The 56,799-nt window shown below is 73.5% G+C and carries 49 protein-coding genes and 5 pseudogenes (1 of these 54 only partly in view); 35 read left to right on the forward strand and 19 right to left on the reverse strand.

What is annotated here, in order from left to right; genetic code table 11:
• The first annotated feature begins 348 nt into the window (after positions 1-348).
• From ACIP67_RS35510 to ACIP67_RS35520, 3 genes are read left to right on the forward strand one after another with little or no spacing between them, the layout of a single operon-like run.
• Complete coding sequence (locus tag ACIP67_RS35510) at positions 349-954, forward strand: hypothetical protein (protein WP_401697441.1); 606 nt, start codon at positions 349-351, stop codon at positions 952-954.
• Positions 955-1,003: 49 nt separating this feature from the next.
• The gene (locus tag ACIP67_RS35515; RefSeq protein WP_401697443.1) at positions 1,004-1,909 is read left to right on the forward strand and encodes a hypothetical protein; all 906 of its coding nucleotides are present in this window, start codon (positions 1,004-1,006) and stop codon (positions 1,907-1,909) included.
• Positions 1,906-5,691, forward strand: a complete 3,786-nt coding sequence (locus tag ACIP67_RS35520; protein WP_401697444.1) for a CHAT domain-containing protein — start codon at positions 1,906-1,908, stop codon at positions 5,689-5,691. Before ACIP67_RS35515 ends, ACIP67_RS35520 begins: the two co-directional genes overlap by 4 nt.
• Before the next feature lie 501 nt (positions 5,692-6,192).
• Here ACIP67_RS35520 and ACIP67_RS35525 read toward each other — a convergent pair.
• A complete protein-coding gene (locus tag ACIP67_RS35525) occupies positions 6,193-7,626 on the reverse strand; it encodes an MFS transporter (RefSeq protein WP_401697446.1) in 1,434 nt (477 codons plus the stop codon).
• A gap of 60 nt (positions 7,627-7,686) precedes the next feature.
• Here ACIP67_RS35525 and ACIP67_RS35530 point away from each other — a divergent pair, with 60 nt between their 5' ends.
• The 12 genes and pseudogenes from ACIP67_RS35530 to ACIP67_RS35585 all read left to right on the forward strand — a co-directional run bounded on the left by ACIP67_RS35530 (position 7,687) and on the right by ACIP67_RS35585 (position 16,555).
• Positions 7,687-8,502, forward strand: a complete 816-nt coding sequence (locus ACIP67_RS35530; protein WP_401697447.1) for an ArsR/SmtB family transcription factor — start codon at positions 7,687-7,689, stop codon at positions 8,500-8,502.
• A gap of 236 nt (positions 8,503-8,738) precedes the next feature.
• Positions 8,739-8,828 (forward strand): annotated as a pseudogene (locus ACIP67_RS35535) (LysR family transcriptional regulator); the annotation flags it as partial.
• 148 nt (positions 8,829-8,976) lie between these two features.
• Positions 8,977-9,639 carry a LysR family transcriptional regulator substrate-binding protein gene (locus tag ACIP67_RS35540; RefSeq protein WP_401697448.1) on the forward strand — a complete coding sequence of 221 codons (663 nt, stop codon included), beginning with the start codon at positions 8,977-8,979 and terminating at the stop codon, positions 9,637-9,639.
• A gap of 297 nt (positions 9,640-9,936) precedes the next feature.
• Positions 9,937-10,122: pseudogene (locus ACIP67_RS35545) on the forward strand (transposase); the annotation flags it as partial.
• Positions 10,123-10,474: 352 nt separating this feature from the next.
• Positions 10,475-10,705, forward strand: a pseudogene (locus tag ACIP67_RS35550) (MFS transporter); the annotation flags it as partial.
• 94 nt (positions 10,706-10,799) lie between these two features.
• Complete coding sequence (locus tag ACIP67_RS35555) at positions 10,800-11,708, forward strand: MFS transporter (protein WP_401697653.1); 909 nt, start codon at positions 10,800-10,802, stop codon at positions 11,706-11,708.
• The gene (locus ACIP67_RS35560) at positions 11,705-12,361 is read left to right on the forward strand and encodes a bifunctional 4-hydroxy-2-oxoglutarate aldolase/2-dehydro-3-deoxy-phosphogluconate aldolase (RefSeq protein ID WP_401697654.1); all 657 of its coding nucleotides are present in this window, start codon (positions 11,705-11,707) and stop codon (positions 12,359-12,361) included. The genes ACIP67_RS35555 and ACIP67_RS35560 overlap by 4 nt, the downstream gene beginning before the upstream one ends.
• The gene (locus tag ACIP67_RS35565; protein WP_401697449.1) at positions 12,358-13,323 is read left to right on the forward strand and encodes a C-terminal binding protein; all 966 of its coding nucleotides are present in this window, start codon (positions 12,358-12,360) and stop codon (positions 13,321-13,323) included. Before ACIP67_RS35560 ends, ACIP67_RS35565 begins: the two co-directional genes overlap by 4 nt.
• Before the next feature lie 111 nt (positions 13,324-13,434).
• Positions 13,435-14,085: an RraA family protein gene (locus ACIP67_RS35570; protein WP_401697450.1), complete on the forward strand. Its 651-nt coding sequence runs from the start codon at positions 13,435-13,437 to the stop codon at positions 14,083-14,085.
• Positions 14,086-14,089: 4 nt separating this feature from the next.
• Positions 14,090-15,094 (forward strand): annotated as a pseudogene (locus ACIP67_RS35575) (sugar kinase).
• Complete coding sequence (locus ACIP67_RS35580; RefSeq protein WP_401697451.1) at positions 15,091-16,245, forward strand: L-dopachrome tautomerase-related protein; 1,155 nt, start codon at positions 15,091-15,093, stop codon at positions 16,243-16,245. The pseudogene ACIP67_RS35575 and the gene ACIP67_RS35580 overlap by 4 nt, the downstream one beginning before the upstream one ends.
• 10 nt (positions 16,246-16,255) lie before the next feature.
• Positions 16,256-16,555, forward strand: a complete 300-nt coding sequence (locus tag ACIP67_RS35585) for a DUF6207 family protein (protein ID WP_401697453.1) — start codon at positions 16,256-16,258, stop codon at positions 16,553-16,555.
• A 257-nt stretch (positions 16,556-16,812) separates the two neighbouring features.
• Here ACIP67_RS35585 and ACIP67_RS35590 read toward each other — a convergent pair whose 3' ends face one another.
• On the reverse strand, positions 16,813-17,673 hold the full coding sequence (locus ACIP67_RS35590; RefSeq protein WP_401697656.1) for a pirin family protein: 861 nt from the start codon (positions 17,671-17,673) through the stop codon (positions 16,813-16,815).
• 116 nt (positions 17,674-17,789) lie between these two features.
• On the opposite strand from ACIP67_RS35590, the gene ACIP67_RS35595 reads away from it, so the two are divergent.
• Positions 17,790-18,239: a carboxymuconolactone decarboxylase family protein gene (locus ACIP67_RS35595; protein ID WP_401697454.1), complete on the forward strand. Its 450-nt coding sequence runs from the start codon at positions 17,790-17,792 to the stop codon at positions 18,237-18,239.
• A 38-nt stretch (positions 18,240-18,277) separates the two neighbouring features.
• Here ACIP67_RS35595 and ACIP67_RS35600 read toward each other — a convergent pair whose 3' ends face one another.
• Positions 18,278-18,733 carry a hypothetical protein gene (locus tag ACIP67_RS35600; RefSeq protein ID WP_401697657.1) on the reverse strand — a complete coding sequence of 152 codons (456 nt, stop codon included), beginning with the start codon at positions 18,731-18,733 and terminating at the stop codon, positions 18,278-18,280.
• A gap of 44 nt (positions 18,734-18,777) precedes the next feature.
• Positions 18,778-20,494 (reverse strand): annotated as a pseudogene (locus ACIP67_RS35605) (molybdopterin-dependent oxidoreductase); the annotation flags it as partial.
• Between the two features lie 668 nt (positions 20,495-21,162).
• On the opposite strand from ACIP67_RS35605, the gene ACIP67_RS35610 reads away from it, so the two are divergent.
• Entirely contained in the window at positions 21,163-22,350 is a 1,188-nt protein-coding gene (locus ACIP67_RS35610; protein ID WP_401697456.1) for an NUDIX domain-containing protein, read from the forward strand.
• Positions 22,351-22,548: 198 nt separating this feature from the next.
• Entirely contained in the window at positions 22,549-23,736 is a 1,188-nt protein-coding gene (locus tag ACIP67_RS35615; RefSeq protein WP_401697658.1) for a phosphodiester glycosidase family protein, read from the forward strand.
• A 12-nt stretch (positions 23,737-23,748) separates the two neighbouring features.
• On the opposite strand, the gene ACIP67_RS35620 is transcribed toward ACIP67_RS35615, so the two are convergent.
• The 6 genes from ACIP67_RS35620 to ACIP67_RS35645 form a co-directional block, all read right to left on the reverse strand.
• Complete coding sequence (locus ACIP67_RS35620) at positions 23,749-23,943, reverse strand: hypothetical protein (RefSeq protein WP_401697457.1); 195 nt, start codon at positions 23,941-23,943, stop codon at positions 23,749-23,751.
• A 137-nt stretch (positions 23,944-24,080) separates the two neighbouring features.
• Positions 24,081-24,941, reverse strand: coding sequence for a phosphatidylinositol-specific phospholipase C/glycerophosphodiester phosphodiesterase family protein (locus ACIP67_RS35625; protein WP_401697459.1), 861 nt, complete (start codon positions 24,939-24,941; stop codon positions 24,081-24,083).
• Between the two features lie 173 nt (positions 24,942-25,114).
• Complete coding sequence (locus ACIP67_RS35630) at positions 25,115-26,197, reverse strand: acyl-CoA dehydrogenase family protein (protein ID WP_401697460.1); 1,083 nt, start codon at positions 26,195-26,197, stop codon at positions 25,115-25,117.
• Positions 26,194-27,375, reverse strand: coding sequence for an acyl-CoA dehydrogenase family protein (locus ACIP67_RS35635; protein ID WP_401697462.1), 1,182 nt, complete (start codon positions 27,373-27,375; stop codon positions 26,194-26,196). Before ACIP67_RS35635 ends, ACIP67_RS35630 begins: the two co-directional genes overlap by 4 nt.
• On the reverse strand, positions 27,372-28,343 hold the full coding sequence (locus tag ACIP67_RS35640; RefSeq protein WP_401697464.1) for an NADPH:quinone oxidoreductase family protein: 972 nt from the start codon (positions 28,341-28,343) through the stop codon (positions 27,372-27,374). Before ACIP67_RS35640 ends, ACIP67_RS35635 begins: the two co-directional genes overlap by 4 nt.
• A gap of 98 nt (positions 28,344-28,441) precedes the next feature.
• On the reverse strand, positions 28,442-29,023 hold the full coding sequence (locus tag ACIP67_RS35645) for a helix-turn-helix domain-containing protein (protein WP_401697465.1): 582 nt from the start codon (positions 29,021-29,023) through the stop codon (positions 28,442-28,444).
• Positions 29,024-29,101: 78 nt separating this feature from the next.
• Between ACIP67_RS35645 and ACIP67_RS35650 the strand changes: the two genes are divergently transcribed.
• From ACIP67_RS35650 to ACIP67_RS35670, 5 genes are all read left to right on the forward strand, one after another.
• Positions 29,102-30,058, forward strand: coding sequence for an NAD(P)/FAD-dependent oxidoreductase (locus tag ACIP67_RS35650; protein WP_401697466.1), 957 nt, complete (start codon positions 29,102-29,104; stop codon positions 30,056-30,058).
• Positions 30,059-30,579: 521 nt separating this feature from the next.
• Positions 30,580-32,118 (forward strand): ATP-dependent DNA ligase, encoded by a 1,539-nt coding sequence (locus ACIP67_RS35655; protein ID WP_401697468.1) that lies wholly within the window; start codon positions 30,580-30,582, stop codon positions 32,116-32,118.
• Complete coding sequence (locus ACIP67_RS35660; RefSeq protein WP_401697469.1) at positions 32,115-32,579, forward strand: NUDIX domain-containing protein; 465 nt, start codon at positions 32,115-32,117, stop codon at positions 32,577-32,579. Before ACIP67_RS35655 ends, ACIP67_RS35660 begins: the two co-directional genes overlap by 4 nt.
• A 71-nt stretch (positions 32,580-32,650) precedes the next feature.
• Positions 32,651-34,036 carry an NADP-dependent succinic semialdehyde dehydrogenase gene (locus ACIP67_RS35665; protein ID WP_401697471.1) on the forward strand — a complete coding sequence of 462 codons (1,386 nt, stop codon included), beginning with the start codon at positions 32,651-32,653 and terminating at the stop codon, positions 34,034-34,036.
• A 25-nt stretch (positions 34,037-34,061) separates the two neighbouring features.
• Positions 34,062-34,298, forward strand: coding sequence for a DUF6213 family protein (locus ACIP67_RS35670; protein WP_358794725.1), 237 nt, complete (start codon positions 34,062-34,064; stop codon positions 34,296-34,298).
• Between the two features lie 211 nt (positions 34,299-34,509).
• Here ACIP67_RS35670 and ACIP67_RS35675 read toward each other — a convergent pair whose 3' ends face one another.
• Positions 34,510-35,733: an acyl-CoA dehydrogenase family protein gene (locus tag ACIP67_RS35675; RefSeq protein WP_401697473.1), complete on the reverse strand. Its 1,224-nt coding sequence runs from the start codon at positions 35,731-35,733 to the stop codon at positions 34,510-34,512.
• 171 nt (positions 35,734-35,904) lie between these two features.
• On the opposite strand from ACIP67_RS35675, the gene ACIP67_RS35680 reads away from it, so the two are divergent.
• A complete protein-coding gene (locus ACIP67_RS35680; protein WP_401697474.1) occupies positions 35,905-36,546 on the forward strand; it encodes a TetR family transcriptional regulator in 642 nt (213 codons plus the stop codon).
• Between the two features lie 103 nt (positions 36,547-36,649).
• On the opposite strand, the gene def is transcribed toward ACIP67_RS35680, so the two are convergent.
• Entirely contained in the window at positions 36,650-37,204 is a 555-nt protein-coding gene (gene def, locus ACIP67_RS35685) for a peptide deformylase (protein WP_401697476.1), read from the reverse strand.
• A gap of 158 nt (positions 37,205-37,362) precedes the next feature.
• On the opposite strand from def, the gene ACIP67_RS35690 reads away from it, so the two are divergent.
• From ACIP67_RS35690 to ACIP67_RS35710, 5 genes are all read left to right on the forward strand, one after another.
• Positions 37,363-38,601, forward strand: a complete 1,239-nt coding sequence (locus ACIP67_RS35690) for a MurT ligase domain-containing protein (RefSeq protein ID WP_401697478.1) — start codon at positions 37,363-37,365, stop codon at positions 38,599-38,601.
• Between the two features lie 19 nt (positions 38,602-38,620).
• On the forward strand, positions 38,621-39,349 hold the full coding sequence (locus ACIP67_RS35695) for a type 1 glutamine amidotransferase (protein ID WP_401697480.1): 729 nt from the start codon (positions 38,621-38,623) through the stop codon (positions 39,347-39,349).
• Between the two features lie 213 nt (positions 39,350-39,562).
• Complete coding sequence (locus tag ACIP67_RS35700; protein ID WP_401697482.1) at positions 39,563-40,588, forward strand: 6-phosphofructokinase; 1,026 nt, start codon at positions 39,563-39,565, stop codon at positions 40,586-40,588.
• 141 nt (positions 40,589-40,729) lie between these two features.
• Positions 40,730-41,680, forward strand: a complete 951-nt coding sequence (locus tag ACIP67_RS35705) for a cytochrome c oxidase assembly protein (RefSeq protein WP_401697483.1) — start codon at positions 40,730-40,732, stop codon at positions 41,678-41,680.
• 81 nt (positions 41,681-41,761) lie between these two features.
• Positions 41,762-41,932 (forward strand): hypothetical protein, encoded by a 171-nt coding sequence (locus ACIP67_RS35710; protein ID WP_385074669.1) that lies wholly within the window; start codon positions 41,762-41,764, stop codon positions 41,930-41,932.
• Positions 41,933-42,192: 260 nt separating this feature from the next.
• Here ACIP67_RS35710 and ACIP67_RS35715 read toward each other — a convergent pair whose 3' ends face one another.
• The 4 genes from ACIP67_RS35715 to ACIP67_RS35730 are packed head-to-tail and all read right to left on the reverse strand — an operon-like array spanning position 42,193 to position 46,220.
• A complete protein-coding gene (locus ACIP67_RS35715; protein WP_401697484.1) occupies positions 42,193-43,398 on the reverse strand; it encodes a sensor histidine kinase in 1,206 nt (401 codons plus the stop codon).
• A complete protein-coding gene (locus tag ACIP67_RS35720) occupies positions 43,395-45,110 on the reverse strand; it encodes a cation acetate symporter (RefSeq protein ID WP_401697485.1) in 1,716 nt (571 codons plus the stop codon). Before ACIP67_RS35720 ends, ACIP67_RS35715 begins: the two co-directional genes overlap by 4 nt.
• Positions 45,107-45,469, reverse strand: coding sequence for a hypothetical protein (locus ACIP67_RS35725; RefSeq protein ID WP_401697486.1), 363 nt, complete (start codon positions 45,467-45,469; stop codon positions 45,107-45,109). The genes ACIP67_RS35720 and ACIP67_RS35725 overlap by 4 nt, the downstream gene beginning before the upstream one ends.
• A gap of 1 nt (position 45,470) precedes the next feature.
• Complete coding sequence (locus ACIP67_RS35730) at positions 45,471-46,220, reverse strand: LytR/AlgR family response regulator transcription factor (RefSeq protein WP_385074659.1); 750 nt, start codon at positions 46,218-46,220, stop codon at positions 45,471-45,473.
• 78 nt (positions 46,221-46,298) lie between these two features.
• Here ACIP67_RS35730 and ACIP67_RS35735 point away from each other — a divergent pair, with 78 nt between their 5' ends.
• From ACIP67_RS35735 to ACIP67_RS35760, 6 genes are all read left to right on the forward strand, one after another.
• On the forward strand, positions 46,299-46,793 hold the full coding sequence (locus ACIP67_RS35735) for an Lrp/AsnC family transcriptional regulator (protein WP_385074656.1): 495 nt from the start codon (positions 46,299-46,301) through the stop codon (positions 46,791-46,793).
• A gap of 156 nt (positions 46,794-46,949) precedes the next feature.
• Positions 46,950-47,789 (forward strand): dimethylargininase, encoded by an 840-nt coding sequence (ddaH, locus tag ACIP67_RS35740; RefSeq protein ID WP_401697489.1) that lies wholly within the window; start codon positions 46,950-46,952, stop codon positions 47,787-47,789.
• Complete coding sequence (gene rocD, locus ACIP67_RS35745) at positions 47,786-49,012, forward strand: ornithine--oxo-acid transaminase (RefSeq protein WP_401697490.1); 1,227 nt, start codon at positions 47,786-47,788, stop codon at positions 49,010-49,012. Before ddaH ends, rocD begins: the two co-directional genes overlap by 4 nt.
• Positions 49,013-49,282: 270 nt before the next feature.
• Entirely contained in the window at positions 49,283-52,021 is a 2,739-nt protein-coding gene (locus ACIP67_RS35750) for a SpoIIE family protein phosphatase (protein ID WP_401697492.1), read from the forward strand.
• An 89-nt stretch (positions 52,022-52,110) separates the two neighbouring features.
• Positions 52,111-53,574, forward strand: coding sequence for a PP2C family protein-serine/threonine phosphatase (locus ACIP67_RS35755; RefSeq protein WP_401697493.1), 1,464 nt, complete (start codon positions 52,111-52,113; stop codon positions 53,572-53,574).
• 147 nt (positions 53,575-53,721) lie between these two features.
• On the forward strand, positions 53,722-54,444 hold the full coding sequence (locus tag ACIP67_RS35760; RefSeq protein WP_401697495.1) for a lysophospholipid acyltransferase family protein: 723 nt from the start codon (positions 53,722-53,724) through the stop codon (positions 54,442-54,444).
• A gap of 143 nt (positions 54,445-54,587) precedes the next feature.
• Here ACIP67_RS35760 and ACIP67_RS35765 read toward each other — a convergent pair whose 3' ends face one another.
• The 3 genes from ACIP67_RS35765 to ACIP67_RS35775 all read right to left on the reverse strand — a co-directional run.
• The gene (locus tag ACIP67_RS35765) at positions 54,588-55,343 is read right to left on the reverse strand and encodes an urease accessory protein UreD (RefSeq protein WP_401697497.1); all 756 of its coding nucleotides are present in this window, start codon (positions 55,341-55,343) and stop codon (positions 54,588-54,590) included.
• 1 nt (position 55,344) lies between these two features.
• Positions 55,345-56,022 (reverse strand): urease accessory protein UreG, encoded by a 678-nt coding sequence (ureG, locus tag ACIP67_RS35770; RefSeq protein WP_401697499.1) that lies wholly within the window; start codon positions 56,020-56,022, stop codon positions 55,345-55,347.
• Between the two features lie 151 nt (positions 56,023-56,173).
• Positions 56,174-56,799, reverse strand: partial view of an urease accessory protein UreF gene (locus ACIP67_RS35775; RefSeq protein ID WP_401697500.1) — the 3' portion only. It continues 49 nt past the right edge of the window; only the last 626 of its 675 coding nucleotides appear in the window; its start codon lies off the right edge, out of view; the stop codon is at positions 56,174-56,176.

Here is a 56,799-nt window from a genome sequence, read left to right on the forward strand (position 1 = left end):
AACGGCTCGGCTACCTCAGCCCGATCGAGTACGAGGAGAAGCACTACGCCAGCCGGGCAGCGGCCGAACAAGTGAACCTGAAACCACGTCAATCCACCCTGACCTGCTAGTCAGCCACTCCCGCGCAGCGGGGGAACCTCACCGGGCGCGTAAGCAGTTGGGAAAGCGGCTCCTCCGCGCGACCATGCGGTGGCAGATCCCGCGGCGCGCAAGCGCTGAATCCGCCCGAGCGCGCGCTGTCAGAATGCTTCCGTGCGCCTCCGCAGGCGCCGGTACACGATTTGCCGGGCGGGGGACGGGGCATGGTTCACGCTGATGTGTGCGGGGGCACTGGCTGGGGGCGGGGCTTTGACGGAATTCAGCGATACTGCATCCGTTCCGTGGAGCGCCGGACCCCGGACGCTGCTGCGCGAGTTCGCAACGTCGCAGCTGGTGGTGGCGGAGCCAGGCGCCGGGATGGAGATCCTGGCTGAGGCTGCTGATGACGGCTTCGTGGTGCTGAGTGAGCGCGGCATCGGGCCGGTCGGGCTGGTACGGACGGTGGACTTCACCGGTGGAGCGAGCGTGCCTGCCGGCGTGCTGGTGACGGCACCCAACACGCTGTTCGGGGCGCTGATGCACCCCGGGACGATGAGTCTGCTCGACCTCGATGACGACCCGGTGGGGATCGTACTGGCAGGCCCGTCGGGTGTGCCCGAGGCGGTAGTCCCGCAGGAGGCCATCGACCTGTTTCTGGCCACCTCCCCGCCCGGTGCCCGTCGCGTCCTGGGGCCCGGCGGAGAGGCAGGTGACAACCGGTTCCCGGCGCTGCCGGGTTCACCTCCACTGCTGTACCGGGTGCGCTGCCGTGAGCCGGGCTGCGGCCGCTTCGTCGAACTGCCGGAGTACAACCGGCTCGCTCCTCCGCAGTGTGCTGGGGACGGTGTGCCCCCGCACGTCGTGCGGCTGCGCTGACGCCCGTACTGCACTGCTTCGCATCCGTTGCGCTCCGGGAGGCCGGTCGATGCTTCCACTGCCCGCGGTGCCGGTGGATCGCCGGTTCCTGCTCACTGCCGTGTTGCCGACGCTGACGTTGAGTGGGGGCCTGCTGCTGTTGTGGGGTTACGCGCACGGCCTGGCGGACACGCTCGCCGGTTGGGGGAGGTTGGATGCCGGCACACGCTGGCTGCGCTGTGCCGGGTTCGCTGTCGCGGTTGGTTTGCTGTCGCTGCTGACGTCGGCCGTGCAGCCCCGGCTGCTGGCGCTGTTCTCGGGTGAGTGGCCCACTCGGGTGGGCCGGGCGCTGGCCGGATGGCGTGGCGGTGCCCACCGTGCGCGGCTGCGGGAGCTGGCCGTGCAGGCCGGGTCGGGATCGGCTGACCATGTGGGGCGTGTGCGGCGGGCGCTGCGTGAGGTGTATCCCTCTCCTGCGTTGCCCGATGAGGTGCTGCCGACCCGTCTGGGCAATGTGCTGCGGCACGCAGAGCAGTACCCGCGGCGGCAGTACGGGATGGACCCGGTGGTGGTGTGGCCGCGTCTGCAGCCGTTGGTGGCCGAGCCGTCACTGGTCAGTCTCGCGGCGGCCCGCACCAACTTGGTGCTGCTGATCACCCTCAGCTCGGCCGGGGCGGTGTTCGCGGTGGCGTCGGCCGTGGTGCTGCTGGGGTGGGGTGGACCGGTGCGTTCTCTGACCGTATGTCTGCTGGCGGGGTTGGGGGTTGCTGTTTTGGCGCAGCGTGCGGCGGTGTCCGCGGCCGCGCACTACAGCCTGCATCTCAAGGTGGCTTTCGACCTGTACCGGCACACGCTGCTGCAGCAGCTCGGTCTGGAGCCTCCGGACGCCCTGGACGCGGAGATCGCGCTGTGGGAACGGCTTGTCCGGTTCTGGGACGCCGGGATTCCTTACGACCTGCCCGAGGAGGCCCCATGACGCTGAATGCGCCGTGGGCGTTGGCGCTGTCGGTACTGGCGGCGGTTCTCACAGTCCGGTTCCACTGGGGACGGGTCGGGCTCGCCGTGGACGAACGGGCCCTGACGCGGGTGGAGCTGGTCAGCCATGCTGCCGGGGCGTTCATCGGGACGGCGGCAGGCGGGATCGCGGGGGCCTGGGTGCTGAGGGTGCCGCTCGGGGCCGTCGTGGGCTGGGGGAGCACGGGTGTGGCGGTCCTTGCCGCTACCGGGGTGTTGGTCGGCTCCGTGCTTTCGCCGGGCCTGGGTCTGGGGGCCATGCTCGTGTACGGGGTGTGGCATCCCGTTCCACAGCTGACTGGCTGGTGGGCGGTACCGCTGGTGGTGGGCGCTGCGGTGGGCGTGGCGTGGCGGGCGGCGGCACGACGGTGGCGCGGGGCCGGGGCCGGTGACGACGTCGGGCTGCCGCCGCCGTCGGTCGGGGACCGGGTGGCTCGGGCCGTGTTCCTGCTCGCGGCCACGGGTCCGGTGGCTGTGGCGGTTCTCGTGCCGCTGTCGGGGGCGGACGCTGTGGACCAGGCATTGCGGCTGGTGGGGGCGGCTCTGATCTCCGCCCAGCTGTGGGCTTACGACCGTCCCGTCGGTACGTTGACGCGTCCGGCTCGCCGTCAGGCGTATGTCGTCGTCGCCATGGTGGCTGCGGGTGCTGTCGGGCTGGCGGCTTCATCGGCCGGTGCGGCTGCGATCGGGGCGTGGCGGTCTGTGCCGGGGCCCGGCGGGCTTGCTGGGGGACTCCTGCTCGTGGCGGTGGACCTGGCTTGTGTCCGGGTGATCATGGCCGCGGGGCGGAGGGGGCACCCGTCTGCGGGGTTGCGGGTGGGCACCGCGGTGGCCGCGTTGCTGCGCGGCGCGCCGCTGCAGTACGGCCTGGCTGTGTTCGCTGCAGTGGCGCTGTTCCACCCGGCGCCGGATCTCCTGCCCGGTGCGCTGCTGCTGGTGGTGGTAGAGGCGTGGGAGCTGCGAGCACGCGGTCTGCATCGCGACAAGATGGTGTTCACGGCCCTGGACACGCTCGCCCTCGACTTCAGCGGGCGTGATGCGCAGGCAGCGCTGCGCGGCTGGGTACACGACGGCTTCCTGCACCGCCGCGGGCACGGCGACTACACACTGGTCGCGGCGTTGGCCGTCCGCGCCGTCCAGATCGCCCGGGGAACGCGTGTGCTGCGTCCGCCGTCGGCGCCTGCCTGGCCCAAGCACGCGGTGCAGTTACTCGCCACCGCCGAACAGCTGCTGGACATGATCGACCGGGAAGTGATGTCGGGTCTCGGCCCGGAGGACGCGGTACGGCTGCGACGCACCCAGGCGTTGGCGCGGGCTTACTGCGCGGTCGCCCGGGCGAACCTGCTGATCATCCTCAACGAACGGGACAAGGCCGTTGCCGCCTGGCACCAGGCAGCCTCCCTGCAGGAGGAGGCCGGTGCCCCGAACTCGGCTGCTGGTACCTGTGCCATGACGGCTCTCCTACTGACCGGGCGGCTGGAGCAGTACCAGCAGGCTCTGGACGTACTCCAGGAGCCGCTGGAGCGCGACGACCTCGACCCTCTGGTACGCCGTCACCTGCTGATAGCCCAGGGGGTCGCCTTCTTCGGCGCAGGCGACTTGGAGCGGGCCGCACAGTCGTCAGAAGCTGCCAAGGCCCTGCGTGACGCGCCCGGTGCCGGCCGTGCGCTTCGCCGGGAGGTTCTGCCCGGCACGCGGCCTGACAACGAGGTCGCCATCCTGCAGGAGATGTTCCAGCAGTCGGAGACGCTGCTGGAGCGAGCGATCGAGGGGCAGCAGTCTGGAGCTGTCCCGGCGGGCGCCGAAGCGGTCGCGGCCTCCTATCGAGGCGTTCATCCTCTGTTCGCGGTGCCCGCCATGCGCTTGACGCTCAGCGCGGACAGCCTCCTCGCCAGGGGCAGGCCGGCCGCAGCCCGGCGGATGGCCCAGCGGGCCTTGCGGCGAGCTGAGCGGGATGGCCACCTCACCTGGGTGCACCAAGCCCGCCTCCGGCTCGCGATGCTCAGCGACAGCCCCGGAGCCGCCTATGCGGAGCTCCTCCCGGCTATCGCTGCTCTCGAGGAGATGCGCAGCCGGGTGCTGGATCCGGGCCTCCGGGTCGGTGCTCTGGACGGTGAGGACGCGTACCACGCCGCGATGCTGCTTCTGGCACAGCGTCTCGAAGGTGCCGAGGGGCACGCGGCGTGGCCGCTGCACCCCGCTGTTGAGGCGTTCGACCTGGCGGAGCGTGTCCGCTCACGCGTGTTCTTGGAGCTGCTCGGCAGCAGGGCCGCCGTCGCGCCGCCACCCGGGCTCGAGGACTTGGTCGCCGCCCAGCAGAAGGCCGAGGACGAGTACCAGGAAACCGTGCTCGAAGGTCGCGCCGGTCGGGTAGACCCCGGCAACCGGATCCGCCGTGCGCACGGCGCGCTGGAACGTGCCTGGCAGGCCGTCGCCGCCGCCGGACCAGCCGGCGTGGAGTACGCGCAGCTGCGCCGGGGCATACCGCTGCCCTACAGCGAGATCCAGGCGCTGCTGGACAGCGAACCGGGGGTGGTGCTCGCCCAGTGGTGTCTCACCCCGTCGGCCGCTCTTCTCTTCGTCAGCAGAGCGCATCGGCGCGAGCCGGATATCTTCACCGTCGATCTGACACGCCAGGACGTCCGCGACGCCGTCAACGCCTGGCGGGCGGATCCCGCCTCACCAAGTGCTGCCCCCCTGAGGCAGCTCGTGGCCCCCCTCGCCTCCGCAAGCGCCGAGGGTGAGCTGCTGTGGCTGGTGCCCCACGACGCGCTGCACCTGATTCCGCTCCAGGCTTTGGAGGTCGGCGGTCGCCCGCTCGTCGAACGCAACCCGGTCTGTGCCACACCCAGCGCCTCAGTCCTTCGGTACTGCCGCAACAAGGGGACCGGGCAGCTGCACACTGCCGTGGTACTGGCCGACTCCCGTGCCGACCGGCCCATCGCGCACGCGCGGGCGCAGGCGCAGGCGATCGCCGATCTCTTCGCTCCGCACGCCGAGGTGCGTGTAGGCGAGGACGCCACAGCGGAGGTCCTGCGGACACGAGCCTCGGCAACATCAGTGGACCTCTGGCACATCGCATGTCACGGCGAGCTCGACGCGTCCCGGCCGATGCGGTCGGGAGTGCTGCTGGCTCCCACGAGCGACAACGACGGGCGGCTGACGGCCGCAGACCTGTTCCAACTGCTGCTGAGGACCGAGCTCGTGACGCTGAGCGTATGCGACACCGCGCTGTCCACGCGACTCACCGGAGACGAACTCATCGGGCTCACCCGCGCACTGATCCACGCTGGCGCGCCATCCGTGCTGGTCAGCCTATGGTCCGCTGACGAGATCTCCACCAGCGTCCTGATGCAGGCGTTCTACCGGGCCTTGCCCGACGGCAAGGCTGCCGCACTGCGGCACGCCCAGCGGACTGTCCGGGCGCTGACCGTCGCCGAAGCGATCGCGCACTGCGAAGAGCTACTGCGACGACTGCCTCCTGCCAGGCCCTCCGCCCGGACGATCGCCCGCGACATCGCCGACCTGCAGTATCTCGCCCGGGACTTCGCAGCAGCTGCAGCCGGGTACGAAGCGCTGGCCGACATGTGCCCGCCGGAGGGCGAGGAGCACGGGGAGCTACAGGCCATGGTGACCCGCTGCCGACGGGCCCAGCGGACCGGTCTCGCAGTCGACTACGCGTTGCGGCCCTACGAACACCCTCACTACTGGGCTGCGTTCACGCTGGTGGGTGACTGGAACTGACGGGCCCCATCCGCGCTCGGGGCACTGACCGGGCTCGGGAGACAAGTCCTCGGGTCAGCGCACTGGTCGGCGCCCAGCACTCGGACCATGTCTTCCAGGAGGTCGGCTAAGGCGGCGGCCGCGACCGGATCTCCCGCCTCCCCCCGCCAGGAGGCGAGGTCGCCGGCGGCGTTGAGGGTGTCGGGGTGGTCGGCGCCCAGAACGCGCGGCCGGTACATCGCACGCTGCCACTGGGCGCGTCGGTGCGCACGGCGTGACCGGGCGGACGGAGCACGCGGCCCGTCTCTCCGGGCACGGGCTCAGTCAGAGTCGTAGCCGTGAACAAGCAGCGGGACGTTTCGTACGCCGCCATGTGTTTCCCCCGAATGTCGTCCGCACCATGGCGCAGGGAACAGAGCGCAACCTCGTCGTTCCCCCACCTCGAACGGATGGACCTCGCTGACTGCGTGTCATTTTCGGCGCGCGGGTTGCCATGGTGCCGGTACTCCTTGTTCCAGAAGGTCAGGCAGCGGTGCGCGCCTTTGCATGCCGCCAGGAGGACAGGGCGAGCAGCGCTGCGGCGAAGAACGCCGCCGAGGCGATGAGCGCCGAGATGTGCAGGCCGGAGACCAGGTCCCGGCCCGCGATGAGGGAGGCGAAGAGGGCGACACCGAGCGAGTTGCCGATCTGGCGTGCCACGTTGAACACCGCTGACGCCACACCGGCATTCTCGGGGGGAGCGGCCTGCACGACGGCGGCGGTGGCCGCCGGGACCGTGCCAGGGGTGGCGAGGCCGGTCGCGATGAGGGCGGGCAGCAGCATCCAGTACGGGGTGTCAGGACCAGCGAGCAGCCAGCCGACGAACCCGACGGCACCGAGCAGGAGAGCCACGGTCATCGGGACGTACGGGCCGTAGCGGGCGGTCAGTCGGCCGGACAGCGGCGCCGCGACGACGGCCATGCACACCGTGGGGAGCAGGGCCAGACCGGCGCCCAGGGCGTCGTAGCCGCGCTCGTTCTGCAGATAGAGCGTGGACAGGTAGAGCATGCCGTAGTAGCCGAGGTTGAGCAGGACGCCCACCGCGGCGGTGGAGGAGAAGCCCGGTGAGCGGAAGAGCGACAGGGGCAGCAGCGGCGGCTTCTCCGCGTTCCCGCGGGCCTCCGTCCGCCGCTCGGCCAGGACGAACAGGACGAGCGCGACCACGCCGAGGGCTCCGGCGCCCAGCACCACCGGCGAGGTCCAGCCCTGGGTGCCGGCCTCGTTGAGCATGCCGGCCGGCGCCAGCACGGCGACGATGCCCAGGACCTGGCCGAGGGGATCCAGGCCGCGTGCGCCCGCCCGGCCGGCGGGTGCGGGAACGTTCTTGCGGGTGAGCCGGACGCCCAGCAGGGCGACGGGAACGTTGAGCCAGAAGGCGGCGCGCCAGTTCAGGCCCGCCACCAGCAGACCGCCCACGAGGGGCCCCGCCGCGAACGCGACGCCGGAGATGCCGGCCCAGACGCCGAGGGCCTTGGCCCGCACGGCCGGGGCCGGGTAGGCCGCGGTCAACAGGGCCAGGGAGGTGGGGACCAGCAGGGCACCGCCGGCCCCCTGGGCGAGGCGCGAGGCGATGAGGGCCGCCGGCGTGGTGGCCAGGGCGCAGCCGACCGAGGCGACAGCGAAGAATCCGAGGCCGGTGAGGAACACCTTCCGGTGCCCGAGCCGGTCGCCGAATCCGCCGCCCATCAGCAGCAGACCGCCGAAGACGGCGCTGTAGCCGTCGACGACCCAGGCCATCTCGGAGGCCCCGGCGTGGACCGAGTCACGGATGACGGGGACGGCGACAGTGACGACGGTGACGTCCAGCATCACCAGGAAGTAGCCCAGGCTGAGGGCGATGAGCGGGGGCCACGAGAGTCGCTCGGTCGCGGGGGGCGGTGCCTCGTTCGCCGCTGCCGTTCCGGTCGTTGTCCTCATGCGGCAGATCCTCACCCTGCAACGGTTAGCTGCTCATCAAAGTGTGCTTGTATGGCGGACATGGACACAGGCGCAGACCGAGCCGAAGGCCGAGCCACGAACCAAGCCACGAACCAAGCCACGGACAAGACCGAGCCGGAGCTGGCGCGCGCCGCGCGCCTGCTGGCCAGCGCCTCCAGAGCCCGCATGCTCAAGGCTCTGTCCGACGGCCGACCGCTGGCGGTCACGGTCCTGGCGGCCGAGGCCGGCGTCAGCGTGCCGACGGCGAGCGTGCACCTCACGCAGCTGGCCGAGGCCGGGCTCGTGCGGGCCGAACACTCGGGACGGCACCGCTACTTCCGCCTGGCCGGTCCCGACGTCGCCGCCGCACTCGAGGCGCTGGCCGTCATCGCGCCGCCCGATCCCACCCCGGTGACCACCTTGCGCGCTCACAGCAGGCACGACGCGCTGCGGCGGTCGCGCACCTGTTACGACCACCTCGCGGGGTCTCTGGGCGTGGCGCTCATGGGCGCCTTCCTCGGCCAGGGGCTGCTGCGGCAGGAGAAGAGCGACTCCGCGTCCGGTTCCCGCCCCGACCAGCCGGCCTCCTTCGGCAGGCAGGCGACGTATCACCTGACGCCCCGAGGGACCGAGCGGTTCACCAGGTTCGGCATCGACGTGGACGAGCTGGTCCAGGGGCGGCGCCCGGTGGTGCGCTACTGCGTCGACTGGAGCGAGCGGCGCCACCATCTCGCCGGTGCGCTGGGAGCCGCGGTGGCCGCCCGGTTCTTCGACCTGGACTGGCTGCGGTACGGCGTCTCGCCGCGCGTGGTCCATCTCACCGACGCCGGCCGGGGCGGGGTGCGGGACGCCTTCGCGATCGAGATCGCCGGCTGAGTCCGGCGCGGCCGGGGTGCCGGGCGCGGAACCCTGTCCTGCGGCGGCCGGCGCACAGTGCACCCGGTGGCGACGCCGTCACAGGACGGTTTCCTATGGTGTCGCCCAGGTGGCCGAAAATCGGCGTTCCGGTCAATGGCGTGCGCCCCGCCCCGGCGTGACCGCGTCGAGATGAGGTGGCCGCAGTGCTCAAGAGCGACGTCCGGCTGGAATGGTTCGTCTCGTTCCTCGCCGTGGTGGACACGGGCAGCTTCGGCGCCGCCGCCGAGGCGACACACCGTTCGCAGCCCCGAGTGAGCATGCACGTCGCCGCGCTGGAGCGGGAGGCGGGGATCGCGCTGTTCGACCGGAGAAAGCGTCCGGTCGCACTGACCGACGCGGGCAGGGCGCTCGCCGAGCACGCCCGCCGCATCCTGGGCGAACTCCATGCGGCGGAGGAGGCCATGGCCGCCCGGCGCGGCAACCGCGCGGGGCGTGGTGACGCTCGGCAGCTACCCCAGTCCCAGCGCGGCCTTCGTCCCCCGCGTGCTCGCCGCGCTCGCCCGGACCGACCCCGACATCCAGGTCATCCTCTCGGACCACTCGATCCCGGTGCTGGACGAGGCGTTCACCGCGGGGAAGATCGACGTCTGCCTGCGTCCCCTCACCCCGCCACCCGTCTCCCAGTCCCTGCGGCACCGCGTGCTGTGGCGTGAGCCGCTGGTGATCGTGCATCCGTTGGGCCATCCGCTCGCCGCGCTCGCCGACCCGCTGCCGGCGGCCGCCGTCGCCGAGTACCCGGTGATCACCATCGGCCGCGCGGAGGACATGGCGTTCGAGTGGTACAAGCTCTTCCGCGACCGCGGACAGGACCTCCAGCCCGTGCACACCACCAACCAGCCCCAGACGGTCATCGGGCTGGTCCGGGAGAACCTGGGCGTCGGCATCGTGAACGCCCTGGCCGCGAACGTCTCGGACACCACGGGTGTCGCGGTGCGCCGGCTGGAGGGCGACTGCGGCCGCAAGGTCGCCGCCTTCTGGGACACCTCCCGCGCCCTGACCCCCGCCGCACGCACCCTCTTCCGTCTCCTGGGCTCCACCACGATCCCGGACGGGACCGAGCCCCCGCCGGCCCAGGACACGGCCGACACCCCCTGAGCCGCCCCCCGTTACCATTTTCATGGCTCCACGATGGGGCCTCCGACTTCGGGTCCGGCATGACTTCCCCCCTTGTCGTTCATGATCCGGGGGGTGGTGTCACCGGCTCCGCAAGGATCGACGGACCCTTGCCGACGTCCAGGCCGAGGCAGACGTCGATGTCGCCGGTGTCGATCACGTGCAGGCTCCTCCATCACGCTTTCGTCCGGCCTTGCCAGGGCACCGAGCCGCCACAGGCTGATGAGGGGCTTGAGCACCGGCTTCACCCGAGCCGGACGAGCTCTCCGTGACGTGGAGCTGACGATGCGGCGGATCGCCGACCTCTGCCCGGGTGAGGCGAAGACCGACGCGAGGGACGCGTTCATCATCGCCGACGCGGCCCGCGCGACGCCCCACACGCTCCGGGCGATCGACGGCGAGGACGAGACGATCGCCGAGCTGGAGATGATCGTCGGCTTCGACGACGACCTGGCCGACGAGGCCCCCGGGGGGGCCACGAACACCGCCCTGCCGGTCGCGCACCCTCCCCGCGCTTCATCAGCAATGCGAATACAGCCATTCGAAACCCGTGCTCAACGCGGGTGACACGCGCACATAGCCTCTTGTCGCAGACGGCCCGAGCCGCTTCCGGGCCGTCCGGCGAAGGACGTCCCCCACCGGCCGAACGGCCGCTTCACCCCATTCACCGTCGTCCCGCCGCCGGTCCGCCCGGCCGTAACGTCCTGGAGTCCACACGCCTTCCACTACGGAGAGTAACGATCTGCATGCTCGTAGAGGTGACCTGACGCCGTCCGGGGGGAGGGCGTTCCGGGGCACCCGCTGGGGAATCATCTCCGTGGTCTTCGCCGGCACCGCCATCAACTACATCGACCGCGCCAACCTCAGCATCGCGCTGCCCTACATGTCGGACGACCTCCACCTGTCGAGCACCGCGTCCGGCGTCCTGCTCGGCGCGTTCTCGCTGACCTATGCGCTGATGCAGTTCCCGGCCGGATGGCTGGTGGACAAGGTGGGACCGCGCAGGCTCTACGGCTACGCGCTGATCGTCTGGTCGGTCATCACCATGCTGGTCGGCGCCGCCACCGGGCTGCTCGTCCTGGTCCTGCTGCGCATGCTGCTGGGCGTCGGGCGAGTCCCCCGCCTACCCGTCCAGTGCGAAGATCGTCTCCCGGTGGTTCCCGCAGAAGGAACGCGGGCTGGCCTCCTCCCTCTTCGACAGCGGGGCCCGCATGGGCAGTGCCGTCTCCCTGCCGCTGATCACGGGGGTCATCGCCCTGCTCGGCTGGCGTGGCGCGTTCGTCGCCGCCGGTGTCGTGGGTGCGCTCTTCGGAGTGTTCTGGCTGCGGTTCGACCGCGACCCCGAGGACCACCCCAAGCTGTCCGCGGAAGAACGCGCCTACATCCAGGCCGACACACCGGCCGACGGCCGGGACGAGCGCGAAGCCCTGCCCTGGCGCGCCCTGTTCGCGCACCGCGCCACCTGGGGCATGATGCTCGGCTTCTTCTGCCTCTCCTTCGTCCTGTACTTCTTCATCACCTGGTTCCCGTCCTACCTGGTCGACGAGCGTGGCTTCGACCTGCTCAAGCTCGGCTTCTTCGGCATGATCCCGGCGCTGTGCGCCATGCCCGCCCAGTGGCTCGGCGGACTCCTCCAGGGCCGTCTGATCGCCCGCGGCCGCAGCGTCTCCTTCGCCCGCAAGGTCCCTCTGGTCAGCGGTCTGCTGGTGGCCTCGGTGATCGTGTTCGCCGGTTCCGCCCCCAACGCGGCCACCGCCCTGATCCTGCTCACCGTCTCCTACTCCGCGCTGACCTTCGCCGCCTCCAGTCTGTGGGCCCTGCCCTCCGACGTGGCGCCCGCCCCGGGCAACGTGGCCTCGCTCGCCGGCATCCAGGGCTTCGGATCCAACTTCGCGGGCTTCCTCAGCCCGATCGTCGTCGGCGCCCTGCTCGACGCGGGCGGAGGCTCGTACGCGGTGCCGCTGACGGTCGCCGGTGTCGTGTCGATCGCGGGCGCCCTCGTCTACGGCCTGGTCATCGGACGCATCGAGCCGCTGGGGAGCGCCAAGTGACCTTCCTCGACGCGCTGACGGACGCGGGCTGCGTGGCGGTGCTGCGCAGCCGGTCCGCCGCCGACGCCGTGACCACCGCTCACGCCCTCGTCGAGGCGGGGATCCGGGCCGTGGAACTCACGTTCTCCGTACCTGACGTCCTCACCGCCGTGGACCGGCTGCGCACCGAGCCGCCCGACGACGTCCTGGTCGGCCTCGGCAGCGTGACCCGGCCCGCCCAGGTCGAGGAGGCGGTGGCCGCGGGTGCCGGTTTCCTGGTCAGCCCGGGGACCACGCCCGAGCTGGGCCGGGCGCTGGCCGACGGTGGCGTGCCCTTCCTGGCGGGGGCGCTGACCCCGGGCGAGGTCATGGCGGCCGCCGCCTACGGACCCGCCGCCGTCAAGCTGTTCCCCGCCTCGGCCTTCGGTCCCGGCTATCTGAAGGCTCTGCGGGGCCCCTTCCCCGGCCTTCCGTTCGTGCCCACCGGGGGCATCGGCCCCGACAACGCCGCCGACTGGATCCGGGCCGGGGCTCCGGCCGTCGGCGCAGGCGGCTCGCTCGCCCCGGCCGACGCCGAGCCCGCCGCTCTCGACCGGGCCCGGGAAACGGCCGCCGCACTGCTGGCCCGGATACGCACCGCACGTACCACCACCCCCACAGGAGCCACCCCGTGAAGGTCGTCATCACCGATTCCGAGTACCCCGACTTCGACATCGAGCGCGCGGTCCTCGAAGAGGCCGGACTGACCGTCGTCCGCGCGCAGGTCCGCAGCCCCGAGGAGGTCACCGAGGCCGCGCGGGGAGCCGACGCGCTCATCGTCCAGTGGGCCACCGTCACCGACGAGGTGTACGAGGCCGCACCCTCCGTGGGCCTGGTCTCCCGCTACGGCGTCGGCGTCGACAACTTCGACGTCGCGGGCGCCGAGAAGCGCGGCATCTGGATCGCCAACGTCCCCGACTACGGCACCCAGGACGTCGCCGCACACGCCTTCGCCGGCGTCATGGCGGGCGCCCGCCACCTCAAGCAGTACGACACGCTCAGCGCCCAGGGCACCTGGGACTACCTGGCCACCGGCTCCGTCCGTCGGCTGTCGTCGCTGACCATCGGCATCCTGGGGCTGGGCCGCATCGGCCGCACCCTGGCCGCCGGGGCGGCACCCTGGTTCGGCACGGTCGTCGCCTACGACCCGGCGCTGTCCGACGAGGCGTGGCCGTCCGGCGTCGAGCGCGTCGGCCTGGACGAGTTGTTCGAGCGGTCCGACATCCTCTCCCTGCACCTGCCGCTCGACGACGGCACCCGGCACATCGCCGACACCCGCCGCCTCGGACTGATGCCCCGCGGCGCGATCCTGGTCAACACCGCACGCGGCGGCCTCGTGGACGAACGGGCACTGCACGCCGCTCTGGAGAGCGGGCACCTCGCGCTCGCCGCGATCGACACCTGGACCGACGAACCGGTGCCCGCCGGCCACCCGCTCGTCGGCCACCCCAAGGTCATCGCCACCCCGCACGCCGCCTGGTGCTCCCAGGAGGCCGAGGAGGAGGTACGGCGCCGCGCCGCCCTCAACGTCGCCACCTGGGTCCGCACCGGCCTGCCGGACCACCCGGTGGTCACCGGTACCCGCACCGCCGCCTGACCGGCGGTCTCCGGCACGGCCCGGCCACGGGCCGCGCCACCCCGTAACCCCCCTGTCCCACCCACACCCCACGCCCCGAGCGAACCTCGGGGCCGGACCGAAGGAGCCCCCATGCCCGCGACCTACCCGCAGCACGTCCTCGACGCCTTCCGCGCCATCACCACCGCCTCCGTCGCCGACGCCGTCGAACAGGTGGGCCTGCGCGGCTACCTCGACGGCGCCATCAAGCCGGTCGTCCCCGGAAAGATCGTCGGTCCCGCGGTCACCGTCCGCGAAGTGCCCGCCGAGGACGCCGAGGCCCCGGTGCACGCGTTGCGTGCCATCGACGAGTCCGAGGCGGGCAGCGTCATCTGCATCGCGGCCGACGGCGCCGACGTCGCCGTCTGGGGTGGTCTGATGACCGCGGGCGCCGTCGCCCACCAGCACGCCGGCGCCGTCCTCGACGCGGGAGTGCGCGACGTCGAGGAGATCAAGCGCGACTTCGGCTTCCCGGTCCAGGCCCGCAGCGCGGTGCCCGCCACCACCCTCGGCCGGATCAAGACCCTCTCCCTCAACGAACCCGTGGTCATGGGCGGTGTGACCGTCGAGCCCGGCGACCTGATCGTCGCCGACAGCGACGGCGTCGTCCGCGTCCCCGCCCGCCACGTCGACGAGGTGCTGCGCATCGCGACCGACATCGAGGAACGCGAGAAGGAGCAGACCAAGCTCATCCTCCAGGCCGGTTCGCTGCGCGAAGGCCTGGCGAAGTACAACCGGATCTGAGGCCATGACCGACACCCCCACCAACCCCGAGACGCGGTCCGCCCCCGCCGCCGACATCCTCGCCCTGGGCGAGCCGATGCTCGAGTTCAACGCCGACGCCGACGGAGCGTTGGAGAACGCCGAGTCCTTCGCGGTCGGGTACGGCGGCGACACCTCCAACTTCCTCGTCGCCGCCGCCCGTTCCGGCGCCCGCACCGGCTATGTGAGCAGAATCGGCGACGACGCCTTCGGCACCGTGCTCACCCGGCTGTGAGAACGCGAGGACGTGGACACCGCTCACGTCGTCCGCGAACCGGACGGCCGTACGGGCCTCTACTTCATCGCCCGCGGCCCGGCCGGACACGGCTTCACCTACTACCGGGCCGGCTCCCCCGCGAGCCGGCTCAGCCCCGCCGACGTGCCCGGACACGCTGTCGCACAGGCCCGGTTGCTGCACGTCACCGGCATCACCCAGGCCATCAGCACCACTGCCTGTGACGCCGCCTTCCACGCCATGGCCGTCGCCCGCGCCCACGGCACCCTCATCACCTACGACCCGAACCACCGCCCCGCGCTCTGGCCCCAGGACCGGGCCCGCGCGGTCATCCTGCGCAGCCTGGAACTGTGCGACATCGCCCTGCCCGACATCGACGAGGGCCGGATGCTGACGGGCGAAGAGAGCCCGGAGGCGGTGCTGCGGGCGCTCGGTGCCCGAGGCCCCCAGGTGATCGTGCTGAAACTGGGGGAGCAGGGTGCGCTGGTCGCCGACCACGGCGACATCACCCACGTCCCGGCCCACCCGGTCACCCCCGTGGACGCCTCGGGCGCGGGCGACACCTTCGACGGGGCCTTCGCCGCCCGTCTGGTCGAGGGCGCCTCGCCGCTGGAGGCCGCCCGGTACGCGGCCGTCGCCGCGGCCCTGACCACCACGGGACACGGCGCCGTCCGGCCGATCCCGGCCCAGCAGGAGGTGCTCCGCCGGATGAGCACCGCGACCTCCGAACACCATGACGGAAAGGCAAGCGCATGAGGCGCCGCACGTTCCTCACCGCCACCACGGTCACCGCGGCCTCCGTGACGGTCGCCGGTCTCGTCGCACCGGCGTACGCCACGGCAGGTCGGGCCACCGGGTACGAGGTCGTCGCCCGCTTCCGGGCGGCGATGCCCACCGGCGTCACCGTCTCCCGCCACGGCCGCATCTTCGTCAACTTCCCCCGCTGGGGTGACGACGTGCCCTTCACCGTGGCCGAGCTGCGCGACGGGAAGGCCGTGGCCTATCCGGACGCCGAGGTGAACCGGGAGGACGCGGCCGACCTGGCCGGGCACTTCCAGTCCGTGCAGAGCGTCGTCGTCGACCCCCTCGACCGGCTGTGGATCCTCGACACCGGCAGCCCGCTGTTCGCCGCCTCCTCCTACGGCGGTCCGAAACTGGTCGCGGTCGATCTGCGCACGAACCGGATCGTCCGCACCATCCTGTTCCCGTCCGACGTGGTGCCGTCCGACAGTTACCCCAACGACGTCCGCTTCGATCTGCGGCGCGGTGCCGCGGGAACGGCGTTCATCACCGACTCCGGCGGCGGCAACGGCATCATCGTCGTCGACCTGGCCACGGGCCGCTCGTGGCGCCGCCTGGCCGGCCACCCCTCCACGCTGCCCGACGAGGACTTCCTGCCGGTCATCGACGGCGAACCCTTCATGAACCGTCCGGCGGGGGCCGCGCCCACGTACTACGAGGTGGGCTCGGACGGTATCGCCATCGACGCCGACGGCGAACGGCTCCACTACTGCCCGCTGTCCAGCCGTCGCCTGCACAGCGTGGCCCTCGACGCGCTCGCCGACCCGGACGCCTCCGACGCGGATGTCGCCGCGACCGTTGTCGACCTGGGCTCCAAGCCCATGGCGGACGGCCTGGAGAGCGACGACAAGGGCCGGATCTACGGCGGCGACCTGGAACACGACGCCTTGTGGCGTCGCAACCCGGACGGCACCTACGACACCCTCGCCCAAGGGCCGGACCTGGTCTGGATCGACACCCTCTCCGTGGCCGCCGACGGTCACCTGTACGCCATCGCCAACCAGCTCAACCGCCAGGCGGACTACCACGAGGGCCGGGATCTGCGCCGCAAGCCCCACCTGCTGGTCCGCGTACCGATCGACGCGGGGCCGGTACGGCTCCGTTGATCCGGCGGCGGTGACGGCGGCCTTCGCCCTCCAGGAGCTGCTCGCCGCGCGCATCGCGCCGGCGGACCGTACGCCCCGGAAGCCCGGCGAGCCCTGCGTACGGCTGCGGTTCCTCCGGGACCGTCACCAGCCGACCGCAGGTTCGCGCCGGGTGCCGGCTCCTCCCGCGCCGCACAACGACCGGGGGCGTGACCCTGACCGGGCATCCTGGGCGATCGGCGGCGCGTGCCGTCTCATTCGCCGGGGCAGGTGCGTGAGGCCACACCGAGCCCAGCCGATCCGTGGTCAGCAACCGTCCCCCGATGGCTGAACAAGAAGCCCGCTACGAGCGATGGAGCTGCGACGACAGCACCCGACTCACACCTGACGAAACGTCAGCAAAGTCAGCATCAGGTCAGCGAAAGGATGCCCGCAGCCGCCTGCATACAGCCACACTTCGGAATGCCGACCACCGGCGCCGGGCATACCGGGCGGTCGGCCGGCAGCCCTGCGGGCGCCTCGGGCCAGGCGGCTCGGTATCTCGGGAACCCACCGCTCACCCACCGGCGATATCGACGTCCGCGCAGGTCAACGCCGGTTCCCCCGGGGTTTCAACGGTACCGTCGGGAGCTCGGGGGCAGGCAGCGGATCCCCGTCGTACCCCTGCACCTCACCGAACCGGGGGCCGCCGAGCTCTGCCATCCAGTCCTGGCGCGCCTGCGCGATCTCCTCCGTCGACCGGGCGATGAAGTTCCACCACATGACGATCTCCTCCTCGAACGGAGGGCCGCCCAGCAGGACGGCGCGGGCCGTGTCGTCGGACTCGTTCGTCAGGGTGAGGTGGGCGGCGCCGGGCTCCAGGTAGCCGAGTTCCGCGGGCCGCAGCGATGTGTCGGCGAAGCGGACCGCCCCGGTGTCGACCAGGAGGCCGTGCTCGAAGGCGGGGTCGACGGGCAGGGTGACCGTGGCGCCCGGCCGCAGGAGGATCTCCGCGCCGAGGAGGGGCGTGAAGGTCCGTACGGGGGAGGTCGTCCCGGCGAGGGTGCCGAGGAAGACGCGGATCTCGGCGCCGTCCAGCCGTACCGGCTCGGGGGCGTGGTGCTGGAAGTCGCGCGCGGTGGCGCGGTGCGCGTCGGGGAGGGCCACCCAGAGCTGGACGCCGTGCAGGACGGTGGTGCCCGGGGTGGAGACCTCGGTGTGGCTGATGCCGTGGCCGCCGGTCATGAGGTTGAGCTCGCCGGGGCGGACGAAGGCGTGGCTGCCGAGGCTGTCGCGGTGTTCGATCTCACCGCTGAACAGCCAGCTCACGGTCTGGAGTCCGGTGTGCGGGTGCGGCGCGACGTCCATGCCGCCGGTGTCGGCGACGTCGTCGGGTCCGTAGTGGTCGGCGAAGCACCAGGCGCCGATCAGGGAACGGGTACGCTGCGGCAGCGTCCGCCGTACGGTCATGGCCCGTGGGCCGCCCAGCGGCACGTCCCGCGGGGTGAGTACCTCGACCTTGCTCACTGCGGGCCACCTCTCGTCGGTTCCATCCCGACCCTCCCAGGAATGTTACATATTCAACTATGACTCGACGGATCTTCATAGACAAGCAGAGCCCCAAGGCCTACCACGCGCTGGTCCAGACATCCGAGGCCGTGCGCGCGACGGCGGCCGACGCGGGCCTGGAGCGCACCGTCGTGGAGCTGGTCAACCTGCGCGTCTCGCAGCTCAACGGCTGCGCGTACTGCCTCGACCTGCACACCGGGGCCGCCCTGCGCGGGGGTGAGACCACGCGCCGGCTGGGGGTGCTCGCGGCGTGGCGGGACACCGACCTGTTCACCCCGCTGGAGCGGGCGGCCCTCGCCCTGGCGGAGGCGACCACCCACCCCTTGGACGCCGCCGCGCAGGAGAGCGCTTACGCCGAGGCCCGGGAGGTCCTCACCGAGGACCAGATCTCGGCGGTGATCTGGGTCGCGGTCACCATCAACGCCTTCAACCGGGTGTCCATCCTGAGCAAGCATCCCGTCCACTGACGGCCGGTCCGCCGGGCACCGACGCCACGGACGGCCTCCTAGACGGAGGTGAGGATCTGCGCTGCCTGTGCCTTGATCAACGTGTTGGTCCAGCGCATCTGGCGCAGAGTCTGCGGGTGGCAGGAGCCGACGAGGTCCAGCAGTTCCTCGTCGCGCAGGGCCTGGGCGGCCTGGGCGAGCATCTCCCAGTGCAGCGAGTTGCGGGCGGCGGCCAGGTGGAGGTCGCGCAGGTCGTGCAGGAGGAGCAGGCCCGTCGTGGGGCGCCGGCCGAGCGCGCCGGCGGTCTTTTCGCGCAGCGCGGCGAGGGCGCCGGGGCCCGGGTCGTCCGGCGGTCCCGGCAGGTCGAGGCCGTGGCGGCGGCCCGTGGCGGCCAGCCGGGCGGTGTGCTCGTGGGACCAGCGGGCGAGGTCCCTGGCGACGTGGTGGACCTCGTGCTCCGCGCGGTGCCGTTCCGCCACGGCCAGCAGGTCCCGCTCCAGGTCGTGTTCGCCCATCGCGTGGGTGGGCGGCGCGTGGTGCGGGATGCGTTCGGGCTCGAGGACAGGCCGGTGTAGTCGCAGGGGCGGCCGGCACTGCACCGCTGCCAGGCCGCGAACGCCGACTCCGGGTCGTGCCAGGTGATCAGCGGGGCGCCGTCCTTGTCGCGGAAGTCCATGCGGGCGGCGTAGGCGAGGAGGATGTCGAGGTCGGCGCGGGCCTCGCCGGGCGGGTCGACGGCCTTCTCCGAGAGGTGGACGGTGCGGTCGGCGTTGGTGAGGGTGCCCGTCTTCTCGCCCCAGGTGGCGGCGGGCAGGACGACGTCCGCGAGCTGCGCGGTCTCGGTGAGGAAGAGGTCCTGGACGACGGTGAACAGCCCTTCCTGGGCGAGGATCGCCCGGATGCGGGACAGTTCCGGCAGGGAGACGGCCGGGTTGGTGCCGGTGATCCACAGGAACCGGATCGAGCCCTGCTCGGCGTTGCGGAAGATCTGCATCGCGTGGGTGGGCGGCGCGTGGTGCGGGATGCGTTCGGGCTCGACGTTCCAGATCCGGGCCAGCTCGGCGACGTGTGCGTCGTTCTGCCAGTTGCGGAAGCCCGGCAGATCTCCGTCGGCGCCGCACTCGCGGGTGTTCTCGGCGCTGGGCTGGCCGTTCATCTGGAGCAGTCCGCAGCCGGGGCGGCCCAGCATGCCCCGGAGCAGGTGCAGGTTGTTGACCTGGACGGCGGCCGCGGTGGCCTGGTGGGACTGGTAGACGCCCTGGAGGACCGTGGACAGCAGCCGCTTCGCGGTGCCTAGGGCCTCCGCCGCCCGTTCGATGTCGGCGGCCGGGACGTCGCAGACGCCGGCGGCCCACTTCGGGGTGCACCGCTCGACGGCGGCGGCCAGCTCGTCGAAGCCGACGGTGTACCGCTCCAGGTAGGCGTGGTCGATCCGGTCGGTGCGGATCAGCTCGTGCAGCAGGGCGTTGAGCAGGGCGACGTTCGTGCCGGGGCGGGGGGCGAGGTGGACGTGGGCGTGGCGGGCGACGTGGGTGCGGCGCGGGTCCACGCACAGCAGCGTGGGCGGTTCGGGGCCGGCGAGCCGGTCCAGGACGCGCGCCCACAGCACCGTCTGCGTCTCGGCCATGTTGTGGCCGAACAGGGCGATGGTGTCGGCGTGGTCGATGTCCTCGTAGGAGCCGGGCTGCCCGTCGCAGCCGAACGTCTCCTTCAGTGCCTCGGCGGCGGTGGCCGTGCACAGGCGGGTGTTGCCGTCGAGGTGGTTGGTCCCGATGCCGGCGCGGGCGAGGACGGCGAGCGTGTAGTACTCCTCCAGGAAGAGCTGCCCGCTGGTGTAGAAACCGAGGGCGCCCGGTCCCCGCTCGTCCAGCAGTGCGCGGGAGCGGGCGGCGATCCGGTCCATCGCGGTGTCCCAGTCGCACTCCACCAGCCGTCCGCCCTCGCGCACCAGCGGCCGGGTCAGCCGGTCCGGGGAGTGGTTGGCCTGCCAGCCGTACAGGTCCTTGGGTCCCAGCCGGCCGTGGTTGACCCGGTCCGCGGCCCTGCCCCGCACGCCGACGATCCGGCCGTCCCGCACGGCGATGTCCATGGCGTCGCCGTTGGAGTGGAGCAGCGATGCGGTGGGCACCCAGCGTTCCACGTCGTCCTCGGTGAGCCCGTCGGCCAGGTGCAGGTCGGTGCGGGCGGGCCACGGCGCGCCGGGTCCGTAGGGCGTCCGGGCGTCGAGGAGTGCGGGGACCCCAGGGGTCCTCGATGCGGTCGGGTCCCTTTTCCACCACGCCACCTCCGCCGGTCGGGCTGCTTTCCCCTGGGTACCCCGTCGCGCCTGTCCCGTGCGCCACGGGTGATCGTCCCCGGCGAGCGCCCCTGGGACCGCCCCCCGTACGGCCCTGGGCGAGCACCCAGCCACGGTCCTCCGGTACGCCCTGGGCGAGCACCCGGCCACGGTCGTCCTGCACGCCCCGGGCGAGCACCCCACCACGGTCGTCCTGCACACCCCGGGCGAGCACCCCACCACGGTCCTCCGGTACGCCCCGGGCAAGCACCCCACCACGGTCGTCCTGCACGCCCCGGGCGAGCACCCCACCACGGTCGTCCTGCACACCCCGGGCGAGCACCCCACCACGGTCGTCCTGCACACCCCGGGCGAGCACCCCACCACGGTCCTCCTGCACGCCCCGGCGAGCACCCCACGCCCCTCCCCCACGCCAGGGCGGGCACCCCGTCGCGGCCGTGCCGACCGTCACAGGTGATCGTCCCGGGCGCGGACACGCCCGCCGCGGTCGCGGCCCCCGCCCCCGCCTTCCGTGCCCCGCCTTCCGTCCCCCGTCCCCCGTCCCGCGTCCCCGAAAGACCTCCCGTACGCCCGGGTGATTGCCCGCCCCGGCCGCCGGTAAGGATCTCCCGGCCCGTGCACCCGTCCGCCCCGCCCCGGAGGCCGTCCATGCCGCACCCTCTCGTCCCGGACGGCCCGGAGGCCGTCAACGCCGATGCCTGGCAGGCCTACGCGGAGCGCCACCTGCGGCGCGGTACGGCCGTCGCGGAGGCGGAGAGGATCGACCGGGGGTTCCCGGGCGCCGGACCCGACGAGGCCTTCCTGGGGGAGCTGAGGGGCCGTCGGGTGCTGGACCTCGGGTGCGGCACGGCCGGGCACGCCGCCCGGCTCGTGCGCGCGTACGGCGCCGAGGTGGACGCCGTCGACCGTGCGCCCGGTCAGATCGAACGGGCCCGGGCCCGCCACGGCGACCTCCCCGGCCTGCGCCTCGTCCACGCGGACGCCGTGGCCCACCTGCACGCCGCCGGCCCGTACGACGTCGTCTACTCCGTCGGCGCCGTGCCGTACATCGATCCGCGCCGTCTGCTGCCCGCGCTGGCGACGGCGCTGGCGCCCGGCGGGACGCTGTGCTTCTCGGTGCCGCACACCGGTGCGCCCGGGACGGACCCCTCGACGGAGCTCGTGGCACGGCCCGGATCCCTGCCGTTGCCGGGCGGCGGCGAGGCACCGGTCCACCGGTGGGAGCCGGCCGCGCAGGTGTGGGAGCGGCTCCTCGCCGACCACGGACTGCGCGTCGAGGAGGTGGTGGAGGTGCCGGCGCCTGATCCGGACCGCCCCGCCTCCCACCGCGTCTTCCGGGCCCGGCGCCCCGCGCGCGTCACCTCCCGCCCGCGCACCGCGCTGCCGCCCGTCGCCCACGCGGCCCTCGGCGTCGGCGCCGTCCTGCACGGCCCGCGCGGGCTGCTGCTGGGCCGCCACCACCGGGGCACCTGGGAGCTGCCCGGCGGCACGGTGGAGCCCGGGGAGTCGCTCCAGGAGGCGGTCGTACGGGAGTTGCGGGAGGAGACCGGGCTGCGGGCGGACCCCTCGGACGTACGGCTGCTGGGCACGCTGCTCGACGACGCCGGCGGTGTCGTCCGGGTGACGGTGGGCGCCGTCGTCACCGACTGGCGGGGCGAACCGGCCGACCAGCCCGGCGAACGCGTCGGCGACTGGCGCTGGTACGCCCTGGACCGGCTGCCGCCGTCCCTGTTCGTGTGCAGCGCCCAGGCCCTCACCGCCTGGCGCCCGGACCTGCCGATCGACCACGCGCCGGCCCACTTCACACCGTACGAGGACCGTTCCTCGCACGAGTGACCGGGCTTCGGTCGCGATCTGCCCCTTCCTCACCCGTTCTCGTGGTGTTCGCGGGACCCGCGAGGGTGCCCTCTGGCGGTCGTGAGAAAGTTGCGGGCCCGAAACCACCCAGGGGGGTCCGTGACACCACATCAGAAACTGCATCAGAGACCGCACCAGAGGCCACATCAGGAACGGTACGGAGCGCGCCGGACGACGCTGACGGTCCTGACGGCGCTCGGCACGCTGGCGGGCGGCCTCCTCGTGGGGGCGACGCCCGCCGGCGCGGCGACCTGGACCACCGTCGCGGCGGGCGTGTCCTACCGCCAGTACGACCTGACGGCCGCGGCCGGCAGCACCCATGTGCACGTGTTGAGCGTCGACCTGACGAACAGCCACGTCCGCCTCGGCCTGCTGCACCCGGGGAAGGTCGCGTCCCGCGCGACGGTCTCCCAGCTGGCCACGGCGCAGAAGGCCGTGGCGGGCGTCAACGGGGACTTCTTCAACATCTCCGAGGTCCAGCACCCCGGTGTCGTCGCGACCGGCGCCTCCGTGGGGCCGGCCGTCGCGGACGGAAAGGCGCTGAAGGGCGCCGTTCCGGACGGCCAGCGGTTCGGGCCCGAACTGCCGCCGGGCACCACCACGAAGAACGTCGTCGGTGTCGGCACCGACGGCAGGGCCCGGCTGGACAGCCTGACCCTGGACGGACGGGTCACCACCGTCGGGCGCCGCCTGCCGCTGGGCGGGCTCAACCAGTACGCCCTGGCGGAGAACTCCATCGGCGCGTACACGTCCGGCTGGGGCAGCGTCTCCCGGCTCCGGGCCACCTGCGGCACGGACACCGAACGGGCCGCCGCGTGCAGCACGAACACCTACGAGGTGACCGTGCGCAACGGCGTGGTGGTGTCGTCGTCGGCGACCCCGGGCAGCGGCACCATCGCGGCGGGCACCACCGTGCTCGTCGGCCGGGAGGCGGGCGCGCAGCGCCTGCGCACGCTCGTCAAGGGGCAGCGGGTGGCGGTGCGGTACGGCCTGACGGCCGCGTCGCGGCGCGCGTACCGCTTCGCCCTCGGCGGCTATCCGGTGCTCTCGGGCGGTCAGGCCCTGGCCGGACTCGACACCCGGACCTCGGCCGTGCGGACGGCCGTGGGCCTGGCGAACGGCGGGCGGCGCGTGCTGCTGTTCGCGGTGGACGGCGCGCCGGCCAACCGCTCGGGGCTGACCATCGCCGAGGTCGCCAAGGCGTTGAAGAGCCTGGGCGCCACCGAGGGCTTCAGCCTGGACGGCGGCGGCTCGACGACGCTCGTCGCCCGGGCTCCGGGCGCCTCCGAGGTCACGGTGCGCAACCACCCCTCCGGTGGTGCGGAGCGTCCCGTGCCGAACGGCATCGGCGTCTTCACGCAGTGACCCCGCACGGCCTCACGGACGCAGGCTGCTGACGATGTCGGCGGTCGCCGTGAGGCCGCTGTGGATGGTGGGGGCCATGCTCGTGCCGGCCAGGAGGAACCCGAGCAGCAGACAGACCAGCGCGTGCGAGACCTTCAGTCCGCCGTTGCGCGTGAAGATCACAGCCAGGGCGAACAACAACACCACCACGGAAAGGGAAACGACCACGTGAACCTCCTCCGCCACGTCCGCTTTCGCGGCATTCGGCCGCAAGTGTGGCGTAGCGGAGGGTTCGTCCGTGCGGCTGGGCCGTGCTCCGAACGAGTGGTGTCGGCCGGGTCGAACAACTCTGCGATTCGGTACGGCTAGTCCGTCCCGTGGGCGTCGAGGAACGCCTCCAGGCCCGCCAGGTCGTCGGTGTTGAGGTGGTCGACGCCGGCGGCGAGCAGTTCGCCCCAGAGCGCGTCCCGGGCGGGTCCGGGCACGTCCGGGGTGGCCCAGAACCGCACCCGCTGCCCGCGCTCGTGGGCCGCGCCGACGATCGTGCGCAGCTTGAGCCGTTCGGCGTCGGGGAAGGAACCGACGCCCTGCCAGGTGAAGTGCGAGGTCCAGTTGTCGCTGATCAGCGCGGCGAAGGAGGCCTCGGTGCTGCCGAGATCGGTGAGGCGGCCGTCGTAGAAGGCGCGGCGCACGGTCTGCGCCGCCAGGGGCGTGCGGGCCGCGCGGTCGCCCGAGACGACGGCGGTGACCGGCCCCCGGCGCACCCGGCCGTGGGTGTACGTGGTGAACAGCTGCCGGTAGCGGCTCAGTTGGCGGTCGAGTTCGAGGTACGTGGACGCGCCCTCGGTCTTGAGGTCGATCAGCAGTTGCAGCGGGGTGCGCGCACCGCGGTACACCGAGCCGTGGTGGGCGCGTACCCGGGCGGCGAGCGGGGCGAGGTAGAGGGACTCCAGGGTGCGCGCCGGGTCGAGGTCCACGGCGTCGTGGGCGACCAGGAGTTGGCCGTCGACGAGGAAGACGTCGGCCTCGACGCTGCCGAAGCGGTGGTCGAGGGCGTCCAGGAGGGGGCGCGGGTGCTCGTAGTCGTTGTGGGCGTGGGCGCGCCACAACGGGCGGACGGGCGGCGTGCGTTCGGCCGCCAGCGCCTGGCCGGCGGGCAGGGCGACCGCTCCGGCGAGGGCGGCGCCGAGGGTGCTGAGGGCTCTGCGACGGGTGGTGAGGGGCATGGCTCCTGCCTCCCTGGGATGCCGTACGGGACCTCAGGGAGTATCACGCGCCAGGACCCTCGATGGGCCTGTACACGACAGGAGTTGGCCGGACCGCCGCCGGTCGTTCACCGGGCACGGGGAAGGCCCGCCCAAGCAAGGGCGGGCCTTCCCGGTGCGCCGGCCGTCGGATGTCAGGGGGCGCGGAGGTCGACCAGTTCGGCCAGGGCCTCCCGGTGGGCGCCGGCCGTGCCGTACGCGATCGCGTCGGCCTTGGCCCGCTTCAGGTAGAGGTGGACGGGGTGCTCCCACGTCATGCCGATGCCGCCGTGCAGTTGGAGGGCCTCCTCGGCGGCACGGACGGCGACGGGGGCCGCGTAGGCCTGCGCGACGGCGACGGCCACGTCGGTGTCCTCGCCGGTGGTGAGCGCGTCGGCCGCGGCCCGGGCGGCGGCCCGGAGGCTGACGGTCTCCAGCCACAGCCGGGCGAGCCGGTGCTTGAGCGCCTGGAAGCCGCCGACGGGCCGGTTGAACTGGGTGCGCTCCTTCAGGTAGCGCACGGTCTCCGCCAACGCCCACTCCGCGACGCCGAGTTGCTCGGAGGCGAGCAGCCCGGCGGCGGCCCGCAGGGCGCGGCGGACGGCGGGTGCGGCATCGCCGAGCCGACGGCCGGACGCCCCGGCGAGGGTCACGGTGGCCACCGGCCGGGTCAGGTCCAGGGCCGTCCGCGCGGTGATCGTGGCCGCGGAGGCGGCGACCGCGTAGAGCCCGCCGTCGTCCGCGGGCACGAGCAGCACGTCGGCGACCGCGGCGTCCGCGATGCCGGTCAGCTCACCGTGCAGACGGCCGCCTTCGAGCCGTACGGTCGGGAAGCCGGCGCCGGGGGCGGTGTGCAGCCCGACCGCGAGCGCCCCGATCGCCGTGGCGGACGCCAGCTCGGTGAGCAGGTCGTCGGCCCCGCACTCCAGCAGCGCCTCGGTGGCGACGACGGCGCTCGTCAGATACGGCACGGGAGCCACCGCACGCCCGAGCTCCTCCAGGACGACGGCGACCTCGCGGTGGGTGGCGCCCTGACCGTCCAGCTCCTCGGGGACGAGCAGGCCCGCGAGGCCCATCCCCCCGGCGAGCGCCTTCCACAGCGCCACGTCGTGCGGGGCGTCCGACTCCGTCCGGGCGATCACGCCCGGCGCGTCGCAGTGGTCGGCGAGCAGGCCCCGGACGGCGGCGCGGAGGGCCTGTTCCTCCTCCGAGTACAGCAGGTCGGGCTGTGCGCTCATCGGGCCAGGTCCTTCCAGGCGACGTCCTTGTCGGTGCGCGGCTCGGCGGGCAGGCCCAGGACGCGCTCGGCGACGATGTTCAGCAGGACCTCGCTGGTCCCGCCCTCGATGCTGTTGCCCTTGGAACGCAGGTAGCGGTAGCCGGCCTCGCGTCCGGTGAAGTCGACGTGTTCCGGGCGGCGCATGGTCCAGTCGTCGTACAGCAGGCCCTCCTCGCCGAGGAGTTCGACCTCCAGGCCGCTGATCTCCTGGTTGAGGCGGGCGAAGGCGAGTTTCATGCCGGCGCCCTCGGGGCCGGGCTGGCCGGCGACGAGCTGCTGGCGCAGCCGCTCGCCGGTGAGGCGGGCGACCTCGGCCTCCACCCACAGGGTGAGCAGCCGCTGGTGCAGGTCGTGGGTGCGCAGCTCGGGGCGTGCGCGCCAGGTCCTGGAGACCGGGCCGATCATGCCACCCTCGCGGGGCAGCCGCATACCGCCGATGGCGACGCGTTCGTTGTTCAGCGTGGTCTGCGCGACCCGCCAGCCGTCGCCGACCTCGCCGAGGCGGTGGGAGTCGGGGAGGCGGACGCCGGTGAGGAAGACCTCGTTGAACTCGGCCTCGCCGGTGATCTGGCGCAGCGGCCGGACCTCGACGCCGGGGTCGGTCATGTCGCAGACGAAGTACGTGATGCCCCGGTGCTTGGGCACGTCCGGGTCGGTGCGGGCGATGAGGATGGCCCAGCGGGCGAGGTGGGCGCTGGACGTCCACACCTTCTGCCCGTCGACCACCCAGGTGTCGCCCTCGCGGACGGCGCGGGTGCCGAGCGCGGCCAGGTCCGACCCGGCGCCGGGCTCGCTGAACAGCTGGCACCACACCTCCTCGCCGGTCCACAGGGGCCGCAGGAAGCGCCGCTTCTGCTCCTCGGTGCCGTACGCGAGGATCGTGGGCGCGGCCATCCCCAGGCCGATGCCGATGCGCCGGGGGTCGTTGTCGGGGGCGCCCGCGGCCTCCAGCGCGGTGTCCACCACGGCCTGGAGGGACCGCGGGGCGCCGAGTCCGCCGAGTCCCTCCGGGAAGTGCACCCACGCCAGCCCGGCGTCGAAGCGGGCCCGCAGGAAGGCGAGGCGGTCGGTGCCGGCCGGGGGGTGAGCCGCCAGGAACTCCCGGGTGCGGCGCTCGAGTTCGGCTGCGTCGGTCATGCGGCCGCTCCGTTCCGCGGGACGACGGCGACCCGGCCGGTGGTGACGCCGTCGGCGACCCGCTGGACGGCGGCGGCGGCGTCCTCCAGCGGCACCCGCTCGCTGACCAGCGGCTTGATCGCGCCCCGGGCGGCCAGGTCGGTGAGCTGCTCGTGGCAGTGCTGGACCAGCTTGGGGTTGCGGGTGTTGTACAGGCCCCAGTGCAGGCCGAGGATCGAGTAGTTCTTGATCAGGGCGTGGTTCAGCGCGGGATTCGGGATGGTGCCGCTCGCGAAGCCCACGACGACGATCCGGCCCTCGAAGGCGACGGTCTTGGCCGACTGGGCGTAGGCCTGGCCGCCGACCGGGTCGTAGATCACGTCGGCGCCGCGCCCGGCGGTGGCCTCCTTCACGGCGGCGACGACGTCCTCGCTCCGCCGGTCGACCACCACGTCGCAGCCCAGCTCCCGGGCGACGGCCGCCTTGTCGGCGCCGCCGACGACGCCGATCACGGTGGCGCCGGCCGCCTTGCCGAGCTGGACGGCGGCGCTGCCGACGCCTCCGGCGGCGGCGTGGACCAGCAGCGTCTCGCCCGCTTCGAGGCCGGCCCGGCGGTGCAGGGCGAACCAGCCCGTCTGGTAGCCGATGTGCAGCGCGGCGGTCTCGGCGTCGTCCAGCGCGTCGGGGGCGGGCAGGACGGCGGCGGCGTCCGCGACGGCGTACTCGGCGAATCCGCCGTGCGGCAGCGCGGGGGTGGCGAGCACCCGGCGGCCGTCCTCGGTCTCGCCGCAGATCTCCACCCCGGGCGTGAACGGCAGCGGCGGCCGCACCTGGTAGTGGCCCCGGCACATCAGCGCGTCCGGGAAGTTGACGTTCGCGGCGCGCACCCGGAGCAGGACCTGGCCGTCGCCGGGGGCGGGCCGCTCGACCTGCCGGAGCCGCATCACCTCGCTCGGCTCGCCGTTCTCGTGCACCTGCCATGCCTGCATGCGGGGCCTCCAGGGGACTGCTGCGTCCGACCGGCTCTCCGACCGGGTCGAGGAGCATACTAAGCGGTCGCTTGCCGTGGGGGAACCCATGACGCTCCTCACGACCGCTTGGGGCGCGCCCGCACGTGCATGCGTTCCCCCTGCGGTCCGAACAGGCTCAGGAACTCCGCCGGTCCCTCCCCCGTCGACCCGAACCAGTGCGGCACCCGGGTGTCGAACTCGACGGCCTCCCCCGCGGGCAGCACCAGGTCGTGATCGCCGAGGACCAGCCGCAACCGCCCGGACAGCACGTACAGCCACTCGTACCCCTCGTGGGTGCGTGGCTCCGGCTCGTCCGTGCGCGGCGGGACCAGCACCTTGAAGGCCTGGAGGCCGCCGGGCTGGCGGGTCAGCGGCCAGTACGTGCGCCCGTGCCGCACGACCGGCTGGGCCCGCACCCGGGGATCACGCACCGACGGCGCGCCCACGAGTTCGTCCAGTGCCACCTCGTGGGCCCGGGCGATCGGCAGCAGCAGTTCCAGGCTGGGCTTGCGCAGGCCCGACTCCAGCCGGGAGAGCGTGCTCACCGAGATGCCGGTCGCCTCGGACAGTCCGCCCAGCGTCGCGCCCCGCTCCTTGCGGATCCGCCGCAGCCGCGGGCCGACCTCCGCGAGTACCTCTTCCACGCCGTCGTCACTCATGAGTCCATTGCAGTTTCGGCAAATGAGTTTGTCAACACGGCAGTGAACGGGTGACCGTGTCCGTGGAGGTGGTCACTCATGACCGAGGACTACGAAGTGATCGTGATCGGCGGTGGCGCGGCGGGTCTGTCCGCCGCCCTCGTCCTGGGCCGGGCCCGGCGCCGGACGCTGGTCGTGGACGCGGGCGAGCCGCGCAACGCGCCCGCCGCCCACATGCAGGGCTACCTGTCGCGGGACGGTATGCCGCCCGCCGAGTTCCTGGCGGCCGGCCGCGAGGAGATCGCCCGGTACGGCGTGGAGCTGGTCCGGGACCGGGCGGTGGACGCCGAGCGGGGCGAGGACTTCGCCGTGCGGCTCGCCGGGGGCACCCCCTCCGGGGGAGGGCGGACCGTGCGGGCCCGCGCCCTCGTGGTCGCCACCGGCCTGAAGGACGAACTGCCCCCGGTCGAGGGCGTCGCCGCCCGCTTCGGCAGGGACGTGCTGCACTGCCCGTACTGCCACGGCTGGGAGGTGCGCGACCAGGCGTTCGGGGTGCTCGCGACGAGCCCGCTGAGCGTCCACCAGGCGCTGATGGTGACCCAGTGGTCGAAGGACGTGACGTTGTTCCTGCACTCGGTCGACCAGCGGGAGCTGTCCGATGAGGACCTGCGCCGGCTGGCCGCGGCCGGCGTGCGGGTGGTGCCGGGCGAGGTGGCCGGGCTGGTCGTGGAGGACGACCGGCTCACCGGCGTCCGGCTCACCGCCGGCGAAGTCCACGCGCGGGAGATTCTGTTCGTCGCGCCCCGGGCCGTCCCGCGGACCGACCTGCTGCGACGGCTGGGCGCCGAGACGACCGAGACGCCCTTCGGCACCTACCCGGTGGTCGACGCCCGGGGCCTGACGACCGTGCCGGGCCTGTGGGCGGTCGGCAACGCCGCCGGCTTCGCCGAACAGGTGGTGAACGCGGCCAGCCGCGGCTACCGGGCCGGCGCCGCGATCAACGGGGAACTGCTGCTGGCGGACCTCGACCGGGCCGTCGCGACGCCGCGGACGTAGTCGCGTCCGCACCCGCCCCGACGCCGCGGGTGCAGCGGCGACGCGGCCGCCCCGGCGCTGCGGCTGCCGTCCCCGCCGCACCCTCCCCCGACGCAGCGGGCGGAACCGCCGCCGCACCCACCGCGACACAGCGGGGACAGCGGCGACGCGGCCGCCCGGGCGCTGCCGGGGGCAACGGGGACGCGGCCGCCCGGACGCTGCCGGGGGGCAACGGCGACGCGGCCGCCCCGACGCCGCGGGTGCCGTCCCCGCCGCACCCACCCCGACACAGCGGGGACAGCGGCGACGCGGCCGCCCGGACGCTGTGCCGGGGGCAACCGGGACGCGACCGCCCCGACGCTGCGGCTGCCGTCCCCGCCGCACCCACCCCGACGCAGCGGGCGGAACCGCCGCCGCACCCACCCCGACACAGCGGGGACAGCGGCGACGCGGCCGCCCGGACGCTGTGCCGGGGGCAACGGGGACGCGACCGCCCCGGTGCTGCGGGTGTAGCGGGGACGCGGCCGGTGCACCATGGCTGCATGCTGCTGACCCGGCTCGCCGACGTGTCCCGGGAGGTCGCCGCCGCCTCGGCGCGCTCCCGCAAGATCGCTCTGCTCGCCGAGCTCTTCCGGGACGCGGAGGCCGCGGACGTGCCGATCGTCATCCCCTACCTGGCCGGACGGCTTCCCCAGGGCCGGCTGGGCGTCGGCTGGAAGGTGCTGGGCCGCCCGGTCGCCCCGGCCGTCGAACCGACCCTGACCGTGCGCGAGGTGGACGCCCGGCTCGATGAGCTCGGCACGGTGGCCGGACCCGGTGCGCAGGCCGAACGGGTCCGGCTGGTCGGGGAGCTGATGGGCGCGGCCACCGAGCGGGAGCAGCGCTTCCTGCTCGGGCTGCTCACCGGCGAGGTCCGGCAGGGCGCGCTGGACGCGGTCGCGGTGGAGGGGCTGGCACAGGCCACCGGGGCGTCCCCGCCCGAGGTGCGGCGGGCGGTGATGCTGGCGGGCTCGTTGCAGACGGTGGCACAGGCGCTGCTCACGGACGGTCCGGCGGCGCTGGAGCGGTTCCGGTTGACGGTGGGCCGCCCGGTCCTGCCGATGCTGGCCCACTCGGCGTCCTCGGTGACCGAGGCGGTCGGGAAGCTCGGCGCCTGCGCGGTCGAGGAGAAGCTGGACGGCATCCGCGTCCAGGTCCACCGCGACGGCGACAGCGTGCGGGTCCACACCCGCACCCTCGACGACATCACCGACCGCCTGCCCGAACTGACCGCGGCGGCACGGGAGCTGCGCGGGGAGCGGTTCATCCTGGACGGCGAGGTCATCGCCCTCGACGGCGCCGGCCGGCCGCGCTCCTTCCAGGAGACCGCCGGCCGCGTCGGCTCCCGCGTGGACGTGGCGACGGCGGCCCGGGAGGTCCCCGTCTCCCCCGTCTTCTTCGACGCGCTGTCCGTGGACGGCCGGGACCTGCTCGACCTGCCGTTCACCGAACGCCACGCGGAACTGGCCCGGCTGGTGCCCGAGCCGATGCGGGTGCGGCGCACGGTCGTGTCCGGCGTCCAGGACACGGCGGCGGCCGAGGAGTTCCTCGAGGAGACCCTGCGGCGCGGTCACGAGGGCGTCGTCGTCAAGGCCCTCGACGCGCCCTACAGCGCCGGCCGGCGCGGCGCGTCCTGGCTGAAGGTGAAGCCCGTGCACACCCTTGACCTGGTGGTCCTGGCCGCCGAGTGGGGCCATGGACGGCGCACCGGCAAGCTCTCCAACCTGCATCTCGGCGCCCGCACCGCCGACGGCGGCTTCGCCATGCTCGGCAAGACCTTCAAGGGCATGACGGACGCGATGCTCACCTGGCAGACCGGGCACCTGAGGGAGCTGGCCGTCCAGGAGCACGGCTGGGGACTGACCGTACGCCCCGCCCTCGTCGTGGAGATCGCCTACGACGGCCTCCAGCGCTCCACCCGCTACCCGGCCGGCGTCACCCTGCGCTTCGCCCGGGTGCTGCGCTACCGCGAGGACAAGCGGCCCGAGGAGGCCGACACCGTCGAGACCCTGCTCGCCGCGCACCCCGGGGTGCGTCCGTGACGGCGCGGCGCAGCGCGGGCCTGCTGCTGTTCCGGCGCACCGATGGCGGCGTGGAGGTGCTGCTGGGGCACATGGGCGGCCCGTTCTGGGTGCGCCGGGAGGCCGGGGCGTGGACCGTGCCCAAGGGCGAGTACGAGCCCGGCGAGCCCGCCTGGGAGGCCGCCCGCCGCGAGTTCCGGGAGGAACTGGGCGTCGCGCCGCCCGACGGGGAGGCGGTCGGACTCGGTGAGGTCCGGCAGACGAACGGCAAGATCGTCACGGTCTGGGCGGTCGAGGCGGACCTCGATCCGGCGGCGGTCGAACCCGGCACGTTCGTCATGGAGTGGCCGCCGCGGTCCGGGCGGATGCGGGAGTTCCCCGAGCTGGACCGGGTCGCCTGGTACGGCCTGGACCGGGCGCGCGAGGTGATCGTCAGGGCGCAGTCCGCGTTTCTGGACCGGCTGGCGGAGCACTCGGGCTGAGAGCGCACGCGTTGCGGGGCCCGGCGCGCCGCGCGAAGGTCGTAGCACAGTCGGTTTCCAGGAGGTCGGTCATGCCCATCGCGACGGTGAACCCGGCGAACGGCGAGACGCTCAAGACGTACGAGGCCATGGGCGAGGAGGAGCTCGAACGCCGGCTCCAGCTCGCGCAGGCCACGTTCCGCACGTACCGCACGTCGGCGCCCGCCGAGCGGGCCCGGCTGATGGAGCAGGCCGCCGGCCTGCTCGACGAGGACGCGCCGGAGATCGCCCGGGTGATGACCACCGAGATGGGCAAGCCGGTCAAGCAGGCGCGGGCCGAGGCCGCGAAGTGCGCGCGGGCGATGCGCTGGTACGCCGGGCACGCGGAGGCGCTGCTCGCCGACGAGGAGCCGGCCGAGGCCGACGTGAAGGACTCCGGCGCCTCCCGCGCCCTGGTCCGCTACCGGCCGCTGGGCCCGGTCCTGGCGGTGATGCCGTGGAACTTCCCGCTGTGGCAGGTGGTCCGGTTCGCCGCGCCGGCGCTGATGGCCGGCAACGTGGGTCTGCTCAAGCACGCCTCGAACGTCCCGCAGACCGCCCTCTACCTGGAGGACCTGTTCCACCGGGCCGGCTTCACGGAGGGCTGTTTCCAGACCCTGCTGATCGGCTCCGGCGCGGTCGACGAGATCCTGCGCGACGAGCGGGTCAAGGCCGCGACCCTGACCGGCAGCGAGCCGGCCGGACGCGCGGTCGCCTCCACCGCCGGCGAGATGGTCAAGAAGACGGTGCTGGAGCTGGGCGGCAGCGACCCGTTCGTCGTGATGCCGTCCGCGGACGTCGACCGGGCCGCCGAGGTCGCGGTGACGGCGCGGGTGCAGAACAACGGGCAGTCGTGCATCGCCGCCAAGCGGTTCGTCGTCCACACGGACGTGTACGACCGTTTCGCCGAGCGCTTCACCGAAGGGATGAAGGCGCTGAAGGTCGGGGACCCGCTGGAGGAGGACACCGAGGTCGGCCCGCTGGCGAGCGAGCGGGGGCGCGCCGACCTGGAGGAGCTGGTGGACGACGCGCGGCGCGGCGGCGCCGGCGTGCTGTGCGGTGGGGAACGCCCGGAGGGGCCCGGCTGGTACTACCCGCCGACCGTCCTGGCCGGCGTCACCCGTGAGATGCGGATCCACCGCGAGGAGGCGTTCGGGCCGGTCGCGACGCTGTACCGGGCCGCCGACCTGGACGAGGCGGTCCTCATCGCCAACGACAGCCCGTTCGGCCTGAGCTCCAACGTCTGGACGCGCGACGAGGCCGAGGTCGACCGTTTCGTCCGGGATCTGGAGGCGGGCGGGGTGTACGTCAACGGCATGACGGCGTCCCACCCGGCGTTCCCGTTCGGCGGGGTCAAGCGGTCGGGTTACGGGCGTGAGCTGTCCGGGCACGGAATCCGCGAGTTCTGCAACATCACCACGGTTTGGCACGGTGCGTGACCGTCGCGCGGCTACGATCCCGGGTGTGAACCGCGAAGTGACTCTGCCGCTGATCGTCGACGACCGCGGGACCCTCCAGGTGTCCGCGGCCGACGTGAGCAAGCTGCTGCGGACGCTGGGCGGCCGGTGGCTGCATCTCGTCGAGGCGGGCGCGGAGGGGCTGGACGAGGACACCGTCGCCGCGCTGACCATCGAGCTGGCGAAGCTGGCGGATCGCATCGACGTGGCGTGCATCGCGCACAGCAGCGGGAGCACTCCGTAGGGGGCGGTGTGTTGCCGGGTGCGGGTGCGTCGTGGCTTGTCGCGCCCACGCGGCGGAGCCTCACGTCGGCACGGCCCCGCGCCCCTGAGGCATGCTGTTCCGCCGTTCGCCTCGAAGGCGCCGCCGACCGCACCCACCCAGGGGCGCGGGGGAACTGCGCGATCGGCCACGACGCACCCGCGGACCGCATCGCGCAGCTCCCCGCAGGGCGCTACCGGATCGGCATCCCGGACAGCGTCCGGGCGATGACGAGCCGCTGGATCTCGCTGGTCCCCTCGAAGATGGTGTAGATCGCGCTGTCGCGGTGCATGCGCTCCACCGGGTACTCCCGGGTGTAGCCGTTGCCGCCGAGGATCTGGACGGCCTGCGCCGTCACCTTCTTGGCCGTCTCGCTCGCGAACAGCTTGGACATCGAGCCCTCGGCCGCGGTGAACGGCTTGCCGTTGATCGCCATCCAGGAGGCGCGCCAGACGAGGAGCCGGGCCGCGTCGACGGAGGTCCGCATGTCGGCGAGCTGGAAGGCGACCCCCTGGTTGTCGATGATCGGGCGGCCGAACTGCTCGCGCGTCATGGCGTAGTCGAGGGCGACCTCGTAGGCGGCGCGGGCCGTGCCGACGGCCATCGCGCCGACCGCCGGCCGTGAGGCCTCGAAGGTGGCCATCGCCGCGTTCTTCACCCGCTCGCCGGACTTGGCCCGCTCACGGGCCCGCGCGAGGCGCTCGTCCAGCTTCTCCTTGCCGCCGAGCAGGCAGGAGCCGGGGACGCGCACCTGGTCGAGGACGACCTCGGCGGTGTGCGAGGCGCGGATGCCGTGCTTCTTGAACTTCTGGCCCTGGGAGAGGCCGGGCGTGCCGGGCGGGACGATGAAGGACGCGTGGCCCTTGGAGCCGAGCTCCGGGTCGACGACCGCGACGACCACGTGGACGTTGGCGATGCCGCCGTTGGTCGCCCACGTCTTGGTGCCGTTGATCACCCACTCGTCCTTGGCCTCGTCGTACACGGCCCGGGTGCGCAGGGAGGCGACGTCGGAGCCGGCGTCGGGCTCGGAGGAGCAGAAGGCGGCGACCTTGACGTCATTGGCGTCGCCGTACATCTGGGGGATCCAGGTGCCGATCTGCTCCTCGGTGCCGTTGGCGAGGACGCCCACGGCGGCGAGGCCGGTGCCGACGATGGACAGGGCGATGCCGGCGTCGCCCCAGAAGAGCTCCTCCATCGCCATCGGGATGCCGAGGCCGGTCGGGTCGAAGTACTGCTGGGCGTAGAAGTCGAGGGAGTAGATGCCGACCTTGGCGGCCTCCTGGATGACCGGCCAGGGAGTCTCCTCACGCTCGTCCCATTCGGCGGCCGCGGGCCGGATGACGTCGGCGGCGAAGCCGTGCAGCCAGTCCCGTACCTCCTTCTGTTCGTCGTTGAGCTCCATGGTGAACTCGGCCATGTCCCCTCCAGCGGCGGGCGGTGCTTGTTACTACCGGTAACCAAAGTCTGTTACCCGTCGGTAGGAAAAGTCAACTCCCGATGACACCTCGGCAGACCCATTCGATGTCAGGCTGTTGTCAGGTGTTAGTTTGCGCAGGCGTCACCGAATCAGCACAGGTGGGGAGAGCACATGGACACCACGCAGCGGACCGAGCAGCAGCGGTCCGCCGACCGCCGACGGCGCGAGCTGCTGGAGGCCGCGGACAGAGTGGTGCTCCGGGACGGCCCCCAGGCCTCGATGAACGCCATCGCCGCCGAGGCCGGCATCACCAAGCCGATCCTGTACCGGCACTTCGGGGACAAGGGCGGCCTGTACGCCGCCCTCGCCACCCGGCACACGGACGCGCTGCTGGACTCCCTGCGGGCGGCGCTGGACGCCCCGGCCGAGCGGCGGGAGCGGGTCGAGGCCACGCTGGACACCTACCTCGCGGCGATCGAGGCCCGCCCCCAGGTGTACCGGTTCCTGATGCATCCGGCGGAGGGGTCGCCCGGCGACCAGGGCTTCGACGTCGGCAAGCACTCGGCCCCGCTGCTGCGGCGGATGGGCGAGGAACTGGCCCAGGTCATCGGGGACCGGCTGGACCTCGGGCCCGGGAGCCAGCAGCTCGCCCGGGTGTGGGGGCACGGCATCGTCGGGATGATGCACGCGGCCGGCGACTGGTGGCTGGGCGAACGGCCCTGCTCCCGCGCCGAGCTGGTGCGGAGCCTGGCGGACCTGCTGTGGGGACGGCTCGCGGCCGCGGGGGACCGGATCGGAGGCCCGGGGTTCTGACGGTGCCCGCGCCGCGGAACGGCCGGGGAGGCGCCGGCAGAACCGGCGCGGACGGGAGGACGCCGACGGAACCCGGGCGCGAACGGAGGCGCGACGACCGGGCCTAAGCCGATCCGGCGCCCCCGTGCCAGGAGGCCCGCGCCGCCTGCCGCATCAGTCTGCGCCGGCGCCAGCCGGTCAGGTGGTCCGCGTAGACGCGGCCCTCCAGGTGATCGAACTCGTGCTGGAGGCACCGGGCGAAGAAGCCCGTGCCGTGGACCGTCACCGGCTCCCCCGTCACGGTCACGCCCTCGACCACCGCGTGGTCGTACCGTTCCGTCCCCGCCTCCAGGCCCGGCAGGGACAGACAGCCCTCCGGGCCCCGGACCACCACCCCGTCGGCCTCCACCAGACGCGGGTTCACCACATGCCCCAGGTGGCGGACCTCCTCGTCGTCGGGGCAGTCGTAGACGAACACCCGCAGGGACTCCCCCACCTGGTTCGCGGCGAGGCCGACGCCCTGGGCCGCGTACATCGTGGCGAACATGTCCTCCACCAGACGGGCGAGCTCCGGGCCGAAGCCGGTGACCGCGTGACAGGGTTCCCGCAGGACGGGGTCGCCGAGCAGGGTGAGGGGCCGGACCCGCCCGTGGGCGCCCGGGATGGAGCCGTTTCGCATGGCGGCAAGGGTACGGTCCTTTCTGACACGGGCATGCCGCGCACGGGGTCGGCCGGTGCCGGGATTCGGGAGTGCGAATGGATCTCGATAGGCTGACCACCCACCACGTTGCCGTCAGGCTTCAGGCGCGGCGCGTACGCAAGGAGGATCGAGAACTGATGGCAGGCAACTCGGACCCGCTCACGCCACGGGCCAAGCTGGCCGTGACCGCGGGCAAGGCGGTCGCGGCGGCATCACGCGCCGCGGGGCGCGGCAGCGGTTCGGTGATCGGCGGCCGGGTGGCGCTGAAACTCGACCCCGACCTCCTCGCCCGGCTCGCACAGAACCTGGACGTCGTCCTCGTCTCGGCGACCAACGGCAAGACCACCACCACCCGGCTGATCGCGGAGGCGCTGCGGGCCGCGGGCCAGGTCGTGTCCAACGCGCTCGGCGCCAACATGCCCGCGGGCATCACCTCGGCGCTGGCGGGCGGCTCGGACGCCAAGTTCGGCGTGATCGAGGTCGACGAGAAGTACCTCGCGGGCGTGGCCCGGGACACCGCGCCCAAGTGCATCGCGCTGCTCAACCTCTCCCGCGACCAGCTCGACCGCGCCGCCGAGACCCGGATGCTCGCGGAGAACTGGCGCGAGGGGCTGGCCGGCTCCAAGGCCGTCGTCGTGGCGAACGCCGACGACCCGCTGGTGGTGTGGGCCGCGTCCTCCTCCCCCAACGTGGTCTGGGTCGCCGCGGGGCAGATGTGGAAGGACGACGCCTGGTCCTGCCCCTCCTGCGGCGGTGTGATGCAGCGCCCGGGGGACGACTGGTTCTGCGGCGAGTGCGGCTTCCGCCGGCCGACCCCGAGCTGGGTGCTCTCCGGCGACCACGTGCTCGACCCGCACGGCTCCGCCTGGCCGATCCACCTCCAGCTGCCGGGCCGCGCCAACAAGGCCAACGCCGCTTCCTCGGCCGCCGTGGCCGCCGTCTTCGGGGTGCCGCCGCAGGTGGCCCTGGAGCGCATGTACCAGGTGCAGGCCGTCGCCGGACGCTACGACGTCGTCCAGTTCATGGAGCGCGACCTGCGGCTGCTGCTGGCGAAGAACCCCGCGGGCTGGCTCGAGACGTTCAGCCTGATCGACCCGCCGCCCACCCCGGTCATCCTGTCGGTGAACGCGCGCGGCGCCGACGGCACCGACACCTCCTGGCTGTGGGACGTCGACTACACCCGCCTCACCGGCCACCCGATCTTCGTCCTCGGCGACCGCAAGCTGGACCTCGCGGTGCGGCTGGAGGTGGCCAACCAGCACTTCCAGGTGTGCGACAGCATCGACCAGGCGGTGCAGCTGGCGCCGCCCGGCCGGATCGAGGTCATCGCGAACTACACCGCCTTCCAGGACCTGCGCCGCCGCGTCGGCAACTGAGACGAGGAACCATCACGTGATGAGCGACAACCAACTGCGCGTCGTCTGGGTCTACCCGGACCTGCTCAGCACCTACGGCGACCAGGGCAACGCCCTGGTCGTGGAGCGCCGGGCGCGGCAGCGCGGCCTCGACGTGGCGCGTCTCGACGTCCGCAGCGACCAGCCGATCCCGACCTCCGGCGACATCTACCTCATCGGCGGCGGCGAGGACCGGCCGCAGCGGCTCGCGGCCGAGCGGCTGCGCCGCGACGGGCACCTGTACCAGGCGGTGAACAACGGCGCGATCGTGTTCGCGGTCTGCGCCGGCTACCAGATCCTGGGCCACGAGTTCGTCAATGACCTCGGGCAGCGCGAGCCGGGCCTCGGCCTGCTCGACGTCACCACGGTGCGCGGCCAGGGCGAGCGGTGCGTCGGCGACGTCCTCGCCGACATCGACCCGCGCCTGGGCCTGCCGCCGCTGACCGGCTTCGAGAACCACCAGGGCGTCACCCACCTCGGCCCGACCGCCCGTCCCTTCGCCCGGACCCAGATCGGCAAGGGCAACGGCACCGGCGACGGCACCGAGGGCGCCTACAACGACACCGTGTTCGGCACGTACATGCACGGCCCGGTGCTCGCCCGCAACCCGCTCATCGCGGACCTGCTGCTGAAGCTGGCGCTCGACGTGAACGCGCTCCCGCCGATCGACGACCACTGGTACGAGGCGCTGCGCAACGAGCGCATCGCGGCGGCGCAGCAGCCGGCCTGACCGCCTGCCGCGGCGGTCCGTCCGACCAGCTGTTCACCCGATGGTCGATCCACCGTCAGCAGCCCGTCTGACCGTGCATCCGCACAGGTGAGCGGGTCCGTCCAGCAGGCGGACGTGTTCTTCGGCCCCGCCCCCTCCTGCCGCTAGGGTGGCGGGGATCGAGCCGGACGACGCGGTCCGGACCGGCCCCCGCGAAGAAGGTTGTATCGGGCTATGCGCATTGGTGTCCTCACGTCCGGCGGCGACTGCCCCGGCCTGAACGCCGTCATCCGGTCCGTCGTGCACCGTGCCGTCGCCGACCACGGCGACGAGGTCATCGGTTTCCGGGACGGCTGGAAGGGCCTCCTGGAGTGCGACTACCTCAAGCTCGACCTCGACGCGGTGGGCGGCATCCTCGCCCGCGGCGGCACGATCCTCGGCTCCTCCCGCGTCCAGCCCTCGCACCTGCGGGACGGCGTGGAGCGGGCCCGCGGCCATGTCGCGGAGCTCGGCCTCGACGCCATCATCCCGATCGGCGGCGAGGGCACGCTCAAGGCGGCCCGTCTGATGTCGGACAGCGGCCTGCCCGTGGTGGGCGTGCCGAAGACCATCGACAACGACATCGCGGTCACCGACGTCACCTTCGGCTTCGACACGGCCGTGGGCGTGGCGACGGAGGCCCTCGACCGGCTGAAGACCACCGCCGAGTCCCACCAGCGGGTCCTCGTCGTGGAGGTCATGGGCCGCCACACCGGCTGGATAGCGCTGCACTCGGGCATGGCGGCCGGCGCCCACGCCATCGTCGTGCCCGAACGGCCCTTCGACATCGAGGAGCTCGCCGCGCGCGTGGGCGAGCGGTTCGAGGCGGGCAAGCGGTTCGCGATCGTCGTCGCCGCGGAGGGGGCCAAGCCGAAGCCCGGGAGCATGGCCTTCGACGAGGGCGGCAAGGACATCTACGGGCACGAGCGGTTCGCCGGCATCGCGCGGCAGCTCTCCCTCGAGCTGGAGTCCCGGCTCGGCAAGGAGGCCCGTCCGGTGATCCTCGGGCACGTGCAGCGGGGCGGTACGCCCACCGCGTACGACCGGGTGCTGGCCACCCGGTTCGGGTGGCACGCGGTGGAGGCGGTGCACCGGGGCGAGTTCGGGATGATGACGGCGCTGCGCGGCACGGACATCGTGATGGTGTCGCTGGCGGAGGCGGTCGAGTCGCTCAAGACCGTGCCGGCCGAGCGGTACGCGGAGGCGGAGACCGTGCTCTAGCCGTCCGGCGGGTGCGGGTCCGTCGTGGCCTGTCCCGCCCCTCGGCGGGTCCACGTGCCCCCGGTGACGAAGGTCGCCGGGGGCCGCTCTAGTCTTGGGGGCCGGAAACGTACGAACCCCCCACGAATCAGGAGCCGGCGGATGGATCACAGCGGGCACGGCATGACCATGGATCTGCCGCCGTTCACGCTGGGGCGGGGTCTTCAGTGGTCGGCGGACCCCTTCTTCCTCGTCGCCTGCCTGCTGGGGCTCGGCCTGTACGCGTGGGGCGTCGTCCGGTTGCGGCGGCGCGGGGACGCGTGGCCGGTGTCGCGGACGGTGGCGTACGTCGTGGGCGTGCTGACCGTGGCGCTGGTGATGTGCACCCGGCTGAACGACTACGGCATGGTCATGTTCAGCGTGCACATGGTGCAGCACATGGTGATCAGCATGCTGTCGCCGATCCTGATCCTGCTCGGCGCGCCCGTCACCCTGGCGCTGCGCGCGCTGCCGACGGCGGGCCGGGGGCGCAAGGGGCCGCGTGAGCTGCTGCTGATGCTGCTGCACAGCCGGTACCTGCGGGTGATCACGCACTTCGCCTTCACGATCCCGCTGTTCATCGCGAGCCTGTACGCGCTGTACTTCACGCCGCTCTTCGACTTCCTGATGGGCTCCAGGGCGGGGCACCTGGCGATGATGGTGCACTTCCTCGCGGTCGGTGTGGTGTTCTTCTGGCCGATCATGGGCGTGGACCCGGGGCCCAACCGGCCGGGCCACCTGATGCGGATGCTGGAGCTGTTCGCCGGCATGCCGTTCCACGCGTTCTTCGGCATCGCGCTGATGATGGCGTCGACGCCGATGGTCACGTCGTTCGAGAACCCGCCGGCCTCCCTCGGCATCGACGCCCTCTCCGACCAGAACGCGGCCGGCGGCATCGCCTGGGCGTTCAGCGAGGTCCCGTCCGTGCTGGTCCTGATCGCCCTGCTCTTCCAGTGGTACGGGTCGGAGCAGCGGCAGGCCAAGCGCAAGGACCGGGCCGCCGACCGGGACGGCGACAAGGAGCTCCAGGCGTACAACGCCTATCTGGCCTCGCTGAGCGCCCGCCAGGACTGACCGCCTGCCCCGAACGGCGGAACCAGGGCACCATGGAGGGGGACGCGCCCTGCCCAGGGTGCGCCGGAGGAGGGTGTCGCGATGCCCGGTACCACGGACGGCTCCACGAAGACCATGGGGGTGATCACCCTCGGCGGGCTCGTGGTGGTGACCGCCTACACGGTGGCGCTCGGCAGCAACGGCTGGCTGTGGTTCGGCTGGGTGGTGCTCGGGCTGATCACGCTCGCGCTGGTGGTGACGCGCACGCCCTGAGGCCGCCCGGGCCTGGCCGCGGACGGCGGCGGACGGCCCCGGGCGGCGGACGGCTCAGGACGGCAGACGGCTCCGGGCGACAGACGGCTCCGGGCGACAGGCGGCCCCGGGCGACAGACGGCTCAGGACGGCAGACGGCCCCGGGCGACAGACGGCCCCGGACGGCAGACGGCCCCGGACGACAGACGGCCCCGGACGACAGACGGCCCCGGACGACAGACGGCTCCGGGCGACAGACGGCTCCGGGCGGCGGGCGGCGTTCAGCCGGGTCCGGGCCGGGCCGCCGGGTGCACCCCCGGCCGGTACTTCGGCAGCCGGGCGGTGATCTTCATCCCGGCCCCGGGCGCGGTCTCTATGACCAGGCCGTGGTCGTCGCCGTACACCTGGCGGAGCCGGTCGTCGACGTTGGACAGGCCGATCCCGCCGGAGGGGCTCACCTCGCCCGCCAGGATGCGCCGCAGCAGGACCGGGTCCATGCCGGCGCCGTCGTCCTCGATCACGACGAGCGCCTCGGCGCCGGCGTCCTGGGCGGTGATCTGGATGTGGCACTTGTCGGTCTTGCCCTCCAGGCCGTGCTTGACGGCGTTCTCCACCAGGGGCTGGAGGCACAGGAACGGCAGGGCGACCGGGAGGACCTCCGGGGCGATCTGGAGGGTGACGGAGAGGCGGTCGCCGAAGCGTGCGCGGACCAGCGCCAGGTAGTGGTCGATGGCGTGGAGCTCGTCGGCGAGGGTCGTGAAGTCGCCGTGCCGCCGGAACGAGTAGCGGGTGAAGTCGGCGAACTCCAGCAGCAGCTCCCGGGCGTGCTCGGGGTCGGTGCGGACGAACGACGCGATCACCGCGAGCGAGTTGAACACGAAGTGCGGCGAGATCTGGGCGCGCAGCGCCTTGAGCTCGGCCTCGATGAGGCGGGTGCGGGACTGGTCGAGGTCGGCCAGCTCCAGCTGGACGCTGACCCAGCGGGCGACCTCCCCGGCGGCCCGGACCAGGACGGCGGACTCGCGGGGCGCGCAGGCGACGAGGGCGCCGTGCACCCGGTCGTCGACGGTGAGCGGGGCGACGACGGCCCAGCGGACGGGGCAGTCGGGGGCGTCGCAGGCCAGCGGGAAGGCCTCGCCGCGGCCGGTGTCGAGCGGGCCGGCCAGCCGGGCCGTGATCTCGGCGCGGTGGTGGGCGCCCACGCCGTCCCAGACCAGCACCTGCCGGCGGTCGGCCAGGCAGAGGGCGTCCGTGCCGAGGAGGGTGCGCAGCCGGCGGGCCGACCTGCGGGCCGTCTCCTCCGTCAGGCCGGCCCGCAGCGGGGGTGCGGCGAGCGAGGCGGTGTGCAGGGTCTGGAAGGTGGCGTGCTCGACGGGGGTGCCGAGGCCGCCCAGGGTCTCGGGGCGGGCGGTGCGCCGGCCGAGCCAGAACCCGGCGGCAAGGAACGGCAGGATCGCGATGCACAGGCCCGCCAGGAAGCCGCTCACGCCTTCACCTCCGCCGCCCGCAGCTCCTCGGGGAGGTGGAAGCGGGCCAGGACCGCCGCCGTGCCGGGCGGGACCCGGCCCGCGGTGGCCAGGGACACCAGGACCATGGTGAGGAAGCCCAGCGGGACGGACCACAGGGCGGGCCAGGCGAGCAGGGCGTGCGCGGTTCCCGTCACGGGCAGGCCGGCCATGGTCGCGGCGACCGCGACGAACGCCGAACCGCCGCCCACCAGCATCCCGCAGGCCGCGCCGGGCGGGGTGAGCCGCCGCCACCAGATGCCGAGGACGAGCAGCGGACAGAACGAGGACGCGGAGACCGCGAAGGCCAGCCCCACCGCGTCCGCCACCGGCAGCCCGCCCACCAGCAGGCTCGCCCCCAGCGGGACGGCCATGGCGAGGCCGGTGCCGAGCCGGAAGTGGCGCACGCCGCGCGCGGGCAGCACGTCCTGGGTGAGCACACCCGCCACGGCCATGGTCAGCCCCGACGCGGTGGACAGGAACGCGGCGAAGGCACCCCCGGCGACCAGCGCGCCGAGCAGGTCGCCGCCGAGGCCGCCGATCACCCGGTCCGGCAGGAGCAGCACGGCGGCGTCGGCGTCGCCGGTGAGGGCGAGTTCGGGGGCGTAGATGCGGCCCAGGGCGCCGTAGAGGGGCGGGAGCAGGTAGAAGCCGCCGATGAGGGCGAGGACGGCGACGGTGGTGCGGCGGGCGGCGACGCCGTGCGGGCTGGTGTAGAAGCGGACGACCACGTGGGGCAGGCCCATGGTGCCGAGGAAGGTCGCGAGGATCAGTCCGTACGTGGCGTACAGGGGGCGTTCCTCCCGGCCGGCGGCGAGGGAGGTGGACAGGCCGCCGTTGCCGCCGCGGTCGGCGGTGGGGACGGCGGTGCCGCGCGGGAAGGTGAGGCGGGTGCCCGGTTCGATGCGGTGGGTGCCGGCCGGGAGGCGGAGTTCGGCGCCGTGGTGCCGCAGGCCGTCGACGGTGCCGTCCACGGTCACGGTCAGGGGCCGGTCCAGCCTGAGGTCGAGCCGGTCGTCGACCCGGACGGAGCGCTGCTCGCGGAAGGCAGGGGGTTCCTCGAAGACGTGCCGGGGCGCGCCGTCGCCCTGCCAGGCGAGGACCAGGAAGAGGGCCGGGACGAGGAGCGCGGTCAGCTTGAGCCAGTACTGGAAGGCCTGGACGAAGGTGATGCTGCGCATGCCGCCCGCGGCGACGGTCGCGGTGACGACGACGGCCACGATCAGTCCGCCGAGGGTGTCGGGGGCCCCGGTGAGGACGGTCAGCGTCAGCCCGGCGCCCTGGAGCTGCGGCAGCAGGTAGAGCCAGCCGACGCCCACGACGAAGGCGCCCGCGAGCCGTCGTACCGCCTGGGAGGCGAGGCGGGCCTCGGCGAAGTCGGGAAGGGTGTAGGCGCCGGAGCGGCGCAGCGGGGCGGCGACGAACAGCAGCAGCACCAGGTATCCGGCGGTGTAGCCGACCGGGTACCAGAGCATGTCCGGGCCCTGGACGAGGACGAGGCCGGCGATGCCCAGGAAGGACGCGGCGGACAGGTACTCGCCGCTGATGGCGGCGGCGTTCAGGCGGGGGCCGACGGTGCGGGAGGCGACGTAGAAGTCGGAGGTCGTGCGGGAGATCCGCAGGCCGAACGCGCCGACCAGGACGGTCACCACGACGACGAGGGCGACGGCGGGGACGGCGAACGCCGAGTTCATCGGTCCTCCACCAGGCGGACCAGGTCGCGTTCGTTGCGTTCGGCGCGGCGGACGTACCAGCGGGCGAGCAGGACGAGCGGGGTGTAGAGGCCGAAGCCGAGGACCGCCCACTCCAGGCGGCGGGCGTCGGGCATCGCCGCGAACAGCAGGGGCAGCGGGCCGACGAGGAGGGCGAGGACGGCGAGGGCGGTGAGCGCGGCGCGCAGCTGGGTGCGCATCAGGGAGCGGACGTAGGTGTGGCCGAGGGTGGTCTGCTCCTCGATCTCGGTGCGCGGGCGGTGGTGGCCGGGGGTGCGCCGGGCGCGCCGGGGCGGGCCGGTGACGACGACGCGGCGCTCGGCGGGGTCCTGCGGGGGCACGTCACGGCCTCCTCATCAGCAGGTCCCGCAGTTCACGGGCGTGCCGGCGGCTGACCTGGAGCTCCTCGCCGCCGACCAGGACGCTCACGGTGCCCGCGTCGAGGCGGAGCTCGGCGACGTGGCGCAGGGCGACGAGGTGCCGGCGGTGGATGCGGACGAAGCCGCGGGCCCGCCAGCGCTCCTCCAGGGTGGAGAGCGGGATCCGCACGAGGTGGCTGCCGCGGTCGGTGTGCAGCCGGGCGTAGTCGCCCCGGGCCTCGACGTGGGTGATGTCGTCGACGGCGACGAACCGGGTCACTCCGCCGAGCTCGACGGGTATGTGGTCGGGGTCGGGCTCGTGGACCGGGATGCGGGGTGCGGTGCCGCGCAGCTCGGCGGCCCGGCGTACGGCCTCGGCGAGGCGTTCCGCGCGGACCGGCTTGAGGACGTAGTCGACGGCCTTGAGGTCGAAGGCCTGGACGGCGAAGTCCTCGTGGGCGGTGACGAACACGACCAGCGGCGGGCGGGCGAAGCCGGTGAGCAGCCGGGCCAGGTCGAGGCCGTCGAGGCCGGGCATCTGGATGTCGAGGAAGACGACGTCGACGGCTTCGGGGCCGTCGGGGCCGGACTCCAGGGCGCGGTTGATCCGGCGCAGTGCCTCGGTCGCGTCACCGGCGCCCTCCACGCTGCCGATCCGGGGATCGGCGGCGAGCAGGTACAGCAGTTCCTCCAGCGAGGGGCGTTCGTCGTCGACGGCGAGGGCGCGCAGCATGAACGTGGAGTGTAGGGGCGATCCGCACGGCTGGACACGTGCCGGGGCATGGACGTATCCGCTGGATACAGTGCCGACATGAGCAGCACACCGCCGCCGTTCGACGGACTCGACCGGAAGATCCTCACCGCGTTGATGGCAAACGCCAGGACGAGCTTCGCCGAGATCGGCTCGGCGGTCGGGCTGTCGGCGACGGCGGTCAAGCGCCGGGTGGACCGGCTGCGGGACAGCGGGGTGATCACGGGGTTCACGGCGACGGTGCGGCCGTCGGCGCTGGGCTGGCGCACGGAGGCGTACGTGGAGGTGTACTGCGAGGGCGCGGCGCCGCCGCGGCGGCTCGCGGAGGTGGTGCGCAACCATCCGGAGATCACCGCGGCGATGACGGTGACCGGTGGGGCGGACGCCCTGCTGCACGTGCGGGCGCGGGACGTGGAGCACTTCGAGGAGGTGCTGGAGCGCATCCGGGTCGAGCCGTTCATCCGGAAGACGATCAGTGTGATGGTGCTGTCGCACCTGTTGCCGGAGAGCCCGGAGGCCGGCGCCACCCAGGTGGCTCCCGACGACGGCGGCTGACGCAGCGGTCGTGCGTCCGGTGGGGCGACTGCGCAGCGATCGTGCGTGAACACGCAGTGATCGTTCCTTGTCGGGCGTCCTGTCGCTTCCTACCGTGGTGTCAACCACAAGTCGACATCACCGTCGACGCCGTAGGAAAAGCGGAGGAACCCCTCTGTGACCGTCAGCCGTGTGCCGCGTTCTCGGCGCTTCCTGGTCTGTGACCCCAGACACTTCGCCGTGCAGTACGCGATCAACCCCTGGATGCATCCCGACACCCCCGTCGACGTCGACCTCGCCCGTGACCAGTGGCAGGCCCTGATCCGCGCCTACCGCGCCCACGGCCACACCGTGGACACCGTGGAGCCGGTCCCCGGGCTGCCCGACATGGTCTTCGCCGCGAACTCGGCGGTCGTCGTGGACGGCCGCGTCTTCGGCTCCCTCTTCCACGCGCCGCAGCGGCGCCCCGAGTCCGTGCACTACGACACCTGGTTCAAGGCGGCGGGCTACGACGTCCACCGGCCCGAGTCCGTCTGCGAGGGCGAGGGCGACCTGGTGTGGACGGGACGGTACCTGCTGGCGGGCACCGGGTTCCGCACGACCCGGGAGGCGCACCGCGAGGCGCAGGAGTTCTTCGGCCACCCGGTCATCGGCCTGACGCTGGTGGACCCGCACTTCTACCACCTCGACACGGCGCTGTTCGTGCTGGACGGAGGCCCCGCGGAGGGCGTCGCGGACATCGCGAACATCGCGTACTACCCGGAGGCGTTCTCGCCGGGCAGCCGGGAGGTGCTGGCGCGGCTGTACCCGGACGCGGTGCTCGCGACCCGCGAGGACGCGCTGGCGTTCGGGCTCAACTCCGTCTCCGACGGCCGTCACGTCTTCATCGCCCCGCGTGCGGAGGCGCTCGCGGCCCGTCTGGCCGATCGTGGCTATGTCCCCGTCCCCGTCGACCTCTCGGAGTTCCAGAAGGCCGGCGGCGGCATCAAGTGCTGCACCCAGGAGATCCGCTCATGACCGCACCCGCCCGTACGCGTACCTCCGCCGACCTGATCCGGGCCGAGGAGCCCGTCCTGGCCCAGAACTACCACCCGCTGCCCGTGGTGGTGGCGCGCGCCGAGGGCGCCTGGGTGGAGGACGTCGAGGGGCGCCGGTACCTCGACATGCTGGCCGGCTACTCGGCGCTGAACTTCGGCCACCGCCATCCGGCGCTGGTCGAGGCGGCGCACCGCCAGCTGGACCGTCTCACCCTCACCTCCCGCGCCTTCCACAACGACCGGCTCGCCGAGTTCGCCGAGCGGCTCGCGGAGCTGACGGGCCTGGACATGGTGCTGCCGATGAACACCGGCGCCGAGGCGGTCGAGAGCGGCGTCAAGGTGGCCCGCAAATGGGCGTACGAGGTGAAGGGCGTCCCGGCCGACCGGGCCACGATCGTGGTGGCGGCGGACAACTTCCACGGCCGTACGACGACGATCGTGAGCTTCTCGACGGACGAGACGGCCCGGCGGGGCTTCGGGCCGTTCACCCCCGGCTTCCGGATCGTGCCGTACAACGACCTCGCGGCGATGGAGGCGGCGGTCGACGAGACGACCGCGGCGGTGCTGATCGAGCCGATCCAGGGCGAGGCGGGCGTCGTCATCCCCGACGACGGCTACCTCGCGGGCGTCCGTGAGCTGACCCGACGGGCCGGGTGCCTGTTCGTCGCCGACGAGATCCAGTCCGGGCTGGGCCGCACGGGCCGCACACTGGCCGTGGAGCACGAGGGCGTCGTGCCCGACGTGCTGCTGCTCGGCAAGGCGCTGGGCGGCGGCATCGTGCCGGTGTCGGCGGTCGTCGCGCGGCGTGAGGTGCTGGGCGTCCTGCGTCCGGGTGAGCACGGGTCGACCTTCGGGGGCAATCCGCTGGCGGCCGCGGTCGGCACGGCGGTGGTGGAGCTGCTGGCGACGGGCGAGTTCCAGCGGCGGGCGGCCGAGCTGGGCGTCGTGCTGCGGGACGGTCTGGCCGGGCTGGTCGGCAAGGGCGTGGTGGGCTTCCGCGCGCGCGGGCTGTGGGCGGGGGTCGACGTGGACCCGGCGGTGGGCACCGGTCGGGAGATCGGGGAGCGGCTGCTGGCGGAGGGCGTCCTGGTCAAGGACACGCACGGCTCCACGATCCGGCTGGCACCGCCGCTGACGATCACCGCGGAGGAGCTGGAGTCGGCCCTGGGGGCGCTGGAGCGGGTGTTGCGCCGGGCGGGCTGAGGGCTCCGCCCGACGGGACACGGGAGGAGGGCGGCCGCGGGCCCGCGGCCGCCGCACGCCGTGCCGTTCCGGTGCGCGGCACGGGACGGGGCGCACCGCGGTCGCGTACCGGGGCGGCCTCCCCTGCCGCCCCCCTTCGCCGTGGGGACCGCCGCCGCCGCAGGAACCCGCCCCCGCCGGGGGGGACCCGCGTCGCGCACATCGTGGATGCGCAGGGTGAAGATGGAGGCAGGTGGTGGCGGACCACTCTCAGCGACAGAGAGGTCGACCGTGGGCTCATACGACGAGGACGACGTTGCCCGCCGGCGGTTCGACGTGGCGGACGCCGCGCCCCTGCTGCTCGACGCACGGGGTGTGGTGACGAGCTGGACCCGGGACGCCGAGCGGCTGCTGGGGTACGCGGCCGTCGAGGCGGTGGGCAAGGACCTGGCCGGGCTGCTGGCCCACGGGGACGCCGAGCGGATGCCGGACGTGCTGGAGCGGTGCCGCCGGGACGGCGGGTGGGCGGGGCTGCTGGCGGCCCGCCGCGCGGACGGCCGGCCGATGCCGCTCATGGTCCGGATCACCTCGGCGGACGAGCTCGGCGGGCCGGGGCGCTGGCTGATGCTGCTGTGCGAGAGGGGCGACGCCCCCGGCTGGAGCATGAGCCGTCAGGTGCTGGAGCAGCTGGTGGCCGGTTCGCCGATCGGTATCGCCATCGTCGACACCGATCTGCGCTTCGTGTGGTCGAACACGGCCCTGAGCCGGTTCGGCGGCGGCCCGCCCGAGCGCCGGCTGGGTCTGCGGTTCGCGGACGTCCAGCCGGGCCTGGACGCGGAGGCGGTCGAGGCCGAGATGCGGCGCGTGCTGGAGAGCGGTGAGACCGTCGTCGGCTACGAGCACGTGGGGCGCGTCCGGGCGGCGCCGCACCGGGAGACGGCGCACGTCATGTCGTTCACCCGCCTCGACGACGAGCACGGGCGTCCGATGGGCGTGTACTACACGGTCGTGGACATCACCGACCGCCACCGTGCCCGGCGGCGCCTGGCCCTGCTGGACCGGGCCGGGCGGCGCATCGGCCGCAGTCTGGACATCGCGCGGACCGCGCAGGAGCTCGCCGACGTGGCGGCGGCCGGTTTCGCCGACGCCGTCGCCGTGGACCTGCTGGAGCCGGTGCTGCGGGGGGCGGAACCCGCCGTGGAGCGGGTGCCGGGCGAGACCGTGGTGCTGCTCAGGGTCGGGCAGCGGTCGGGAACGGAGGAAACCGGTGACGACCTCACCGGCTCGGGCACGGGCTCCGGCTCCGGCTCCGGCTCGGGTACGGCGTCCGGCGCGGGCTCCGGCACGGGTACGGCGTCCGGCACGGGCACGGGCTCGGGCACGGATTCCGGCTCCGGCTCCGGCTCGGGTACGGCGTCCGGCGCGGGCTCCGGCACGGGTACGGCGTCCGGCACGGGCTCCGGCTCCGGCTCCGGCTCGGGTACGGCGTGCGGCTCGGGCACGGGCTCCGGCACGGGTACGGCGTGCGGCTCCGGCTCCGGGCGCGCCGACGTCGGGGCTGGGGTCGGTGCCGGGGCCGGGGCGTATCCCGTCGTCGCGTACCCGGCCGGGTCGCCTCCCGTGGGCTGTCTGGTCACCGGGCGGCCCTGGCGGGCGGAGCGGCTCGAGGAGGCCGGGGAATGGGGGCCCGCGCTGCCCGCGGTCGGCGGGGCGCACGCCGGGCCGCCCCGTGTGCTGGTGGTGCCGGTCCGGGCGCGCGGCACGACCCTGGGCATCACGACGTTCCTGCGCCACCCCGGCAAGGAGCCCTTCGCCGAGGACGACGTCGCGCTGGCCGAGGACCTGGTGTCGCGGGCGGCCGTCTGCGTGGACAACGCCCGCCGCTACACCCGCGAGCGCGACGCGGCGCTCGTGCTCCAGCGCAGCCTGCTCCCCCACCGGCTGCCCGAGCAGGACGCCGTCGAGGTGGCCGCCTGCTACCTGCCGGCCGACGAACTGACCGGCATCGGCGGGGACTGGTACGACCTGATCCCGCTGTCGGGCGCACGGGTGGCGCTCGTGGTGGGCGAGGTGCCCGGACACGGCATCTACGCCGCCGCGGCCATGGGGCGGCTGCGGACCGCCGTGCGGACGCTCGCCGCCCTGGACCTGCCGCCGGACGAGATCCTCGCCCACCTCGACGACCTGGTCGCCTGCACGGCCCGGGAGGAGGTCGGCGGGCCGGAGGCGGAGGTGGAGGCCCCGGAGGCGGTGGGGTCGGGGTGCCTGTACGTCGTGTACGACCCCGTCGACGGCCACTGCGCGATGGCCGCCGCCGGGCATCCCGCGCCGGCCGTCGTGCTGCCCGACGGCACGGTCACCTTCGTCGACCTGCCGCAGGGGCCGCCCCTGGGCGCCGGCGGGCCGCCGTTCGAGTCGACCGAGCTGCTGCTGGCGCCGGACAGCACGCTCGCCCTGCACACCGACGGTCTGCTGGCCGGGGGCGAGGAGTGGGCGCTGCACACCGACCGGGAGCGGCTGCGGCGGGCCCTCGCCCGGCAGGACTCCGCGCTGGACCTGCGCTGCCGGGCGGTGATCGACGTCCTCGTCCCGGACCGGCCGCACGACGACGTGGCGCTGCTGATGGCCCGCACCCGCCGTCTCTCCCCCGGCCAGGTCGCGGACTGGGAGCTGCCCGCCGACCCGGCCGCGGTCGCCGAGGCCCGCAAGGCCGCGAGCCGCCGGCTGGCCGAGTGGGACCTCACCGAGCTGTCCTTCACCACGGAACTGGTGGTCAGCGAACTCGTCACCAACGCGATCCGGCACGCCGCCGGTCCCATCCGGCTGCGGCTGATCCGTGAGCGCGCCCTGGTCTGCGAAGTGCACGACGGCGTCACCACCGCGCCCCATCTGCGTCATCCGCGCACCACGGACGAGGGTGGGCGGGGGCTGCTGCTGGTCTCGCAGGTCACCCGGCGCTGGGGCACCCGTTTCGTCCCCGGCGGGAAGATCATCTGGGCCGAGCAGTCGCTCACGGGACCGGAGCTGTGACGCGGCCGCCGCTCCCCGCCGAGCGACGTTCGTGACAAAATGTCCCAATATCGACATACGCGGCAAGGGTCGGACGGGGCGTGGGTCGGATGGGGCATGGATCGGGCGGAACGGACGGGGCCGGTACCGGCATCGGCACCACTGCCGGTGCCGGAGTCGCGACCGGGAGCGGGACCGCCGTCGGCGAGGAAACCCGCCCCGGGACCGGGACGGGGAGCGGAACGGGGGCCGAAGCGGCGGTCGACTACGCCGCGGTGTTCCAGGCGCTGCCCGGCAGCGTGTCCCTGCTGACCCCCGGGCTGGTCTTCGCCGACGCCAACGAGGCGTTCCTGCGCCTGGCTGGACGCCGGCGCGAGCAGGTGGTCGGACGCCATCTCTTCGAGGTCTTCCCGGACAACCCGAACAACCCCTCCGCGGACGGCGTGCGCAATCTGGAGGCCTCGCTGCGCCGGGTGCTGGCCACCGGCGAGCGCGACGCCATGGCCCTGCAACGCTACGACGTCCAGCCGGTCGACCGGCCCGACGAGTGGGAGGAGCGCTACTGGAGCCCGGTCAACGCGCCCGTACGCGGGGCGGACGGCTCCGTGGTGCTGGTGGTGCACCGCGTCGAGGAGATCACCGAACTGCTCCGGGCCCGTGGCGGCGGCCGGTCCGGGAACCAGCCGGGGAGCCAGTCAAAAAACCAGCCGGGGAGCCAGTCGGAGAACCGGTCGGCAGGCCGGACGGAGAACCGGTCGGCAGGCCGGACGGAGAGCCCGCCGCACGCGCTGGAGGCCGAGCTGTACACCCGCGCCCGCGAACTCCAGGAGGTCAACGAGCGGCTGCGGCGGGCCCACGCCCGTGAGCGCGAGGTTGCCCTCGCCCTCCAGGAGGCGATGCTGCCCGCGCCCGGACGGGTCCGCCACCACAGCGCGGCCGTGCGCTACCGGCCCGCGGTCGGCGCGCTCAACGTCTGCGGGGACTGGTACGACCTGGTCGACCTCGTCGGCGGCCACCGCATCGGCGTGGCCGTCGGCGACGTCGTCGGGCACGGCCTGGCGGCGGCCGGGGTGATGGGCCAGCTGCGCAGCGCGCTCAGCGCCGCCTCCCGGATGGCCGCGGGTCCCGCCCAGGCCCTGGACGTGCTGGGCCGGTACGCGCACGTGGTGGACGGCGCGGAGGCGGCCACGGCGGTCACCACGTTCGTCGACTTCGACCACCACACCATCACGTACAGCAGCGCCGGCCACCTCCCGCCCGTGCTGGTGCACCCCTCGGGCCGGGTGGAACTGCTCGACCGGGCGACCGATCCCCCGCTCGACGCCCGGCCCGACCCGGTCCCCCGGCCGCAGGCGACCACCTCCTTCGACACCGGCGCCACACTGGCGCTGTACACCGACGGCCTGGTGGAACGGCGGCGCGAGGCCATCGACACCGGCCTGGCCCGTCTGACGGAGGCCCTCGCCCGGCACCGGACCGAGGACCCCGAGACCCTGGCCGACTCCGTCCTGCTGGAGCTGCTGCCGCCCGGTGGCACGACCGACGACACGGCGCTCGTCATCGTGCGGCTGTGAAGGGGTACCCCGTGGTCCGGAGTGACGTGCCGTCAGCCTCCGGGTTCCGGGCGCACCCGCCCCCGCCTACACTGGCACCCACACCGTGCCGGTCGACCTGCCGGAACACGGCGGCCCCGCCGGTCGGCCGGACTGAGGAGCGACGCCTTGTTCTACCACCTCCTGAAGTACGTGGTGCTGGGGCCGCTGCTGCGGCTGCTGTTCCGGCCCCGGACAGAGGGGCTGGAGCACGTACCGGCGTCCGGCGCGGCGATCATCGCCGGCAACCACCTGTCGTTCTCCGACCACTTCCTGATGCCGGCGGTCCTCAAACGGCGGATCACCTTCCTCGCCAAGGCCGAGTACTTCACCGGCCCCGGCATCAAGGGCCGGCTGACCGCCGCGTTCTTCCGCAGCGTCGGGCAGATCCCGGTCGACCGCTCCGGCAAGGAGGCCGGCCAGGCCGCGATCCGCGAGGGCCTCGGCGTCCTGCGCAAGGACGAGTTGCTGGGCATCTACCCGGAGGGCACCCGCTCGCACGACGGGCGCCTCTACAAGGGCAAGGTGGGCGTCGCGGTGATGGCCCTGAAGGCCGGGGTGCCGGTCGTCCCCTGCGCCATGATCGGCACCTTCGAGGCGCAGCCGCCCGGCAAGAAGATCCCCTCCTTCCGTCCCGTGGTCATCCGCTTCGGCGAGCCCCTGGACTTCTCCCGCTACGCCGGCATGGAGAACGACAAGACGGTCCTGCGCGCGGTCACCGACGAGATCATGTACACGATCCTCACGTTGTCGGAGCAGGAGTACGTCGACCGGTACGCGGCCGTGGTCAAGGCGGAGGAGGAGTCCGCCCGGGCGAAGGCGCGCAGGTTCCCGCGGCTGCCGCTCAGCTGACACGCGCCGTACGACGACGGCAGCGGCGATCGGCGCGGTCCGCGCCCGTCCCACCGGCCCGGAGAAGACCGGCTGCCGGCGTGCTGCGTAGGCCTCCCGCCACGCGCCGCCGACCGCACGCCGCGCCCGAACGAACGCGGACGTCACTCCAGGGACATGAGCGCCTCGTCGAGGATGCGCCGCAGCCGCAGACCGTCCGGGGCGACGGCGGTCACCAGGGCGGCCGGCCCGGCCAGCGGCACGAGGGTGGCGGTGTCGCCGAGGGCCTGGGCGGTCACCGGCCGGTCACGGAACTCGGGCCGTACGACGACCAGTTGGCCGAGGGCGCGGTGTCCCCCGAGGACGGCGGGCCCGTCCCAGCCGCCGGGGGCGCCCGGACCGCAGGCCAGCTGCTGGTCGAGCACGGGCCGTCCGCCGACCCGTACGACGAGGCGGCTGGTCAGGCGCCCCGGCTCCTCCCCCACCCGCCCGAGCACCTGCTCCTCACGCAGCACGAGCCGGGCCCGGGGCGCCAGTCCGACGTGCGTGGTGACATACAGGTCACTGCCCTGTGCGGAGATCAACGGCTCGGGCAGCCAGTGCAGTTCACCGTCGTCGGCGACGTCGATCCGTACGTCGTAGCGGGCCTCCTCCTTGCCCTGGCCCGGCAGGGCGATGGTGGCGGCGGCCGAGCCCAGGCGCAGCCGGGCACCGCTGTCGACGGCCGCCTCGACGGCGAGGCGGTCGCCGCCGAGGGGGCCGCTCATCGCGCCGACGAGCAGGACGCGCGCCTGGCCGCCGTCACCGCCGCGGGTACGCCGCAGCGCGAGGGGTCCGTCGCTCTCCAGGACGGGCAGGGCGGTCCCGCCGCGCCCGTCCACCCGCGCGCGGATCCGGGCGGTGGCGTGCACACCGCTCATCTCACGCCACCCACGCGGCGCGCTGCTCCCGCACCCACCCGGCGACGTCCCGCACACCGGTCGCACCCCTCAGCGACTGGAACACGACGGGCAGTTCGGCGCGCTGTGCCTTGGCGTCGGCGGCCATCCGGGCGAGATCGGACCCGACGTACGGGGCGAGGTCGGTCTTGTTGACGACGAGCAGGTCGGCGGTGGTGACGCCGGGCCCTCCCTTGCGCGGGATGTCGTCCCCGCCGGCGACGTCGATGACGAAGATCTGGGCGTCCACCAGGCCCTTGGAGAAGGTGGCGGTCAGGTTGTCGCCCCCGGACTCGACGAGGATCAGGTCCAGCGGCCCCACCTCGTCCTCCAGGTCCTCCACGGCCTCGAGGTTGGCGGAGATGTCGTCCCGGATGGCGGTGTGCGGACAGGCACCCGTCTCGACGGCAGCGATCCGTTCCGGCGGCAGCACCGCCTCCCGGAGCAGGAACTCCGCGTCCTCCCGCGTGTAGATGTCGTTGGTCACGACGGCCAGGGAGAGTTCGTCCCGCAGGGCACGGCAGAGCGCGGCGACGGTCGCGGTCTTCCCCGACCCGACGGGACCGCCGAGCCCGATACGGAGGGCGCGCCGCGAGCCGTCGGGACGACGGGCGTCGGCACCGACGGCCGGGGTGACGGGGTGGGAGTGATCGAGGTGCACGTGGAACTCCTTCGCTTGCGAACGCCGGTCAGGCCCATCCAGCCCGTCCGGCGTTTGAGGACGAGGCCCGTTCAGGGCCGAAGCGGGGGCCAGGGGGCGGCAGCCCCCTGACGGGGTCGAAGGGGCGGAGCCCCTTCAGGGAGAGGCACTCTCACGACGCGAACAGCCGCACCGGCCACCCCGCATGCCCCTCCGCCCCGATCTCGAGCAGCGGTGCGGAGGCGGACGGCAGCGCGTCGATCCCGGCGGCCACCGCCGCCCGCCCCGCCGCGACCGCCCGGTCGACCACCCGGTCCGTCTCCGGCGCCAGCCGTGCCAGCACCGCCGTGGCCGAGAAGGGGTCGAGGCTCAGCAGCCGCACCACCGCCGTCGCCGGTCCGCTCACGCTCTCGTACGCCGCGCAGTGCGCCGCGTCCTCGGGTCCGAGTCCGGCCGCGCGGGCCGCCAGGCCCAGTACCACCGGCTGGTGGGCGCCCTTGGGGAACGCCCGCGCCAGGGCGTCCAGTTCGTCGCTCGGCCAGACCGCGCGGGCCGCTCGCGTCAGCTGCCGTCCCAGTTTCCGCGCGGCCGTGCGCAGCGCGGGGGACGGGGTCCGGGCGTCGGCCGCCGCGTCGAGTTCCGCCGGGTCGGCGCCGGCCGCGGCGGCCGCCGCCAGGGCGGCCGCCACCAGCCCCGCCGTGTGCAACCGTCCGCGGCAGAAGTCCTCCAGGCTCGCCGCGCCGGTGATCCGTCCGGCCTTGACGGCTTCCTCCGCCCCGCCGGAGTGCGCGTGCCCTC

The organism is Streptomyces sp. NPDC088812 (assembly GCF_044750285.1).
Taxonomy (GTDB): domain Bacteria; phylum Actinomycetota; class Actinomycetes; order Streptomycetales; family Streptomycetaceae; genus Streptomyces.

Excerpts from the sequence above, each read along its gene's own strand:
- ACIP67_RS35515 (WP_401697443.1), top strand. The coding sequence starts at position 1,004 with ATGCTTCCACTGCCCGCGGTGCCGGTGGATCGCCGGTTCCTGCTCACT.
- ACIP67_RS35520 (WP_401697444.1), top strand. The coding sequence starts at position 1,906 with ATGACGCTGAATGCGCCGTGGGCGTTGGCGCTGTCGGTACTGGCGGCG.
- ACIP67_RS35525 (WP_401697446.1), bottom strand. The coding sequence starts at position 7,626 with ATGAGGACAACGACCGGAACGGCAGCGGCGAACGAGGCACCGCCCCCC.
- ACIP67_RS35530 (WP_401697447.1), top strand. The coding sequence starts at position 7,687 with ATGGACACAGGCGCAGACCGAGCCGAAGGCCGAGCCACGAACCAAGCC.
- ACIP67_RS35570 (WP_401697450.1), top strand. The coding sequence starts at position 13,435 with ATGCCCGCGACCTACCCGCAGCACGTCCTCGACGCCTTCCGCGCCATC.
- ACIP67_RS35580 (WP_401697451.1), top strand. The coding sequence starts at position 15,091 with ATGAGGCGCCGCACGTTCCTCACCGCCACCACGGTCACCGCGGCCTCC.
- ACIP67_RS35590 (WP_401697656.1), bottom strand. The coding sequence starts at position 17,673 with ATGACCGTACGGCGGACGCTGCCGCAGCGTACCCGTTCCCTGATCGGC.
- ACIP67_RS35595 (WP_401697454.1), top strand. The coding sequence starts at position 17,790 with ATGACTCGACGGATCTTCATAGACAAGCAGAGCCCCAAGGCCTACCAC.
- ACIP67_RS35600 (WP_401697657.1), bottom strand. The coding sequence starts at position 18,733 with ATGGGCGAACACGACCTGGAGCGGGACCTGCTGGCCGTGGCGGAACGG.
- ACIP67_RS35610 (WP_401697456.1), top strand. The coding sequence starts at position 21,163 with ATGCCGCACCCTCTCGTCCCGGACGGCCCGGAGGCCGTCAACGCCGAT.
- ACIP67_RS35625 (WP_401697459.1), bottom strand. The coding sequence starts at position 24,941 with ATGCCCCTCACCACCCGTCGCAGAGCCCTCAGCACCCTCGGCGCCGCC.
- ACIP67_RS35630 (WP_401697460.1), bottom strand. The coding sequence starts at position 26,197 with ATGAGCGCACAGCCCGACCTGCTGTACTCGGAGGAGGAACAGGCCCTC.
- ACIP67_RS35635 (WP_401697462.1), bottom strand. The coding sequence starts at position 27,375 with ATGACCGACGCAGCCGAACTCGAGCGCCGCACCCGGGAGTTCCTGGCG.
- ACIP67_RS35640 (WP_401697464.1), bottom strand. The coding sequence starts at position 28,343 with ATGCAGGCATGGCAGGTGCACGAGAACGGCGAGCCGAGCGAGGTGATG.
- ACIP67_RS35645 (WP_401697465.1), bottom strand. The coding sequence starts at position 29,023 with ATGAGTGACGACGGCGTGGAAGAGGTACTCGCGGAGGTCGGCCCGCGG.
- ACIP67_RS35650 (WP_401697466.1), top strand. The coding sequence starts at position 29,102 with ATGACCGAGGACTACGAAGTGATCGTGATCGGCGGTGGCGCGGCGGGT.
- ACIP67_RS35655 (WP_401697468.1), top strand. The coding sequence starts at position 30,580 with ATGCTGCTGACCCGGCTCGCCGACGTGTCCCGGGAGGTCGCCGCCGCC.
- ACIP67_RS35665 (WP_401697471.1), top strand. The coding sequence starts at position 32,651 with ATGCCCATCGCGACGGTGAACCCGGCGAACGGCGAGACGCTCAAGACG.
- ACIP67_RS35675 (WP_401697473.1), bottom strand. The coding sequence starts at position 35,733 with ATGGCCGAGTTCACCATGGAGCTCAACGACGAACAGAAGGAGGTACGG.
- ACIP67_RS35680 (WP_401697474.1), top strand. The coding sequence starts at position 35,905 with ATGGACACCACGCAGCGGACCGAGCAGCAGCGGTCCGCCGACCGCCGA.
- def (WP_401697476.1), bottom strand. The coding sequence starts at position 37,204 with ATGCGAAACGGCTCCATCCCGGGCGCCCACGGGCGGGTCCGGCCCCTC.
- ACIP67_RS35690 (WP_401697478.1), top strand. The coding sequence starts at position 37,363 with ATGGCAGGCAACTCGGACCCGCTCACGCCACGGGCCAAGCTGGCCGTG.
- ACIP67_RS35695 (WP_401697480.1), top strand. The coding sequence starts at position 38,621 with ATGAGCGACAACCAACTGCGCGTCGTCTGGGTCTACCCGGACCTGCTC.
- ACIP67_RS35700 (WP_401697482.1), top strand. The coding sequence starts at position 39,563 with ATGCGCATTGGTGTCCTCACGTCCGGCGGCGACTGCCCCGGCCTGAAC.
- ACIP67_RS35705 (WP_401697483.1), top strand. The coding sequence starts at position 40,730 with ATGGATCACAGCGGGCACGGCATGACCATGGATCTGCCGCCGTTCACG.
- ACIP67_RS35710 (WP_385074669.1), top strand. The coding sequence starts at position 41,762 with ATGCCCGGTACCACGGACGGCTCCACGAAGACCATGGGGGTGATCACC.
- ACIP67_RS35720 (WP_401697485.1), bottom strand. The coding sequence starts at position 45,110 with ATGAACTCGGCGTTCGCCGTCCCCGCCGTCGCCCTCGTCGTCGTGGTG.
- ACIP67_RS35730 (WP_385074659.1), bottom strand. The coding sequence starts at position 46,220 with ATGCTGCGCGCCCTCGCCGTCGACGACGAACGCCCCTCGCTGGAGGAA.
- ACIP67_RS35735 (WP_385074656.1), top strand. The coding sequence starts at position 46,299 with ATGAGCAGCACACCGCCGCCGTTCGACGGACTCGACCGGAAGATCCTC.
- rocD (WP_401697490.1), top strand. The coding sequence starts at position 47,786 with ATGACCGCACCCGCCCGTACGCGTACCTCCGCCGACCTGATCCGGGCC.
- ACIP67_RS35755 (WP_401697493.1), top strand. The coding sequence starts at position 52,111 with ATGGGGCATGGATCGGGCGGAACGGACGGGGCCGGTACCGGCATCGGC.
- ACIP67_RS35765 (WP_401697497.1), bottom strand. The coding sequence starts at position 55,343 with ATGAGCGGTGTGCACGCCACCGCCCGGATCCGCGCGCGGGTGGACGGG.